The organism is Aquirufa sp. A-Brett2-15D (assembly GCF_054558735.1).
Genome location: NZ_JBSKFT010000002.1, coordinates 56,879 through 114,549, shown reverse-complemented (window position 1 = coordinate 114,549; position 57,671 = coordinate 56,879). Strand labels below are relative to the sequence as shown.

Below are 57,671 nucleotides of genomic sequence, written 5' to 3'. Positions count from 1 at the left end.
CTGTTTGATTAGCTAAGATAGATTGTAAGGTATATGAGTTACCTGATAACTTGTAACGATCTTGAACTACCGCTAAACCACCTAATAAACGTGCAGATGGAGTTAACAAGTTAATGTATTGATCCTGTGTGGTAGGGATACGGAAACCTGTTTGTAGGGAAGCACGGAAGTTCGATGTTCCTTGAGTTAACACCCCAGAAATACGTGGGCTAAATTGTCCTTCAAAGTTCTCATTCTTATCATAACGAACTGATCCTGTTATCTTCAAGTGATCTGCAAATAACTTCTTAGAAGCTTGTGCATATCCACCATATTCGTTAATCGAAAATTCTTTACCATCATCCGTTAATGCGAATAATGAACCTTCAGAGTTTAACGCATATTGACGGTAGTTTGCACCTACGATTAATTCAATTTTGTTGTTTAACTTCTCTGACAAGTTATACATACCCTCTAAGTGATAAAGAGCCGACTTGTCTGTAAACTTAGCTCCTGCAGGTAAAGCCTTACCCTTAATTGCTTCTAGAGCTGCTTTAAATCCAGCTGATCCAGGTACTAAACGACCTACATCAGATGCAGCACGTGCTGCTCCATGGTAAGTAGGGAAGGCTGCTTGTGTACTACCAATAGCTAAGCCTACAGCTGATGCTGGCGCTACACCTTGTAAAAGGTTCGTTTGTAATACTGTTCCAAAGTTAGTCAATGCCAAACCTGCGAAAGTAGAGAAGTACTGAGGGTACCAAGCTGTCGATGGCTTAGCTGCCTCATTTACTAATTGCCCTAAAGTTCCTGTTGCATACGCATCACCTGAATTTTCTTGAGTTGTATAGGCACGAACGAAGAAGTTAGATCCTTTTAATTCTGCTTTGTATTGTCCCATAGAGAAATTCTTGATCGAGTAACGATCAGCACCTGTATACATCGTTGTACCTTGACCATAAGACCCTTGCAAGATCAACTCGACATTATCATTAAAACGATAGTGTAAGGCTGCATTGAATTTGATGTTACGGTTGTTGTAAGAGGCTAAATCACGCTCCGCATATCCTTCACGAGAGATGTTCACGTTAGGAACAATGTAACCTAAGATAGCTGATGGAGTTAACAAGCCACCAGTAGCAGCTGAAATTTGATTAATACCTGCTGTCAATGGATTCGTAGGAACCCCTAATAAAGGCCTTAAAGAGGCCAACATGTTCACGTTCGTCTCATCACCAAAAACACTAATACCATTATAAGCTAAGTTTGTTCCACGAGAACCTGGCCCTAAAACAGTTCCATTCAATAATGATTGATCACGTGTATCAGTTGATTGCCAGTCCTCAGCCGTTAATTGGTTGAAGTTAACTTTGAAAGCGACTTTATTATTAAATGCTTTCGCAAAACGAATTGAGATATCACCATAAGGAGTCATCGCCTCGGTAGGATTTCTTTCATACTTTGCATCACGATTACTTGCATACATGGCTCCCGTTTTCACTTGAGCTGATAAACCTTGGTATAAGAAAGGTGATTTCGAATCCATTAAGATGATACCGTTCATCGCGTTAGGGCCATATAATGCCGATGCCGCTCCTGGCAATAAATCAACTGATTGTAAATCCAATTCAGAAATACCTACGATATTACCTACAGAGAAGTTCAAACCTGGCGCTTGGTTATCCATACCGTCGATTAATTGAACCACACGTACGTTACCGTTGCTATTAAATCCACGCATACCGATAGACGAGAATGACACGGATTGAGAACTTACCTCAACTCCTTTAATGTTACGTAGAGCATCATAGAAAGACGCAGCCGGTGTTTCACGAATCGCACGAATATCCATACGCTCTACTGAAACAGGGGATTGCATCACACTTTCTTCTACACGAGAGGCAGAAACTACTACATCTTGTGCTAAAGTTGCTTGCTCTTTTAAAGCAACCTGAAAATCTGTTTTGTTTCCTTTTACTGCAATTTCTTGACGCTCATAACCCACCATCGATACGACGATAGTTAAAGCACCTGCTTTGTTTGTTGATAAGGAGAAATTTCCTTTTGTATCTGAAATAGTTCCAGTTACCGATCCCTTTACACCGATACTAACACCGATTAACGGCTCTTTAGAATCTGCATCCGTTACTCTTCCGCCTATTTTAGTCTGAGCGAAGGCCGAAGCACTTAAGAACAGAATAAGCGCAAGGCTAGGTAAAATCTGTTGTACAATTTTTTTCATGATGGGTGTTTTTTAATGACACATTTTGTTTTGAGTACTCTAATTAAAACAAAAATAAAGAAGATTTTACTTTCTATCACTATTAGCTTATCAAAAAATTGCTAATTTTTCAGAAAATAATTTTATCAAGGTTGACCGATCAATCAATAAATTTTAAAAAGGGGGATTAAACTAGTAGCTTTGTATATAAATTCAATTCATGAGATCACTCGTATTTGTATCCCTATTATTCTTAAGCGCATGCTCTGGTAATCAGAAGTTTCATGTTTTGAATACCCGATGGAAGGAGGCTCCTCAGCCCATAGAAATGGATTACGCTAACCCAGCCGCATGGTCCGCATTACCTACTACGGAAGATGCCGCAGATCTTGTTCCACTTAAGTCTACGTTAAAAGATGGACAAGCGGGTGCAAAAGCGGACGTTTTCTTTATACATCCTACTATTTTTACGTATAAACCGGAGAACGAATATATATGGAATGCCTCTATGACAGATGCAGCCTTAAATACCCTAGTAGATAGCTCTACAATTTTAAATCAAGCCACAGCTTTTAATGCGGCAGGTCGAATTTATGCTCCGCGCTACCGCCAAGCTCATTACCATGCCTTCGTCACGGAGTTTAAAGAGGACAAAGCAGCGGCATTAGACCTAGCCTATTACGATGTAAAAAGAGCATTTGAGTTTTATCTTGCCAAAGAAAATAAAGGAAGACCCATTATTATTGCCAGTCATAGTCAAGGAACAGTGCACGCAACGAGACTTTTAAAAGAATATTTTGACGGGAAAGAGTTAGGCAAGCAACTGGTGGCAGCTTATATCATCGGTATTGCAACGCCTAAGAACACATTTACAAACATTCCGGTTTGCTCATCCGCAAATCAGACGGGTTGCTTTGTTGCTTATACGACATTTTTACAAGGTTATTTACCACCTTGGCATCCAGGGACGGTGACAGAATTAGCATCGGTGAATCCATTGACCTGGTCAACAGAAGAAAATTTTGCCTCTAAAGCACAAAACATAGGTGGAGTATCCTATGGATTTAAGTATGTAAAAGAATTTGCAGATGCTGAAAATCACCTAGGTATTTTGTGGACAAATGTACCCTATGTACCCGGTCGCAGTTTTGTCAAATTAAAAAATTGGCATAAGGCCGATATTAATTTATATTACCAAAACATTAGAGAAAACGCTGTTTTACGTGTAAATACGTTCCTTAGCAAAAAATAATACTATGCCAAATTGCCTTGTCATTATGGCGGGAGGAATCGGAACACGGTTTTGGCCCATCTCCAGAAGTACGTATCCCAAACAATTTCATGACGTTTTAGGCGTAGGAAAAACGATGTTGCAACAAACAGCAGAACGTTTCGAGGGAATTGTGGCGAAAGAAAACATCTATGTAGTGACCAGCGAGGAATTCGCCGGAATCGTTCAAGAACAACTGCCCTATTTAAGCCCTGATCAAATACTCAAAGAGCCCCAACGTAAAAATACGGCTCCTTGCATCGCTTACGCAGCTTATAAAATCAGCAAAAAACACCCAAAAGCTAAACTAATCGTAGCTCCGGCAGATCATGTGATTTTAAAAGAAGAGGCATTTAAAGCCCGCATAAGCGAAGCCATAGAAACCGCTAAAAACGAACCCGTATTAGTCACTTTAGGAATTGTGCCTACTCGTCCTGACACAGGCTACGGGTATATTCAATTTCAAGAATCGACCGAAACGGCTAAAAGAGTTAAAACATTTACGGAGAAACCTAATTTAGAATTAGCTGAGGCATTTATTGAAAGTGGGGATTATGTTTGGAACGCCGGAATTTTCGTTTTTGCAATACCCACCTTTAAGCACGAATTGACGAAACACCTGTCTCGCTTAGCGGAACAATTTGAAGAAGGACGTGCATTTTATTATACAGAAGAGGAACCTGAATTTATTCGTAAAGTGTATGCCGTGTGCAAAAGTATCTCGATGGATAATGGAGTAATGGAAAAAGCGCGCGAGGTGAAGGTGATTTTGGCAGATATCGGCTGGTCGGATTTAGGCACTTGGAAATCCTTGCATGAAATAAATGAGAAGGACGGTAATCAGAATGCAGTGGATGCGAATGTCATGCTATATGAAACCGCTGATTGCATCATTAAAGCACCTAAAGATAAATTAGTCGTGATTCATGGTTTATCGAATTACATCGTGGCTGAACACGGGAATGTATTAATGATTTGTCCCAAAGACCAAGAACAGCAAGTGAAACAATTCGTCGAAGATGCGACAAAATTAGACCCGAATTTTAGCTAAGATTCAATCTCTTGAATTAAGGTATTGAAATCATGGATCAGTTGAATTCTGGGTGGAAGTGGTTCTGGTGCATTCAAAACGCTATAGCCGGTTAACAAGATTTTAGCCTTCGGCAAAAAACGATCTAACTTTTTGACATAAGTATTCAAGTCAGACAAGGCGGGTTCCGTCGAAAAAACGCTGAACACATAATCCGGCTGGTGTATTTCATAGGCCAAGCACAATTCTTCAAAAGGCAACGATTGACCCAAATAAACAGCAGAATGATTTCTCGCTCTGATTAAATAACTCGCAAACAGCAATCCGATTTCATGCAACTCCCCTTCTGGAAGATAAAGCAAAAACTTTTTCGCGTTCGGCTTCGATTTTGCCATTTGTGAATCGATGGCAGCGATGATTTTTTGACGAATCAAATGCGTGATAAAGTGCTCCTGAGCAGGTCCCACAGAACCTGAAAGCCACAAGGAGCCCAAGCGAGTTAAAAAAGGATAAATCACCTTCAGCATGTAATTCTCAAAACCGTAGGCCTCCGTGATTAACTTCGTCAATTCCTGAAAACGCGACTCATCCAAATCCATCATGGCGACGGTTAAAGCTTGTACGTGATCCGGATAATCAAAATCGCTACCAGAAAGTTGTAAAATCTTTTCCAGAACTTCGGAGTCAGTCAATTCCGCAATTTTGGAAATTTTAATCCCCCCCTTATTTTGGAGTGTAGTAATATTTAAAATACGCTTTAGGTCGTTATCAGAATAGGTACGAATTCCCGTCTCCGTGCGCACAGGATGAAGCAAATGATATCGTTGCTCCCATATACGAATTGTATGGGCCTTAATACCACTGAAATTCTCTAAATCCTTGATCGAGTACACGTTCATTTTCATAGTAACATCATTAACATCGTAGTTTTAAAAAATGTTTAAAAATTAAACTGAAGGAGTAGCCAATGTCCTAAGAAAAACAAGAATTGTAGTGCTGCGATTAATCTAAAAAGACTCGATTTAGAGGGGAATGGGGTATTTTGATAGGCCAAATGAAACAAAAATGACGCTATCCACCAAGCCACAAAATTTTGGGTAGGGACCTGAACCCCAGCCCAAGTCCAAAAATCAAAATGAACCGCTACTGGTTCAATCAAGAAATCCAAAGCCGTCATCAATCCAGCCCCAATCGCTGCTTTGCTTATTTTCCCTGCAATATTCCATTCTTCCACTAGGGCATTCGTGGCCAGCAAAAGTACTAACCAATTCAAGCCAATCGTAATAGGCACTTTAAGTAGCTGAAATCCTAAGGTTTTTCCGTAAGTGTAAACGCCAAAAATCTGACCCGTTCTTACTCCTTGCACTTCTAAAAACCACGCCGCCACGGCTATCATCCCTAAAAAGATATAGGCTTGCAACGAAGGTTTGGGGAAATAAACCACGCAGATAAAGGCCGTAAACCAAAGTGTTAAGGGCACCAACGAGGTAAAAAACGCCGCAGTTGCAGGCAAATGCATCCCGATTAAGCCGGCAGCATATAAGACAATCAAAAATCGTTTAAGAAATACAGGGTTCATACGATTGTTTTCTAAACAAATGTAAAGAAAATTAACAAAAAATGCCCCAGTATTTCTACTGAGGCATTTTGGGCGGATGATGGGATTCGAACCCACTACCCCTGGTACCACAAACCAGTGCTCTAACCGAGTGAGCTACAACCGCCATTTGGGACTGCAAAAATACGCAAAGCTTCCAATATTGCAAAAGAAAGCCGAAAAAAACGGGAGAATTTTCATCCTCCCGTCCTAATCAATTATTTCTGAGCTGCTTGGTAACGCGCTTCCGCCTTATTCCAATCAATCACACTCCAGAATGCGTCAATGTAATCAGGACGCTTGTTTTGGAATTTCAAGTAGTATGCGTGCTCCCAAACGTCTAATCCGATCACAGGGAAGCCTTTCACATCCGCTACATCCATTAAAGGATTGTCTTGGTTAGGTGTGCTAGATACCGCTACTGAACCGTCTTTCTGCGCTACTAACCACGCCCAGCCTGAACCGAAACGAGTTAAACCCGCTTTCTTAAACTCTTCTTTGAAGGCATCAAAAGAACCGAATTTAGCCTCAATCGCTTTTGCTAACGTTCCTACTGGAGCACCTCCACCATTTGGTGATAAGATGTTCCAAAATAAATCGTGGTTAAAATGTCCACCACCGTTGTTACGAACTGCCGGTGATAATTTTGAGATGGAAGTGAATAAATCCTCTAAAGATTTTCCTTCCAATTCCGTTCCAGCTACCGCTGCGTTCAAATTCGTCACATACGCATTGTGGTGACGGTCATGGTGAATTTCCATGGTTAATGCATCAAAATGCGGCTCTAGCGCATTGTTTGCATAAGGTAATGGGGCTAATGTGAATGACATAATATATAATTTAAATAGTGAATTGAATGGTAAATGGTGAATGGTAAATGGTAAATGTTTTTGGCTTTTCATTCACCATTTACCATTTTTTTATTATCGTCGCATCGAAAAGAACTCCTTTAGTAGTTGTTCGGATTCGTTTGCTAATACCCCGCTAACAATTTCTGTTTTCGGGTGTAGAATTCCTGTTCCTAATTTTTCAAAACCGCGTTTCTCTTCCGAAGCGCCATAGACTAATCGTCCTAATTGTGACCAATAAATTGCTCCTGCACACATGAGGCAAGGCTCTAAAGTCACATAGAGCGTGCAATCTTTTAAATATTTAGCTCCGATGGTTTGAGCGGCAGACGTGATCGCAATCATTTCTGCATGTGCTGTTACATCAGTCAAAATCTCGGTTTGATTATAGGCCTTTGCCACAATCTTTCCTTGACAAACGACTACTGCTCCTACTGGAATTTCGTCCTCTTCTAAAGCTCGTGCCGCTTGTCTGAGCGCAAGGCTCATATAATATTCATCCTCGTTTGGAATCATATATCTGCTAATTTCGTCACACGATTTCGTAAATAAAAATCCAATAATACTATCGCTGACATCGCCTCCACGATAGGAACCGCACGCGGCACCACACAAGGATCGTGGCGACCCTTGCCGGAAACAACAATTTTTTCGCCTGATTCGTTCAAACTAGCTTGATCTTGCATAATCGTAGCTACGGGTTTGAATCCGACGCGGAAATAAATGGGTTCTCCATTAGATATACCGCCTTGAATTCCGCCTGAATGATTCGTCAAAGTACTAACCTTGCCAGCCTCATCTTTAACAATAATATCGTTGTGTTGAGAACCCCTTAATTCAACTCCGTCAAAACCAGAGCCATACTCAAAGCCCTTCACGGCGTTGATGCTCAACATCGCTTTGCCTAATTCGGCATGTAATTTATCGAAAACAGGTTCGCCTAAACCGATCGGACATCCCGTGATATAGGCAGAAACTACACCGCCTACTGAGTCCCCTTGTTTGCGAATTTCATCGATATAGGTGAACATTTCCTCCGCTAATTTTGCGTCTGGGCAACGTACCGCATTGGTTTCCGCTACAGCTAAATCCAATTGCTCCACGGGTGTTGTTAATTTCAAGGATCCTACTTGAGAAACATAAGCGGTAATTTTTACGCCTAGTTGCTGTAATACTAATTTGGCCAAAGCTCCAGCAGCCACTCGCGCTACCGTTTCTCTCGCTGAACTACGTCCGCCTCCTCGGTAATCGCGGAGCCCGTATTTTTCCTGGTAAGTATAATCTGCATGAGAAGGACGGAATTGATCCGAAATATGCGAATAGTCCTTCGAGCGTTGGTCTCCATTCCAAACTAACATCGCAATCGGTGTTCCCGTGGTTTTTCCTTCAAAAACACCCGAAACCACTTCCACTGAATCTGCTTCCTTGCGTTGCGTCGTAATGCGTGATTGACCCGGCTTGCGGCGATCTAATTCCGACTGAATAAAATCCATATCGAAATTTACCCCAGCAGGACAGCCCGTCACCACGACACCCACAGCAGCGCCATGCGACTCACCAAACGTGCTAATTTGAAATATTTTACCGTATATACTCCCCATAATATTATTTTTTTGCCCTCGTCATTAAAAAGACAAGCCAGACTAAAATCAACCCTAACAGAACATTCAAAATCAATCTCCAATCCTTCCAACTGAAGGACTCCATTTTATCAGAAAGAAGTTTTTCTACTCCCCGATACAACAGCATCGTCTCTGATTGCGTGTTGAGTAAACGATCAGATGGCTGACCACTAACCACTAAATTTGCCTCCGAACGCAAGGTGTCGTAGGTGGCTGTTCGCGTATTAAAGAAAATCCAATTAAAATAGGATTTCAATGCAAATTTACCCGGTTGAGATGGAATAATTAGTATTTTCTCTGTTTTATTCCCTAACATTTTATCACCATAAGGATAAACGGAGCTTTGAGTCCCTAAAGGAAGAAAGTTGAGGAAGTAATCCGACTCAATCAATTTCGAATCCCACAGAATACTATTCCCATCTCCCACAACACTGGAGACATATAAAACGGAATCCCCAGTTTGAACCTGATTTTTAGACAAGGATTCTTCTAAATGGAAATCCCCTACCGGAACTTTACCTTTCAAAGGATGATTAGGCAATTCCTGAGGGCTAATAACAAGGGGTTTTGAGCTAAAAACGACCTTTTCTGCAATCTTCAATAAACTTAAATTCAATGCAGGAATGACAATCTTTTTCGCATCCAAGGCAAAAAAAGTGGATTGAAAAAAGCGGTACTCCGTATATTTTTTATTCTTATAAACGACCTTAGACACTTTCACTTCTTGTAAACCAAAGCTCTCCTCCCAACAATTTTTGGGTCTCATTTTCTGAATCAAGGCTGGAATCTGTAAATCATTTCTATTGAAACTATAGCGAGTTACATTATCGTCTGGAATAAATAAGGAAAATTTCAAAGTAAATCCTTGACCCACAAAAGGCTGGAATTGCGTGGAGGTGACGGCAAGGAAAACCGAATTTTGGCCCTTAAAAAGATCCTCAATTTGCGCCTTATTTTCTTCCACTACCTCCTCCTTTTGTTCCGATGGACTTACTTGCAAAGCGAATCCTTCCATTTTCAAGGATTGCTGATTAACAATAACCTCTGCAGGAGGAATCAACAAAGTTCCGGGCATGGGAGCCTGGTAGTATTGAGAATAAGTAAAGGAATAAACCGGCTCTCCATTTTGAATGTCAGTAGCTTTAGACCTCGATACACCTAACTTTCTGAGACCGGGTAATTCTGGAAATTTATAGTTCGGGGTTTCGACACTCGCATTTGCGGATTTGATCACAAATGACAAAGAAAAATTAGTATCCTGCGTTAATACTTTCTCCCCCGTGAGCAAAGTTGCCTGAGCCTTTAGCTCATTTGCAGCAAGAGAAAACAATAAAAAGAAGAAGAAAATCCGTCTCATTCCCGCAATTTAAGAAATCCTGCAGTCTTTGACCTCATAATCAGAAAATTCGCAAACGAAAAGATATGCCCAAGGCAAAATAACGTTCTTCGGGACGCGTAAAACTTTGGCCAGCTGACACATCTAATTTAACATCATCATTCAGATAATAGGCAAAGCCCGCATCGTAGGAATGATCTGCAAATTCCGAAGCGGGAAATCGCCCAAAAACTTCCACATACGCATACCCCTTTTTACCAATCAGCATATTAGGAGCCACGCGATAAATACCCTCAAAAGAGCCATTCGAATGGAATTCAGTTCCTACATTATAGCCTATCCCGAAACGGTCACTTAGATCATTTTGCATCAAAAACACTATATCGCCTATCGAATGGCCCCTCAAATTTTTCTCTGAAAAATCACGGTTTTGGTGGTCCCAATTATAGTGAACGATGACGGATGTCCGGGGTTTCAAGCCAGAAGGCTCGATTAAGGCCCATTTAAATCCTACTGCCTCGGTTTGAAAACGAACTTCCTTTCCAGGCTCTTGAGCTAAAACAGAAACATAGCGCAATTCAAAGCGTTTACTTAGCCCATATTTTACTAAAGAGGTGGGAAATAAGTTTTCAGATGTAGCCCGATTAAATCCTAATTCAGATTGGATATACCCTTTTTTAACAATAAATGGGCACTCCGTCTGATCAGGACGATCGGTTTCTATCCGACCTTCACTCTGAGCAAAGGCGAATATAGGAAACAATAAAAAGATAGTTAGGCGCACAAACATGTGCGAAGATAGTTATTTTTAGTCTAGTCTAAAAATTTATTTAGAAGAGCCTATTAACGTAAATCCAAGTGCCCCATAAAATTCAGCAAAATAGATCGCCTGCTCTGCGTGATCGACTGAACGTCCCGTCGTATGAATATCGATTAATTTCGTTGCCCCCGTTTTGACAGTGGTTTCGAAAAACAACAATTTAGAGAGTTGGAATTTTAATCCTGTCTTCAAGGAAGCTCCTCCGCCAGCGAGGTTCCAAAAATTGTTTTGGCCTACACCGAACACATGTACATCCGAACGCGGAACCAAAGCACCTATGCCTACGCCTTGCATCCAATCGATGGCAAATCGACCTTTCGGACTTTGGAATAGCGAATTATAATGTTCTAGCTCAATAGAGGCATAATTATAGCCATCCGTATGTTCTAAGTGAACAAATTTAACGGGATCTAACACTAATGGCGATTGATTAAATGTACCTATGTAGGCCGGATCTACTGCGATCGAGGGAGAAGATGACTGAGCATTGATGAAGCCGTTCACTTTTACTGTTTGGCCATCTGTCACCACATATTTCATGTGATCCCATCCAATACTAATGGATAAATTATCTTTTATAAAGTAACCTGCATGGAAATTAAACTGAGGAATCGACAATAAACCTGGATCAACGTAGGTTTTAAACTCACTAAAAGGAGTGGGTGCATCTAAAGCCTGTGCATTTAATAAGGTAAAATCATACCCCGGCCCTACAAAACGAATGTCTGAATTTGCATAAGTCGACCGATTATAGCCCCAGGTAATATAATAAGAGCCTTTTTTATTCGTTTTTTGGGAAAAGGACGAAAGGCAAATTAAATTCAATAGGACTAAAAATAGGATTTTTTTCATTAAGTGAATTTAAAATTCAAGCTGCAAAGTTGAGCATTTTTTCCTTGTTTTAAATACCAAAAACTTGATTTTCATCAGAAAATCCGTCAACGATAACTATAATTCATTCATATTGCCGTAAATTGCAACCCGAATTCATTACCATCATCTTATGAAAAAACCGTCTGCGAAATTTGAATACAAAACCTTCTCGTTAGGAGAACAGCTAACGGAGGAGCAGAAAGAATACTTCAAGAAGTATGGCGTAATTCATTTTAAAAAATTCATTGATCCTAAATCGGCAGAGCTTTTCATTTCGGAATTAGCGAAAATTGAGAAGACGTGGTTAGAAGAAGGTATCGAAAAAGTCAAAGGCACTCCGCTTAAGTTTGGTAGGGATCACGAAGGAAATCCGATGATTCAGCGCATGTGTTTTACGAATCAATATAGCCCAGTTTTAGCCGAATTATTAAAAGATCCTCGCCTACAATTGATGATTGAATTATTAGGACCTTACGAAGGCCGAATCAGCGAGGACGAAAAAGATGGCCTCGTTTTCAATCATTACATTAACGAGCCTAATTCGAAGTTTAGCCAAATGGGCTGGCATACAGATAGTCCCCGTGATTTATTCTTAGGTCAAAAGATTCTTCCTATGTTAAACGTTGGTATTCACTTAGATAATTGCCCTTCGTCGAATGGTGGTCTTCGGGTATTACCTGGAACGCATACACAAGGGGTATTGAAATTATTATTTGGTAAAAAGCAATTCATCGATCACAAACCAGATGCACGCGAGGCGGCATTTGAGATAGAGCGCGGAGATTTAACCATTCACGATGGCCGCTTATGGCATCGAGTGGAGGTTTCGCCAAATGTAGGAGAGAAATCACGTCGTCGAGTAATGTATATTCCCATCATTACTGGGAAGTATAAACCAAAGAACGACGATAGTAAAACACCTTTCTACCACCGATTTACGAAAGTGGTAACAAAATAAAAAAAGCGACTCTTTAAAGGGTCGCTTTTTTTATGATTTGGACTCTAAATACGATTGCAAAATGATCGTAGCGGATACCCGATCGACCGTTCCTTTTTCTCTGCGATCTTTCTTCGACATCCCTCCCGCAATCATCGCCTGCATAGCGAGCTTAGAGGTGAATCGTTCGTCGTGTTCTTCTAAAGGAATTAAGGGGAATTTCTTCCGAAAACTTTTTATAAAGATGCGAACACCTGCCGTAGAATCCGTATCGGTATTGTCCAAATTCTTAGGCATTCCGATAACGACTTGGTCTACGGTTTCTTTCGCAAAATAAGTCTGCAAAAAGACCAATAAAGTATGCGTAGGGACAGTATCTAGGCCATTCGCAATGATTTGCAAGGGATCCGTCACCGCAATACCCGTTCGCTTTAATCCGAAATCAATGGCTAATATTCTGCCCATCTTAGGATTTTAAATATCCTTTATCGCGCAAAATCTTATCTAATAATTTCCTGTCATTATCATTATTAAAAACGCTGAATGGCAAGTGCAAGAATTGGAATTTACCCATTTCAAGGACATACGCATTTTTGTCTTTATACGCCCCTAAAATCATATCCCATTTGATCATGCCGCCTTCCTTATCAGAAAGTTTCATGAAGATTTGACGACTGTCGATTTCGTAGCGGTACTTATCAAAAAGTTGTTTGTATTGCGCTAATTGCGTGATTCCTGTAAATTGAATTAACCAGAAAAGGATATAAGCAATCACCGCAACGGCGATGAAAATATAGATCCAGTAGTTCTTATAAGTCCCTGTTAAATTTAAAGCTACATTTCCTAAAATGAGTGCCAAAGGAATGAAGGCAAATTTCCATTGGTTCGAGAAAAGTTGACGCATGCACAAACCCACAAACTTATTTTTTTCTAAAGCGAATTTCTTCGTTTTGATAGCTAAGGGATTAGAAGGTGCTTGCATTTGGCGCTGTTGAGCACCGTACATTTTAGACATAATTGAATGATTTTAAACGCTATTTAAGGCATAAAGGTACGAAAATTGGATAATTTTGGTAATTTTAAATCACACAATTTATATTAATGCATTTGCTATGTCTGCCAAACAAGTCCTTGACGGTCCTGCCCTCCTCCAAAAAATTCGACGAATTGCCTTTCAAATCTATGAGAATAACTTCGAAGAGTCCGAAATTGTTATTGCAGGAATCGTAGGTGAAGGTTTTGCTTTCGCTGAAATGCTGTGTGATGAAATTAAAGCCATCTCTAAAATCAAGGCTATTCCAGTCAAGATTGATTTAAATAAGGAGCAACCTTACGAACGTCCTGTGAAATTTGAGGGAGGAACGGATGCCTTAGAAAATAAGGTCATCATCGTGGTGGACGATGTATTGAATACCGGTCGTACTTTCTCTTATAGTTTAGCCCCTTTCTTAAGTATGCACGTGAAACGCATACAGGTGGCAGTGATTGTGGATCGAAATTACAAAAGATTCCCTATTTCGGCGGATTATAAAGGTTATGAACTTTCCACTACGCTCTCAGAGCATGTGCAAGTAATCTTAAGCGATCCAGCAAAAAGAGGGGTGTATTTAGCTTAATTTTTTTTGCCAAATCTCCCAAGCCTTATCGGCCTGGCCATGCAACATCTCTAGTCCGGAATAAATCCCGCCCACTTTATTTTCGAGCCCTGTGCTTAAAAAAGCTGTCTCCAAAGGATTGTAGACGATATCGTATAAATAATGTTGCTTATTCAGTAATTCGTAGGGGATGGGCGGTTTGTCATCTACTTTGGGAAACATCCCTAAAGGAGTTGTGTTCACGATTAAACCGATTTCTTCCATTAAATCAGGAAGCTCTTCATAGCTCACTGTTTCTTCCGAGGCTTGACGCGATACTTTGATGACTTCAAAGCCTAAGTCTTGCAAAGCCACAATAATCGCTTTTGCAGCGCCTCCCTGACCTAAAACACAGGCCTTTAAGGATTCAAAATTTTTGAATTTGTCCCAAAACTCCACCGTCGTCCTAAATCCCCAATAATCCGTATTATAACCTCTGGTATAGCCGTCTTCTGCAATTTTGATGGTATTCACGGCACCTATTTGGGCTGCTGCGAGATCGATTTCATCTAACAAGGGCATAACTGCCTGTTTGTAGGGAATCGTGACATTCAATCCGCGTAAATTCGGATTAGCTGCGATAATACCCTTGAATTCTTCGATGGTAGGAATGGGGAATTGTTCGTAGGCATGTGTCTGCGATAGCCCTAAATTTCCGAATTTCTCCGTAAAATATTTCTTGGAAAAAGAATGGCCTAAAGGAAAACCGATTAATCCATACAGATGCGTAATGGCCATCTTATTTACGTTTAGAAATCAAGCCCCAAACAATGGGTAATACAGATACGCCCACTATTCCGAGGACTACTTTTTCAAAGTTCGCTTTCACAAATTCATTATCCCCTAAAAAATAACCCGCCGTAGAAATACTGCTCACCCAAAGTGTCGCCCCTAAAAATCCATACAGCAAATACACCGGATAAGACATGCGTCCAGCTCCTGCCACGAATGGGGCTACCGTACGTACGATGGGAATGAAGCGAGCTAGAATGACTGTTTTGGGGCCATATTTAGCATAAAATGCTTCTGTCTCTTCAATGTGAGCGCGCTTTAAGAACAATACTTTTTCACGTTCACGAATGATTCCACTGAAGTATTTACCGATAAAATAGTTTACCTGATCGCCTAATAAGGCAGCTCCTATTAATAAAGGAATCACCGTTCCTAAGGATAATTCACCACTAGCCGCAGCTAATAATCCGACGGAAAATAGCAGCGAATCCCCTGGCAAAAAAGGCATCACCACAAGTCCTGTTTCCACAAAAACAATTAAAAACAAGAGACCGTAAGTCAGTGCGCCATGCGCGGCAATAAATTCCGACAAAAAGGTCAATGGATCTTTTAAAAGATCTAATAAGAGCTGCAGCATTCGATATTATTTCGTTAAGAAGTGGTCAAAGGTATCGCCACGCAATCCTAAACGAATCGTTTCTAATGAAATTACCTCATTAGGAGCTATATTTCCCATATTTACGTTCGCTCCCACCAGCTTCACAAACCAAACTTGCTGTGATTTTTGCGGCGCTTCCCAGATGATTTTTTCTTCCGGAATCTCCGTTAAAATTTCTTCCACTAATCCTTGGCGAACTTCTCCAGATGAACGGAAAAGGCCTACATTCCCTCCCTCACGTGCCTCTCCGATTACTTTCCAAGCACCCGCCTCTAATTCCATGCGCATCAATTTGATCCATTTATAAGGAGGAATGATTTTCGCTTCATCTTTAGACCCTACTTCAGAAAGAACGGTCACCTGAGTCGCTAAGGTGCGAATTAATTCACATTTAATATCGGATTCCATTTCAATGGACCCGTCAGAAACCTCTGCATATTCCATGCCATACTCGTCTAAAACACGGCGGTAATCATCCAGTTGACCACGGATATAAAACGCTTCGAAAAGAGTCCCTCCAAAATATACCGGTATTCCGGCTGACTTATATAGTGCTAATTTTTCTTTCAAATTAGGTGTCACGTACGAAGTCGCCCAACCTAATTTAACAATATCCGTATGCGCTGCACTCGTCTCTAAAAAATCTTCGACTTGACGCAGGCTCAGTCCTTTGTCCATGACCATGGTTAAACCTTTTTCACGTGGTTTAGTTATACGTTCAGGAATTTGATCTAGGTGATAATTCATATAGCTTATTAATGGATTGATATGGTTTTATGGCAAATGTCCACAAAAATAAGCATTCCATTTGATTGCAACAAGCCTGATTAACCTAGAATCGTTCGTATATTTGTTTCACCAAAGCTTCAAAATCATGAAAAAAGGACTTTTCTCCTTCATTACGCTACTATTAATTTCCCTTTCTAGCCTCGCAAATACAGGTGCTGATGTCATCCTAGGAGAATGGTTATCTCAAGAAAAGGATGGAAAAATTGTAATTTTCAAACAAGGAGACCAGTACTTTGGTAAAATATCTTGGGGTAAAACGCCAGGAAGAAAAGATGGGAAAAATCCAGACGAAAAATTACGTACTCGAGAACTTTTAGGCGCTGTCATTTTGAAAAATTTCAAATTCACCGGGTCTGCTTGGGAAAACGGAACTATTTACGACCCTAATTCTGGAAAGACATACGATTGCATTCTTAAAGTCAAAGACGGGAACAAAACATTAGATATCCGCGGTTTTGTAGGAGTTGCCATGTTTGGTAGAACATCTACCTGGACTCGCTCTTAATTACTATATAACACCCAAATGGAAGCCAACGAACAAGTATTAGCTTATCTTAATCAAAATCTAAACAAAAAAATTGCAGACGGAAATCCAGCTCCAATTGGAATATGGTTAGATGGAACTTTAGTGAAAGCAGAAGCCGGAAAATTAACTGCGGAGTTCGTTGTGCGTCCTGATTTCCTAAACCATGCGGGTGTCATTCATGGAGGTGTCATTTCTGCTATGCTAGACGAGATGATGGGTATGACACTCATTACCGCTAAAATTGATCACTTATATGTAACGATCAATTTGTACATCGACTTTCTGTATGGTGCGAAGGCAAATGAAAAAATTACGGTAACTACAGAGATTCAACGTGTCGGGAAAAAAATTGCGAACATTGAGGCTAAATTGCACAATGCAGACGGCAAATTGCTAGCAAAAGGGGTAAGTAACCTAGCGGCAACTTCGATTCCTTTTTCTCTTTAAGATAGCCATTGGTAGACGGCGAAAGCTGATAAGTAGGCCAAAGCTGTCATGTAAGTAAACTGAATCAAGGGATATTTCCATGACTTCGTCTCACGGTAGGTCGTAGCTAAGGTACTCATGCACTGCATCGCAAAAGCATAGAAGATTAACAAGGAGAATCCTAAAGCCGCATCATACATCGGCTTTCCAGTTGCTGGATTAATCTCAGCCCGCATGCGATTTTTAATTGTTGCATTCTCATCATCCACTTCGCCACCCATACTATAAATGGTGGACATGGTCCCCACGAAAACTTCGCGGGCCGCGAAAGAGGTAATCAAGGCAATTCCAATTTTCCAGTCATAGCCTAATGGACGAATCGCAGGTTCTACAAAATGACCAAAATGCCCTGCATAGGAATGTTCTAATTTATCTGCCGAGATCTTATTTTGTAATTCAACCCCTCGTAATGTCGGATTCGCTAAGCGAATCTTAGCTTCAGACTGTGCTATTTCATCCCCCGGACCATAACTAGCCAACACCCATAAAACGATGGAAATCGCTACAATAATTTTACCTGCTTCAAAAACAAAAGCATTTACCGAATTAAAAATCGTTATCGCGACATGTTTAAATCGAGGCGCCTTGAAGGTGGGTAACTCCATGATGAAATAACTCTTTTCTTTGGCCTGTAAAATAACTTTCATAACCCACGCAGAAACCAATGCCATAAAGAACCCTAATAGATAGAGGCCAAAAAGCGCAACACCCTGCAGGTTAAATAGGCCAAACAAAGTATTCTTTTCCGGCACCACTAAGGCGATTAAGACCGTGTAAATAGGCAAACGAGCAGAACATGACATCAAAGGCGTCACTAAAATCGTGATCAAACGATCCTTCCAAGATCCGATCGAGCGCGTACTCATAATCGCTGGAACGGCACAGGCCACTCCTGATATCAAAGGCACGACTGACTTGCCATTCAGCCCAAACCGACGCATCAATTTATCCATAATAAACATCACGCGCGACATATAACCCGTCTCTTCTAATAGGGAGATAAATAAAAATAAGAAGGCGATCTGGGGGATAAAAATCAATACGCCTCCGATTCCGGCAATCAATCCATCCGTTAATAAGGCGGTCAAAGCCGAAGCTGGCAACACGCCTTTCAGCCAGTCATTTAAAGCGGCTACGCCCCCATCAATTAAATCCATGGGATAGGTCGCCCAGGTGAATACGGCCTGAAACATCACAAAAAGGATGGCTAAAAAGAACACATATCCTCCTACCGGATGTAAAAAGAATTTGTCCAGACGGTCGGTCCAGGTTCTCACCGGCACCGCATCCCATTGGCGATTCAAATTAATCACGCAGCGATCCACCACTTCGGTTATCTGTTCGTAGCGTTTGACGGTTTCTTCGGATTGGTATTTTTTGGAAGAAAAATGATGTTTGTTTTGAATGGCGTCTAACGTCTCGCGTTGCTTTGCATCGAACATTTTCATGCGATCATGCTCCATGAGCCAAAGTAACGAGCGGTACATTTCCGCCTCCCCAAAATTCGCTTGCACCTCTTGAATAATCTCGTCCGAAACGGGTAAGGGTAGCGCATCATTAGAGGCAAAACGATTCTGGAGCGTTTTTACAACAGATAATTTAAGTCCATTTAAGCCGATGCCTTTTTTAGCATTTACCTCGGCTACTTCCACATTTAATTCGCGGGCCAGTTTGATCGAATTAATAACATAACCTTCACTTTCGGCTATATCGATCATATTTAAGGCCAAAACGGTGGGGATACCCAAATCACGGACCTGTGAAAACAGCAATAAATTACGTTTTAAATTCGACGCATCCGCCACCACTATGGCCATATCCGGAAAATCTGGATGCTTCGGATCGCCTAAAATATTAATGACTAATTCCTCGTCGATTGACTTGGGATAAATACTGTATATTCCTGGCAAATCTAAAATCTCCACCGGATTTTTAGGCTCTAATTCCCAAATTCCCGTCAACTTCTCCATCGTCACGCCTGGAAAATTACCCGTCTTCTGATTTAATCCCGTTAAGGAATTAAAAAGAGAGGATTTTCCTGCATTGGGATTACCAATCAGCGCTATTTTAGGAGTTTTTACCAAAATTTATGTTCGTTTAATTAGCATTGTTTCTGCTTCCTCCCGCCGCATTGACAGGGTATATGAACCAGAAACTCGAATTGCGATAGGGTCGCCGAAAGGAGCCAAATGAGTCAAAACCACCTCAGTTCCCGGCAAACATCCCATTTCTAATAGTTTTAAGGAAAGCAACTCGTCCGTGAAGCCCACTATCTCACCCTTTTCACCTATCTTCAATTCGGCCAAATTTGCCATGCTCACTATTTAGAATAATTCAAAATTAGACACAAATGTACTAAGTATTTCTGAGCTAAAAAATGATACAAATAGTTTTTTCTGTCGTAAATTGCAGGTTCATGGAATTAACAGAAATTTTTGTCTTGATTCGTAAAGAAATGCAATTAGAGTGGCGCAATAAATATGCGATCCACGGGCTAGTGCTTTATTTAGCGGCGACTATTTTCATCTGTTATCTGTCCTTTAAAGCGAAGCAGCAGTCCATCCACCCGATTATGTGGAATACCTTGTTTTGGATTATCTTATTATTCTCCGCCGTCAATGCGGTAGGTAAAAGTTTTACCCAAGAATCGGCGAACCGAAACATCTTCTATTACACATTCGCGAAGCCTGAATCAGTCATATTTAGCAAAATCATTTACAATACTTTAGTGATGCTTGGCGTGTCATTGATCGGCATTTTCTTTTATTCTTGGGTGATGGGAAATCCGGTAGGTAATATGTCGCTATATGTAGTTTCCCTAGTTTTAGGGGCGATAGGCTTTGCCTCTACGCTATCCTTAGTGGCAGGGATTGCTGCTCAGGGGGAGAATTCAGCCACATTGATGGCCGTTATGAGTTTTCCGCTAATCATTCCGTTGCTTTTATTATTATTAAAATTGTCTAAAAGTGCTTTAGACGGAATTTCGCTCTCAGAAAACTGGGATGAGATCGCCATTTTAGGTGCGCTTGATATCATCGTTATTGTATTTTCTGGGATACTTTTCCCGTATATATGGAAACATTAAAACGCCAGTATTGGAAGATTTTATCGATCATTTTATTGATCTACACCGTCTATGCCGGATTTAACGGAGAGGTTCCACGTCAACCTATTTTGAATGAGACGATTCGTAACCTCTATTTTCACGTGACGATGTGGTTTACGATGATTTTCCTTTTAGGCACCTCGGTATACCATTCGATTCAATATTTGCGCAAATCAGACCTGAAATCAGACCTTATTTCGAGCACCTATGTGGAGGTCGGCATGGTATTTGCCATTTTAGGTTTGATTACCGGAAGTGTTTGGGCGAAATTTACCTGGGGCGATTGGTGGACAAATGACCCGAAACTAAATTCAGTCGCCATTGGTTTATTAATCTATCTAGCTTATTCGCTGGTGAGATCATCCATGCCAGATGAAATGCAGAAAGCACGTATTTCGTCCGTTTATAACATTTTTGCCTTCGTCATCTTTATGATCTTGATTTGGATCTTGCCACGAATGACGGATTCATTACATCCAGGAAACGGAGGAAACCCCGCTTTCTCGAAGATGGACTTAGATAATCGGATGAGACTGGTCTTTTATCCTGCGGTTATTGGATGGACTTTACTAGGTTATTGGATTGCACAAATCCGCATTCGAATTAAGAATTTAGAACAACAAAACGAGTTATAATGAAAGCATTCCTTTTACTCTTATTAAGTTTTGCTGCCAGCGCACAAGCTAGCGATATAGAAATGGCAGATCAGTTCCGAGCTGATGGAAAAATCTATGTGGTGATTGCCGTTGTTAGCGTCGTCTTGATCGGGCTATTTGCCTACTTATTTCGTTTAGAGAGAAAGCTGGCTGATTTAGAAAAACGTAACAAATGAAAAAGACACACATCATTGGTTTGATTTTAATTGCCGTTGCCATTGGAATCATTATGATTACGACGGGGGACGCGAGTACTTATGTTGGTTTTGACGAGGCGGAAAGCATTTCGCAGCAGGATCCGAATCAAAAAGTACACGTAGTGGGAACTTTGAAAAAAGATGCTTCAGGCCAAATCATGGGTTTGAATTATAATCCTGCCTTAGATGCGAATCACCTGGAATTTTTAGTTCAAGATAGCCTTGGCCGTGAAAACCAGGTCGTATATGCCGCACCTAAACCTCAGGATTTTGAGAAGTCTGAGAAGATTGTTCTTGTGGGTAGCATGCATTCCGACAAGGTATTCTATTGCGATAAAATTCTTTTAAAGTGCCCTTCGAAGTACCAAGAAGGTAAAATTTCAGTAGACTCTAGTGCCTCAGTAGCGGTAAAAAATTAATTATGATACACGAAACCATCGGTTCGGTTGGGCATTTATTTGTCATCATTTCTTTCGTAACGGCGCTTCTGGCGACCTTTGCTTATTTCAAATCTACTCAGTCAACAAATGAATTAGAGAACGATTGGAAAATAACGGCGCGAATTTTATTCGGTCTGCATTTCATCGCGGTGATCGTGGTGGCAGCTAGCCTCTTTGTAATCATTTATAACCATTATTTCGAATACCATTACGCCTTCACGCACTCCTCGTTGCAATTGCCTACGATGTTTATGATCTCCTGTTATTGGGAGGGGCAAGAAGGTTCGTTTTTGCTTTGGATCTTTTGGCAGGCGATTTTAGGCCTATTGTTAATGATCAAAAATCCGAAGTGGGAATCCCCTGTGATGACCGTTTTCGCCTTAGTGCAGACTTTTTTGACCTCGATGATTTTGGGTATTATTATCCCTTGGATCGACTTGAAAATAGGCTCGTCTCCCTTTTTATTGTTGCGCGAGGCACAGCCGGATCTTCCGGTTTGGAGTATGCAACCGAACTTTATTCCTAAGGATGGCCGAGGCTTAAATCCCTTATTACAGAATTATTGGATGGTAATCCACCCACCCACCTTATTTTTAGGCTTCGCTTTAACACTAGTTCCTTTTGCCTATTTGATTGCGGGATTGTGGAAAAAGAAATTAACCGAATGGGTGCTACCTGCTTTACCTTGGGCTTTGTTTGGGGCTGGAGTATTAGGTATTGGTATTATGATGGGAGCCTATTGGGCTTATGAAACATTGAACTTTGGGGGGTATTGGAACTGGGATCCGGTAGAAAATGCCTCTTTTGTGCCTTGGTTAGTCTTATTAGGTGCTATTCATACGATGATTGCCCACAAGACTTCGAGTTCGGCCTTAAAGACATCCATCATCTTAGTGATTGCGGCCTTTATTTTAGTCTTGTATTCGACCTTCTTGAACCGCTCTGGAATTTTGGGAAATGCCTCGGTGCACTCCTTTACCGATTTAGGACTTTCTGGCCAGCTGCTTTTGTATATGGGAACTTTCCTTTTAGGGGCTATCGTATTGTCTGTTTACCGTTGGAAGGATTTGCCTAAGGATACTAAAGAACTAGGGACTTATAACCGCGAGTTTTGGGTTTTCGTGGGGGCGGCAGTCTTAGGTTTATCTGCTTTCCAATTAACATTTACTACTTCGATCCCGGTGTATAATAAGATTGCGGAGGCATTTGGAATTCTTTCTAACATCGCCTTACCCGCAGATCAAGCAGAACATTATAGCAAAATTCAAATCTGGATATTCCTGGCCGTGGCTATTTTAAGTGCGATTGGCCAATATGTTTGGTGGGGTAAAATTAAAAAAAGCACCAGCTTTAAACCACTCCTAAGTCCTGCACTAGTTGCTACCTTATTGAGTGTGGTGTTTATTAACATTGGAAAAATTTACACCTTGCCTTATATTGCTTTGTTGTGGAGTAGTTTATTCGCGGTTTTGGCGAATTTCAAAATCATGTGGTTCCTCATTCGTGAACGTTTCTCCCTAGCGGGTGGCGCGATGGCTCACGTAGGACTAGCGATTATGCTGATCGGAATATTATTCTCCGCAGGTTATTCGAAGGTAGTTTCGCTAAACCGTTCAGGCTTCGCGATTAGCACAAAAGTGGAGGACTTTACGAAAAATGATAATAAGGAGAACAAGGAAAACTTACCGCTTTGGTTAGGTCAAGGAGCCCAAATGCAAGACTATTTAGTGACCTATAAAGGGCGCCGAATCGAAGTTCGTGGACAAAAAGGATTTTTCAATAAGAATGATTTTGAGATTATTGAAGGCGATTTTCATGCTGTGGCTTTGAAAAACATCGAGCGTGACGGCGTAAAAATCGCCACCAAAGGAGACACCGTGACGGTCGAACCGGAGAACACGTATTACGAATTAGAATTCAAAAATGAGGACGGAAAAGCCGTTTCACTTTTTCCTAGATGGCAAGTAAATCCGAAAATGGGAACGGCCATTTCACCTGATGTGAAGCACGCCTGGAACCAGGATATTTATACTTACGTTTCCCTAGATCCGCGTTTAGCAGCAGAGGCGGGCTCAGAAAAACAATGGTCCCAAACCGAAAACCAAACAGTGACAACAGGCGATACGCTTTTCATTAATGACTTCGTCGCTATTCTAAAGGATGTGGCTCGAGTTACTACAGTGGATGGGGTAGAATTAGGGGCTAACGATGCGGCAGTTCAAGCGAATTTTCAAGTATTAGGCAAAAATTCTCAGCAATTCACCTTGAGTCCTATCTTTATCATCAAAGGGGGAATGGTAGCCATGCCAGCCTTCGAAAGTGAAGAGACCGGAATTAAGATTAAATTTACGGGCATTAACCCGCAATCCCAGGAGTTTGGGTTCGCTTGGAACACCACACAACAGGAGTTAATCGTCGTAAAAGCGCTAGAGAAACCCTATATCAATTTAGTATGGATTGGATCCATCTTGATATTTATCGGCTTGTTTATCGCCTCTTATCGTCGAATGAAGCCCGCTATTGCGGATTAATATGGGAAAGAAAGAGATTTTAAGTTTAGCCGCGGCCATTGGATTCATCCTGATTTGGATTATCGACTTGAATAGTCCCACTCCGGCGGAGATAAAGGGGCAGTTTTGGGCTGAAATATTTTATCACTATGGCTGGCTAATGTATGGCGTAGGCTGTTTATTCTATTACCAATTCGCTAAAAACGAACGCATCAAGAAAGAGAAAGACTCAGATGGAAACCACTAATATTAGTTTGGATAATACCCAAATCATCGGCATTATCGCTTCCATGGTTTTCTCCGCCTTCTTTTCAGGTGTGGAGATGGCCTTCGTATCCTCGAACAAACTTTACTTCGAATTAAAGGCAAAACAGGATATTTTAAGTGCGAAAATCATTGCAAATTTTAATCAGCATCCGTCACGTTTCATCGGAACGATGCTCATCGGAAATACCCTTTCCCTGGTAGCCTACGGTATTTTTATGGAGGAATTTTTGCACCATGTAGTCCTGCATTTTTTGTCCATCAATGAAATTATAGCGCGTTTAATTGCCACCATCGTGGCGACTGTACTCATTTTGATGACCTCGGAATTCACCCCTAAAAGTGTGTTCTTGATTAATCCTGATGCTATTTTAGAGTTTTTGGCGATCCCGATTTGGGTGATTTACACCTTGATGTTCCCCTTGGTTTGGGTGACGGTAGGTCTGTCGAAATGGTTTATCACGAAAGTCTTGCGTTTGAATTATTCAGAGGAAAAACCGGCTTTCGGATTAACGGATTTGAATCATTACCTCCAAAATCTGAACCGTAAAGTATCTACCGAACAAGAAGCCGAAGTGGATCACAAGATTTTCCACAATGCGCTTGAATTCAAGCAGGTAAAAGTGCGAGATTGCATGATTCCTCGAACTGAAATCACCGCGATTGACATCGAAGATGGGATGGAGAAATTGAAAGAAGTTTTCCTGGAAAGTGGTCACTCGAAGGTATTGGTTTATAAAGAGACGCTGGAGGAAGTGGTGGGATATTGCCATTCTTTGGCCCTATTCAAAAAACCCAAAGACCTGCAATCTATCCTAACCAGCATTCCGATTGTTCCAGAAGCAATGGCGGCAAATGATTTATTGATCAAATTCTCAAAAGAGCGCAAATCACTGGCCCTAGTGGTGGATGAATTCGGTTCAACGAGCGGCCTGGTGAGTATGGAGGATGTGGTGGAACAGATTTTTGGAGAGATTCAAGACGAATACGATGACTCAGAAGATTGGATTGAAAAGCAAATCGACGAGACGACGTTTGTTCTTTCTGGCCGCCATGAAATCGACTATTTGAACGAAAAATACGAATGGAACTTACCAGAAGGCGATTATGAAACTTTAGGAGGAATGTTGATTAGCCTTTATGAGGATATTCCACAAGAAAATGAGTTGATTACCTTAGCGCCGTTCCAATTCCAAATTCTTACCACGACTGACGCTAAAATTGATACCGTAAAGGTGATGATTACCGGAAAAATTACGCCTGCTCCATCCGGGGACCTATTGCATTAATACGCGTTGCAAGGTTTGGCATTTCATCTGCGTTTCTAACCATTCTTTTTCAGGATCGGAATCTTCCGTAATACCACAGCCCGCATAAAAAACGGCCTTCGTCCCATATATTTCTACCGTGCGCAAGTTCACAAACAAATGCGTGGCATATTCCATATTCACCGGCCCTAAATAGCCGGAATACATGGAACGTTCATGCTGTTCGGTGGCTATAATAAAATCAATAGCGTCCTGCTTCGGCGTGCCACAAACGGCCGAGGTCGGATGTAAAAGCCCTAACATCAAACCAGGTAATTGAGGGAAATCCAACGTTTTTGTATCAACGATATATTCCGTTTTTAAATGCAATAAATTCCCCGTGGAAATAGTTTTAGGCCCTATCTCCGTATATTCTCGAAGACGAATTTTCTTAAAACATTCGATAATGTATCGGCTCACAAAGGCCTGCTCCTCAATCTCCTTTTGCGACCAACGTGCCTGAGCTGTTGATAGGATATTTCCTTGTTCATCCACCCCAGATTGAGTTCCCGCTAAGGATATCGTCCGAAAAATGCCATCCGAATTTTGTTCTACTAAAATCTCCGGTGTGGCACACATCCAAACCCCACCTAAGGCAGGAATGGAGAGTGCACAAACAAAGGCATTTGGATAAGCGGCTGCTAATTCTTCGAGGGCTGATATCACCCTAAAACCAGCCGGCAATTCTTTTTCATCCGTTCTAGAAAGAACTACTTTTTGCAATGGTCCCTGCTTAATGGCGGAAACCGCCTTCGAAACCCAGCCCATAAACTCTTGTTTTTTTGCAGAGTTCTCCTGCGCTGAAATAGATGAAACCGCATTAGCGGAACTACGAATAGAGAAGGAATGCAATGAATCAGCCTGTAAAAAATAAGGTAACCCGATAAAGGGTGCCGCTAAGAAGCCTGTCGATAATTCTGACAAATTCCAGCCTTCATTCAGCTGTGAGCCCCCTTGAAAATCTTGCAAAAGAAAAGCCTCCGAAGCATGTGGCAAACGCCAAGCAACTTGTGCTGCTCCCTTCGAAATCCCGTCCTCCCACTTTTTTTCTTCGATCATCTCACTGGTATAATCGCTACCGTTAACCGGCTAGCGCAAATCAAATTTTCATCTTCGTCATGAATTTTTATCTCATATACATGGATCGTACGACCGATGCGCAGTGGAACGCAAGTTCCTATCACAAATCCGCTGCGAGCAGACTTTAAATGATTCGCATTAATCTCAACCCCTACTCCTGTTTCTTTTAAAGGATCTTTTACGGCTAATACGACCGCCGTACTTCCTAAAGTCTCGGCTAATACCACCGAGGCTCCTCCATGTAACAATCCCATGGGCTGAATTGTTCGGTGATCTACCGGCATTTTGGCCTTTATAAAACCTGCCTGAATTTCGGTAAATTTAATGTCCAGATGCTCGATCATGGTTCCCTTTGACATCGAATTCAATGTCTCAACTGAGATAGAAGTATTAAACATATATTTCGTAATTTTGGCTAAAATTCGGAATAAAATACCATTAATATGCAAGCTACACCTGATTTAGTGAAAGATATTTACCTGATTCGCCACGGTGAGACGGAATACAATCGCAAAAGGGTCGTGCAAGGAAGTGGGATTGATGCGGATTTAAATGATTTAGGCCAAAAACAAGCTGCCGCCTTCTTCGCTCACTACCAAGATCTTCCGATCGATAAAATTTATACCTCCGTTTTACGAAGAACGCATCAATCCGTAAAGGGCTTTATCGAGAAAGGCTTGCCTTGGGAGCAATACGAAGGCCTAAATGAAATTTCCTGGGGGAATAAAGAAGGGAAATCGCCTAATACAGAAGACGATCTTTACTATAAAAATCTGACGAAAACCTGGCGCGAAGGCCATGTCCACGTGCAATCAGAGGAGGGCGAAAGTCCAGTAGAAGTGTTAGAACGTCAAAAACCAGTCATTGACTTGATTCTTTCTCGACCAGAGGAGAATACCATTTTAGTGGCCATGCATGGGCGTGCCATGCGGGTTTTACTCACCCATTTATTTAACGCACCGCTCCACCATATGGATCATTATGCACACCAAAATCTGTGCCTATACCACATACAATACGATTATACGGCTCAAGAGTTTCGCCTAGTAAAAGGCAATTGTGTGATTCACCTAGACGACTTACCCGAGTCTATGTAATATGTCTCAAAATCGCATGTATTGGATTTTTCAATCCGGCGGATGGTTCGCATGGGCGCTTAATGAGGCTGTTTTGTACACTAATCAGTATGGCTGGCACTGGGCCTGGTTATATGTATCCGTAGCAAATATCATGTTAGCTATTTTTTTAACCCACCAATATAAGCTCATTACGAAACAATATACCTGGCAGGACTTACCTCGTTTTGCGATGCTACGCAACCATTTTATAGCGCTAATCAGTATGGCCGCGTGTCTAGTTGCACTCAATCTACCGCTCGACCAATACCTGCTGGGGGATAATTTCGAGGTGCAAATCAGCCCATTTATCATCACCCAGTATCTCTTTAATTTCATGAAGCCGCTGGCGATGTGGATGCTGATCTATTTCTTCTTCCAATATTCGAAGAAACAGGTGGCCATGGAACGCGAAAAAAATCAGTTAGAGCGCGCAATTCAGGAGACGGAGGGAAAAGTTTTACGGGCTCAGATGAATCCTCATTTTGTCTTTAATGCCCTAAATAGCATCCGCGCTTTAATCACAGAAGATCCGAATAAGGCCAAAAAAGGAATCAACCAACTCTCCAAGCTGCTCCGCAGTTCCTTATTAACGGAACGCAAGAAAACGATTTCCATCGCTGAAGAGCTAGAGACCATTCTTGACTATTTACATCTCGAAAAGATTCGCTATGAAGAACGACTAGTTTGGAAAGTGGACGTTTCGAAAGAAATACTTCCAGCACAAATTCCTCCCATGTTATTACAAACACTGGTAGAAAATGCCATTAAGCACGGAATTGCACACTCGGCGAAAGAAGGTTTGATTCAGATTAAAGGAAAAAGAGATCAAACGCAGATTCAATTGCAAGTAATCAACCCGGGTAATTTAAAAACGCTGGGCGAAAGTACCGGAATCGGTTTAGTTAATTCCCAAAATCGTTTAAACCTATTGTTCGGAGAGACCGCTCATATTGACATAAAACCTTTGGACAAAAATCACGTCCTCTCTTCCGTTAGCATTCCGTATATTACTGAAACAATAGCCTAAATCCCATGAGAGCCATCATCGTAGACGACGAACGTCTTGCCAGAAATGAACTGAAGCGTTTATTAGAAAATTTCCCTTCCATCGAAGTGATCGGCGAGGCTTCGAATACGGACGAGGCGAGTCAGCTAATCGAAGAATTACAGCCCGATGTGGCCTTTTTAGATATTCAAATGCCGGGTAAAACCGGATTTGAATGGCTGGAAGAATGGGATGGTTTTCTGCCTGAAATTATATTCACCACGGCTTTTGACGAATATGCGCTAAAGGCTTTCGAAGTAAATGCATTGGATTATGTATTAAAACCTGTCGAATTAACGCGTTTAAGTGAAAGTATCCAAAAATTAGAATCGCGTTTTCAGCGTCCTACTGCTAATGAAAAATCGGTATCGGCGAGTCACATTTTAGGAGGCAATGATCAGATCTTTGTGAAAGACGGCGAAAAATGTTGGTTTGTGCGCTTAGATCGCGTGCGATTATGCGAATCGATGGGCAATTATGTGCGTTTGTTTTTTGATGATCAAAAACCGCTAGTGCTTAAATCTCTCAATTCTTTAGAGGAGCGATTAGACCCCAAATTATTCTTCCGTTGCAACCGAAAACATATCGTCAATCTAAACTTTATTGAGAAGATCGAACCTTGGTTTTCTGGTGGTTTACAGGTGACATTAAAGGGAGAAAAAGCAGGGAAAATTGAGATTTCTCGCCGTCAATCCATTCGATTTAAGGAGCTTTTGTCGCTTTAGTTCTCTCTGGAGCTTCCCCTAATAAGAATCCGTAGGGTTCAAGACTCGGGATAGAATCGAAAATCACTTTCATTACCGCAGTTAAAGGAAGAGCTAATATCAATCCCGGAATTCCCCAAAGTAATTCCCCACAAAGTAACGCGAGCATAGCCACCATCGGATTCATACTCACTTTAGATCCCACCACTAAGGGGGTAATGAAATTAGCTTCTATAAATTGTGCAGCTGCTACCCAAGCCACCACCGCTAACGCATGAGACGGACTCAAAGTCACTAGACTTAATAAAATAGGTAATAGCGCTCCTATCCAAATACCTATGTAAGGAATCAATAATAAGATACCGGTCAAAAACCCGAAAAATACTGGATACTCCACTCCAATCCACCAGAATCCAAGCGAATTCACTACTCCCACAATTAACATAACTACAATTAAACCTACTAAATACCCTTGCACCACAGAACCCGTTTTCTCCATCACATTCGTTAAAACTTGTCCCTCCGTTTTAGGGAAAACTTTTTGCAAAAAACGCTCAAAGAAATCCCGGTAGAACAAAAAGAAAAACGTAAATACAGGTACAAGAATCATAGCCGTAATGGCATGAATCGCCGTTGAAAAAGTCGTACTAATAATTACCCCTGAATTCTTCAAAAGAGCCATCAGCTCATTACTTAATTCTAACATCTGCTTCCTACGTGAGATATTAAAATTCGCAGAAATAAAGGATTGAAGGCTGGATACCCATTTTTCAGTTTTTTTAGCAAAGAGCGGAAATTCAGAAGAGAACTCCATAATTTGAATGCCGGCGATGAAAAGCAAGGACGAAATCAAGGTAAATGTGAGCAGAATGGCGATGAAGATGGCGAGGGCGCGCGGAAAACCTTTGGCCTCCATAAATTTACTTGCAGGTAAAAGTAGTAAGGCTAATACTAAAGCAAAAGAAAGCAAAATCAACAGATCCTGTAATAAATAGGCCGCAGCTATAATTAAGGCTATCGATAATAATGTGCCTGATAGTCGGGCAGAATAAGCGGTGTTGTTTGGCATATTAATAAATTAACAATTACATAACATACATATTTCTATATTTGTGGGGTAATCCGTTCAAAACCTATGGCACAAACCTCTAAAGCATTTAAAATTCTACTAGTAGATGATGATGCAGACATTTTGGAGTTATTGGAATACAATTTACTAAAAGAAAACTTCCTTTTAGCAAAAGCGACGAACGGAAAAGAGGCCATCGCTGTAGCGAAGACTTTCCAACCTCATTTAATCATCATGGATGTGATGATGCCAGAAATGGATGGAATCGAAGCTGCCCGTCAAATCAAATCAAATCCTGAATTCAAAAATACACTCATCCTGTTCCTAACGGCACGTGGAGAAGAGTATACAGAGATTGCCGCTTTTGAGAGTGGTGCGACGGATTATGTGGTTAAACCCATCAAATTACGTGCGCTTATCAGCCGTATCAATGCCTTATTAACACGCGAACCTGCGGTACCAGAATCGAAAAATGACCGTATCTCCATCGGGGATTTAGTCATTGACAGAGTTCAATATGCCGCTACATTCCAAGGTCGTGCGCTAATTTTGCCTAAAAAAGAATTTGAATTACTTTCTTTCTTAGCGAAAAACCCGAACAAGGTTTTCAATCGTGATGAATTATTGGAGAAGGTTTGGGGAGCGGATGTATTTGTGGTGGAACGCACCGTGGATGTACATATCCGTAAATTGCGCGAGAAAATTCCTGAATATTATATCAAGACTTTGAAGGGTGTAGGCTATTTATTTTCAATCGAGAAGGCCTAATTGCCCATTTTTAGGTAAATTGCATCCTACATGATGCGCCTAATTTCCACCTGTATTTTTTGCCTTTTATCTATCTGTCTTTTAGCAGATGGTCCTAAACGGGAGTTAAGAGGAGTTTGGGTGGCTACCGTTCAAAACATCGACTGGCCTAGTCCGCGCAATTACGACGGGACAAAACAAAAAACCGAATTTATTGATCTATTGAATTCCCATCAAAAAACAGGAATAAACGCGCTGTTTGTCCAAATCAGAACCGCATCAGATGCCCTCTATGCTAAGAGCGCGGAACCTTGGACCACTTATCTTTCTGGGAAGCAAGGACAGGCGCCTAGCCCCTATTATGATCCGTTGGAATTCATGATCGATCAAACTCATGCCAGAGGGATGGAATTTCACGCCTGGTTAAATTTGAATCGGGCGACGATGTCGTCTCATTCTCTTTTGAGTTCGGAACATGTGGCTAGAAAACATCCTGAATGGCTTTTGTCCTATAATGGTCAGTTACTTTTTGATTTTGGAATTCCGGCCGTGCGGCATTATATCGCAGGATTAGTGCGGAATATTATTCAAAACTACGATGTGGATGGCATTCATTTCGACGACTATTTTTATCCCTATCCAGATCCTAAATCAAAAATGCAGGATAAGGATACCTACGAAAAATACCGTCTTCCAGGCGAGACAATCGACGACTGGAGGCGACGAAATACGAGTGCCTTAATTCAAGAGATTTCAGAGACAATCCGAAAGACGAATCCAAAAATCAAGTTTGGAATTAGTCCTTTCGGGATTTGGCGACATAAGAAAAATGATCCAGTGAACGGTTCCCCTACTTCGCGGGGCTTGCAGTCTTATGATGATTTATACGCTGATACGGACCATTGGTTAAAACAAGGTTGGTTAGATTACATTGCTCCACAACTTTATTGGGATACCTCCCACCGAGTTGCGCCATTTAAACCTTTAGCGGAATGGTGGAACGAGCACTCGTATGGAAAGCCGGTTTATTTCGGAATGGCGTCGTATCATTTAGGCGATGTTTGGACGAATAAAGAGATGAAAAAGCAGGTGGAGATTAGCCGAAGTATGCCCAATGGACAAGGATTAGTCTTTTATAGTTCGACATCCTTGACTAAAAATACGAAGGCTTTTAGGGATACTTTGCGCGCTAATTATTTCGCTACGCCTGCGCTAATTCCTACTAGTCCGTGGTTAGATAGCATAGCCCCGCATGCGCCCACGCAAGTATTTTTAGCCAATAAAAAACTAAAATGGGATGCAGGAGAAGAATCAGATGACGGCGACCCTGTTGCTTATTATGTGGTTTATCGCATTCCTAAGCAGGACAAAAAATACCTAGATGATCCTAAAAACATCATTTTCAAAGGAAAGGCAAATGAAGTAACTTTGAAACAAGATGACCTCCTACCGGGTTATGGATTTACCGTGACGGCCTTTGATCGACTACACAATGAAAGTCGACCGAGTGCCGTTCAGTGGATAAAACAGGCGATTAACGATTAAATGACGCATTATGCATTTAAAAATTAAAGAGATTACAGACGAGACGATCGATACGAAGACGATCCATTTTTGGCAACCGATTCATGATGCTTTGCATTATCTCTCGGGTCAATTCTTAACCGTTATTCCGGAAATCGAGGGTAAAAAAGTGCGTAGAAGTTATAGCTTATCATCCTCGTCTAAAACGGATATGTCGCCAGCTATCACGGTAAAACGCATCGAAGGAGGATTGGTGTCTAACTTTCTATGCGATACGTTAAAAGAAGGCGATAGCCTTGAGGTATTGGAACCGATGGGGAATTTTTCCGTGGAACCAAATCCCTCTGATTCTAAAAGCTACGTGTTCGTAGGTGCTGGATCAGGTATTACACCCCTGCTTTCGATGATTAAAACCATCCTTCATGGGGAGCCTTTGTCGAAGGTTCATCTGATTTATGGTTCGCGCCACGAGGATCAAATCATCTTTAAAAAAGTACTGGATTCGCTGGAAGTATTGCAGGCGAATCGCCTAAAAGTCTTGCACGTCATTTCTCAGCCAGCGGCAAATTGGCCAGGCTTGAAAGGACGCATTAATCAAGCCTCCATCGTCTATTATTTAAAGCAAGAATTAGGTTTAGATATTGCAGCGGCTCATTATTATTTGTGCGGACCACAAGGCATGATGACAGAAGTGCAATCGTCACTAACCATGTTTGATGTGCCTGGGGGACAAATTCACCAAGAATCATTCGGGGTTGTGGCAAGTGAAGAGATGGAGCAAGCGGAAGAGGATGGTTCCTTACAAACACAAGAAGTCACCTTGATTTACGAAGGGAAAGAACATAAAATAACGGTTCAGCCCAGCGAAACCATCTTAGAGGCGGCATTAGAAGCTGATATTGATATCCCCTATTCCTGCCAAGCGGGCATGTGTACAGCTTGCATGGGTCTTTGCAAAAGTGGAAAAGTGGGCATGGATGAGGAAGACGGTTTAACACCTGGCGAAATCGACAAGGGCTATATTTTAACCTGCGTGGCGCATCCATTGAGTGCAGGCGTAGTGATTGACTTAGATTAATATGAAAAATAGAACATTTTTGCCGACGAATTTTCAATTAAGTACCTGGGAATCCGTATTACCTTATTTCGAGCAATTAAGCGCGACGCAGATTTCAAACATTGCTGATTTGCGTTTATTTTGCCAAAACCGCTCTGAATTAGAATCCTACCTATCGGAAAATTTCGCGTGGCGCTACATTAAGATGTCATGCGATAACCAAAACGAGACCTTACAAACTAGCTACGCGCAGTTTGTGAATGAAATTATGCCCAATGCCTCTGTTTTTGACGATGCCTGGAATAAGAAAGTCATTGAAAGTCCCTTCGTAAGCGAACTGACTGAAACCGGTTTCCCCGTGATGTTACGCGGCATGAAAAAGGCCATTGAGATCTTCCGCGAGGAAAATATTCCTTTGTTCACCGAATTGCAGAATTTAGAAACGAATTATGGAGCCTTAACCGGCGCTTTAATGGTAACGATTAATGGCGAAGAAAAAACGTTGCAACAAGCCGGCGCACTTTTAGAGTCTACGGATCGTGCAGAGCGTGAGTCTGTTTACCGCACCATGGTGGAGAAACGTTTGACCATTAAAAATGAGTTAAACGATTTATATACGTCCTTAATTGAAAAGCGCCATCAGGTGGCTTTAAATTCCGGATTCGAAAATTACCGTGATTACGCTTTCGCTAGTTTAGGTCGTTTTGATTACGGTCCGGCGGAGTGTTTTGAATTCCATGAAGCGGTAGCAGAGACGGTTGTTCCCTTATTGAATGAGGCGGCTGCGAAGCGAAAAGCGGAAATGGGACTAAAGGCGTTGAAACCCTTTGATAAATCAGTGGATCCTTTAGGTCGTGGCCCTTTGAAACCTTTCGAGACTGGTGAGGAATTGCTAGAGAAAACCATCGGTGTTTTTGATGAAATGGATCCTTTCTTGGGCAATTGCTTGAAAGAAATGGTTACCCTAGATCGCTTCGATTTGGATTCACGAAAAGGAAAGAACCCGGGTGGCTATAATTATCCTTTGGAAGAAACGGGCTACCCCTTCATATTTATGAATGCCGCGGGAACGGTGCGCGATGTGGTGACCTTATTACATGAAGGAGGACATGCGGTGCACAGTATTTTGACCAAAGACTTAGCGTTAAATTCCTTCCGTAATTTTCCGTCCGAAGTAGCAGAATTGGCGTCCATGAGTATGGAATTGATGACGATGGACCTTTGGGATAAGTACTTTACCAACCCTGAAGAGGCGAAACGTGCGAAAATTAAACACCTAGAAGATATTTTAGAGACCTTACCTTGGGTGGCAACCATCGATGCATTTCAGCATTGGGTATATGAAAATCCGAGCCATTCCGTCGCACAACGGGAGGAAAAATGGAATGAAATTGTTTCCCGTTTCTCCGATTCGGTCACGGATTGGACTGGTTTAGCGGAGGTGAAATCGAATATTTGGCAGAAGCAATTGCACCTATTCGAAGTGCCGTTCTACTATATTGAATATGCGATTGCACAATTGGGTGCATTGGCGGTTTGGCGTAATTATTGCCAAAATCCGAAAAAAGCACTCGAGCAATATACGGCTGCACTTTCCTTAGGCTATACGCAGCCGATGAAAACAATTTATGCTGCAGCCGGCATCGAATTCAATTTTAGCAAGCCGTATATTCAAGAATTAATGAACTTTTTAGCGGAACAAATTAAAAAAATTGAGGAAAATTAGGGGAACGAAGTCCTATTCCTTATTTTTGCACAGAATTATTACACAGCCATATGAAATTATCAAATTTACTTTCTTTAGTAGCGGTTTTAGCGGTAGCGACGTCATGTGATTACCAAAAAAATAATACCATCAAACAAAAAGACCTACACAAAGGCGATGAGTATGTGTATGGCGTTCACCCGGACAGCGCAGCAGTTCAATCAAAATTGACTTATGATGCAAAGCCTGAATTAGAATTGAAAGCAAATGCGATTCGCGAGAAATTATTCAAAGGAAAAGAGATTAATAAAGGGAACTAATTCCTGAACACATAGATTTTAAGAAGCCGGTTTATCCGGCTTTTTTTATGTCCTTATTCCGCGGGCTAATGCACGAGCATATCTCGCAAGAAAGTCAATTGATAGATTCCCGCCACATAAATCAAAGACCAAATCAGAGAGGAAATTCCCATCAAGAATAGAATTCGAGGGATAGGTACTCTAAACGATAAGGACATTAAGCTCCCGCCGATAGGGGTGAAAATCAAAGGGGTCAACGCGGCAATTCCTTTCATTCCAAAGCGCTGCCAAATGTCAACGGCATAGCGAATGCGTTTAGAGAATAATTTGGGTTTTTTTGTTTGGTATTTTGACACTAAGCCTAAGATCACTTTACCTAAGGTTACAATAATCGTAACGGTTAACATAGCCCCTAACCACGTAAATAGCACGGTTTCATACCAAGTTAAACCTAAACTAAAACCCGTAATAGGTCCAGCAATAAACTTTAGCCCCGTGGCTACCATGACTCCAGAATAAGCTGCCCAAGACATTATTTCGCAGATTGATAGATGGCCTTTCCTTGATCTAAGAAAGTAACGAAGTGATCCACATTCGCATCAAATGCGACTGGTTGCACCATAGGTTTAGCATCCTTATTCGAATCATTGCGTGGATCGAGTAATACATAATGCGGTTGGGCGTTCGAATTGAAGCGGGAGATTTGGAAGTCGAGGTTTTGGTCCCCTAACGTCTTCTTCTCCTGTCCATCTACTTTCGAAGTATACCAAGTAGATGCAGGTAATTCTGTCTTATCATCGCAATACAGAGCCACCACCACATAATCATTTTTTAAACGTTGTAATACCGCCGGATCAGACCAAACATATTCCTCCATCTTCCGGCAATTCACACATCCGTGTCCGGTAAAGTCGATAAACAAGGGCTTATTGGCTTTCAAGGCTGCGGCTTTAGCCTGCTCAAAATCAAAATAGCCATCAAGACCTAAAGGCAATTCTAAGAAATCCCCATACAAGACGTCATTTTTTTGCGCGGAAGGTTCAGTCGCTTGTGACCCCTTAAAATCCTGGGAATTCATCGGTGGCAACCAGCCTGAAAGACCTTTCAATGGCGCCCCAAACATCCCCGGCACTAAATACACCACAAAGGCTAAAACCGCCGTTGCGAACAAGGTGCGCGGAACCGACAGATTCTTCGAAGGCCCATCATGCGGTAAGGAAATCTTGCCGAATAAATACAAGGTCAAAGCCGTAAAGATCGCAATCCAAATCGCTAAGAAAATCTCGCGATCCAAAATATGCCAATGATAAACCTGATCCGCCACACTCAAGAATTTGAAGGCTAAAGCAATCTCCAAGAAACCAAGCACCACTTTCACCTCGTTCATCCAATTACCCGATTTGGGTAATTTCTGCATGAATCCAGGGAAAATCGCAAACAAAGTAAACGGAATCGCAAAGGCTAATGAGAATCCGAGCATCCCAATAATCGGCTTCAAGAAAGCTCCCTGGGAGGCGGCTATTAGAATGGACCCTGCCAGTGGACCTGTACAAGAGAAAGAAACCAGCACTAAAGTGAAGGCCATAAAGAAGACGCCGATGAATCCGCCTTTGTCTGATTTCGCATCGACTGTATTCACTAAGTTCGAAGGTAACACGATTTCAAATGCGCCTAAAAACGATATTCCGAAAAGAATAAAAATCGTAAAGAATAGCATATTCGGGATCCAGTGGGTACTCAAGAAATTTGCAAAACTGGCCCCAGCGAAAAAAGCTAACAGCGTTCCAAAAAACACATAAATCAATACGATAAAGCCGCCATATAAAAAGGCAAGACCTTTACCGCCTTTTTGTTTCGTAAAGAAACTAACGGTCATCGGAATCAAAGGATAAACGCATGGAGTTAATAAAGCTAGAAAACCTGCACCTAAGGCGATCCAGAAGAACATAAATAAAGACTCCTCTTGGGGAATTTCAGCGACTGGGGCAGGAGTAACCTGCGCTGGCTTCGCGACCTCGGTAGCCACTGGCTTTTCAGCTTTGGCTGTATCTTTCACCACAGACGCAACTGCCTTCCCAGCTAAACTAAATACGCCCCTTATCGGAACACAAAGTCCGGAAACGTTCGAGCAAGACTGAGAATCATAAGCCCCTTCTATTTTGTAATCCTCCGCCGTGATTTTAATTTTTTGTCGAAATTCTGCTTGACCCGTAAAATAAGTATAGGTGCCATTCCAAATCTCCGTATCTATTTTCGAGTGGGGATTGATGGCTTTTAATCCTCCGATGGTTTGAAAACCGGCGCCAGATTTAAACGTAACAGTAGTTACGGTGGGACCTAAGTCTTTGTCAAAATCCGACGAATACAAATACCAATCTTTTTCGATAGCTACCTTAAAAACGACGTCGGCCTGTTCCCCTACTTTAGGATTAGCTGGCTTGATAGACCAAGACCATTTAGCGGGGGTAATCTTTTGGGCGAGGGCCGGAATGGCCATAAAAGCGAACAAAAGAAAGGCGATATATTTTAATTTCATGTTTCTATCCAAATGCAAAATCAAAATTAAGAAAAAACAGGAGAAACATACGTGATATTTGTCTTATTATACCGCTTTTTCATTTTTCAATTCGGAGAAAAAAACGTATTTTTGACCTTTCAAATTGTAATCCCGAACCCATTCTATTTTTATGGCATCTACTTTCCCTACACAACGAGATAAAGAGATTTTTGACCTGATTAACCAGGAGGCTCATCGCCAAGAATTTGGCATTGAATTAATCGCCTCGGAAAACTTCACATCCCCTCAGGTGATGGAAGCGCAGGGAAGTGTTTTAACCAATAAATATGCGGAAGGTCTTCCAGGAAAACGTTATTATGGTGGTTGTGAGGTAGTGGATGTGGTGGAAACCTTAGCCATTGAACGTGCGAAGCAACTATTCGGTGCGGTATGGGCAAACGTTCAACCACACTCTGGAGCGCAAGCGAATGCAGCTGTTTTCTTATCATTCTTAAATCCAGGTGATAAAATCTTAGGTTTTGACTTATCCCATGGTGGTCACTTGTCACACGGTTCACCTGTGAATTTTTCAGGTAAATATTTCCAAGCTTTCTTCTACGGCGTAGAAAAAGAGACGGGATTAATCGATTGGGATAAAGTAGAAGCAACAGCGCTTAAAGAAAAACCAAGATTACTTATTTGCGGCGCGTCCGCTTATTCTCGTGATTGGGATTACGCGCGTCTTCGCTCGATCGCAGACAAAATAGGAGCGATCTTATTAGCTGATATTTCTCACCCATCTGCATTAATCGCGAAGGGTTTATTGAATAACCCGGTACAACATTGCCACATCATCACGACGACGACGCACAAAACGCTTCGTGGGCCTCGAGGTGGTTTGATTTTGATGGGGAATGATTTTGAGAATCCATTTGGCTTTAAAACATTAAAAGGGGAGTTGAAAATGATGTCTGCTTGTTTAGATGCTGCCGTATTCCCAGGAACGCAAGGTGGTCCATTAGAGCACGTGATTGCGGCAAAAGCGATTGCGTTTGCAGAGGCTTTGACGCCTACATTTGCAGCCTATGCGAAACAAGTACAGTCGAATGCGCAAGCCATGTCGAAAGCCTTTTTATCTAAAGGTTATGATATCATCTCTGGAGGAACAGATAATCACTTAATGTTAATTGACTTACGTCCGAAAGGCTTAAGCGGTAAATTAGCGGAGAATACGTTAATTCAGGCAGATATTACGATCAATAAAAATATGGTTCCATTCGACGATAAGTCCCCATTCGTTACCTCCGGTATGCGTGTGGGAACAGCGGCGATGACGACACGAGGATTGAAAGAAGGTGATATGACCCAAATCGTGGATATGGTCGACAAGGCCCTAATGAACCACGATAACGAGGCGGTATTGAAATCTATCAAAGGAGAAGTGAATGAGTGGGTGAAGCAATTCCCTTTGTATTTATAAAATAGCATAATGGCAACTGATCAAGATTTTGACGATTTCGACGATGATGACGCATCGGATGGAACAGAAATGTCCTTCCTAGGTCATCTAGAAGAATTAAGATGGCATATTCTGCGATCGGTTGCGTCCTTTTTTATCTTTGCGATAGCGGCTTGGTTCTTCCGTGAATTCATCTTTAGCTCGATCATTTTAGGGCCGACGAAGACGGATTTTTATACGAATCAAATCCTATGTCAAGCAGCTGAGCTCTTCAATATGCCGAGTTTGTGCATGCAAAGAGCCGATTTTATTCTTCAAAGTAGAGAGGTATCAGGCCAATTTATGATGGCGCTCACGCAGTCCATCATCGTAGGTCTTTTATTTGCCTTCCCTTATATGTTCCACGAATTGTGGCGCTTCATTAAACCTGGCTTAAAGAGCAAGGAATTGCAGGCGGCTAGAGGTGCTGTTTTCTGGGTTTCGCTTTTGTTCTTTAGCGGAGTGGCTTTTGGTTATTACGTGGTATCTCCCATGGCCATTAACTTTTTAGCGAACTTTAAATTAGATCCGACCATACAAAACCAGTTTGACATCAACGATTACATTTCATTGTTAGCGATGTTAACCCTGGCTTGTGGAATTACCTTCCAATTACCGATGATTGCCTTTGTGCTATCTCAAGTAGGCATTTTAACCCCGTCTTTTATGCGGGAATATCGCAGACATGCCCTTATTGTCATTTTTATCGTGGCGGCGATCATCACCCCTTCTCCGGATGTGATTTCACAACTCTTAGTGGCGTTCCCACTTTTAGGTTTGTATGAAGTCAGCATCGGCGTTTCAGGCCGCGTCTTGAAGCGTAAGATGAAACAAGAAGAGATGGAATCGAATTCTTAATCGAATTCTCAACAACAAACGAATGAATTATTTATCGGCGGAGAATATATCGCGCAACCTAGGTGAAAGATGGTTGTTTAAAAATCTATTTTTTGGCCTCCAAAAGGGCGAAAAAGTGGCCCTCATCGGAAAAAATGGGACGGGTAAAACCACCTTGATGGAATCCCTGATGGGGATGCAAACGCCAGATGAAGGTAAAATATCGATCAGAAAAGGAATTCGTGTAGGTTACCTTCCTCAGAATCCCATTTTCGCCGAAAACGAAGAAGTCTTAAATTACCTTTTCTCAGACGATTTACCGAGTGCCGTAGCCATCAAATCCTACGAAAAAGCGATGCTTTCGGGCGATTCAAAAGAACTCGAAGATGCCTTTGCGTTAATGGAAACGCATAATGCCTGGGATTACGAGGCACGTGCGAAACAGATTATTAGCCGTTTAGGTATTCCAGATGGTGACCAAAAAGTCTCTACCTTATCTGGTGGTCAAAAGAAACGTCTCTCGCTCGCTAAACTTTTAATCGAAAGTCCAGACATCATGATTCTGGATGAGCCTACTAACCATTTGGACATCGAAACCATCGAATGGCTAGAAGGAATCATGTCCGGGCCTAATGTCACGGTTTTAGTCGTATCGCACGATCGCTATTTCTTAGACAAGGTCTGCACTAAAATGATGGAATTAACCGAAGGCTCCATCTTTACTTATGAGGGAAATTACGGCTACTTCTTAGAGAAAAAAGCAGAACGCGAGGCCTCTGATGCCAGTAGTGTTTCGAAGGCAAAGAACCTGTACCGCAAGGAATTAGAGTGGATGCGCAAGCAACCGAAAGCGCGTGGAACAAAATCTCAATCCCGTATCGACGCCTTCTACGAAACGGAAGAAAAAGCGAACAAGAAACTAGACGACAGCAAACTGGAATTAAACATCCAAATGTCCCGTCTTGGCAATAAGATCATCGAAATCAACCACCTGAAAAAGGCCTGGGGAGACAAAAAGATCATCAATGACTTTACCTATACTTTCAAGAAGAAAGACCGCATCGGTATCGTAGGTAAGAACGGCGCCGGAAAAACGACTTTCTTGCAGTTATTAACAGGTCTAGAACAACCAGACTCCGGAACCATCGATCCTGGCGAAACCTTAGTGGTGGGTTATTATACCCAAATTCCCTTCGATTTCCGCCCAGAACAACGCGTTATCGACACGATCACCGAAATCGCCGAAGTTATCCCTTATGGAAAGAACGAATCATTAAGCCCGAGTCAGTTTTTGAGCAAATTCCTCTTCCCTACCGCGCAGCAATACACTCCGGTAGAAAAGCTTTCAGGTGGTGAAAAGAAACGCCTTCAATTAATGCGCGTGCTTGTGAAGAATCCCAATTTCTTGATTCTTGATGAGCCCACGAATGATTTGGATTTAGATACTTTACAGCTTTTGGAAGATTTCTTAAGTGAGTTCCAAGGCTGTCTTTTACTGGTTTCCCATGATCGTTATTTCATGGATAATCTAGTAGATCAATTGATCCTAGTCGAAGGGGATGGCGAGGTCAACTTCTTTAATGGTAACTATACCGATTACCGAATCGCTTTAGAAAACAAGGAGGACGAGCCAGCTTCTAAGCAAAGCCCGGTAAAAGCTCCTACGACATCCGCTCCTATAGCACCCAAAGGCCCGAAACTTAGCTTTAAAGAGCTGAAGGAGTTCGAGGAACTAGAGAAAGAGATGGCTGCCTTAGAAATCGAGAAAGAGACCTTAGTTGAAAAACTCAATCAAGGCTCGGACGACTTTCAAATATTGACTGATTGGGCCAAGGCCATCGAGGATATCAAGAATAAGCTGGAAGAGAAAGAGCTGAGATGGCTTGAGTTATCCGAGAGAGCATAAAAAAAGCCCCGATCGCTCGGGGCTTTTTTCGTATACAACCTTCTGTGATTAATTCTGGAAGTTCAAGTTCATCAACGCATACAGCGCTCCTTCTTTCACCTTGTCATTCACGAATACTAAATAGACATCATGAACGCCGGCCGTGTTAATAGGGAAGGAATATGCTTTCGTTGCATCCACTTCTACAGAGCCTAGTAATGGACCTGTTACGCTGCCCGTTCTAAGTTCAAGCATACCGCCTACGGTTTGGCCTTTCATATAGGTAGCCATAACTGATAGATTCTTGATTCCTGTTAAATCGATTGCATCGTAACGCGCATAACCACCTGTTCCGGTGGAGACTAATATTTCGCCGATTCCATCTACTTTAAACTTCATTGTTTTAGCTGTTGCATCTGCAGCCACTGCAGGAATCTTCGCATCGCGTAATGTTACGACCTTAGAACCAGTTACTGGAGCAATTTTACCTGCACCTTTGTCTGTGTACATCGCACGGAAGATATAAGTACCTGGCTTGCCTTTGTCCTGTGGAACATATTCCCCAGCCACTGGCTTAGATGCTTTCTTCTTATCGGATAAACCTAAAATGTATTTCACCATTTCGCGAGCATCGGCTACGGAAACTTGTGGGTGAGCCGCCATCGCATTCTCTCCCCAAACACCACCACCACCATTAATGATCTTCTTCGACAATTCATCGATATTTTGTGAGCTAGCGCGGTATTTCTTACTTACATCTGTATAAGAAGGTCCTACCGACTTCTTCTCTATCGCGTGACACGTTTTGCAATCAGATAAATCGATCAAGCGCTTACCCGTAGAGAACGAAGTGTTAGCTTGGTGACCTTGTGCAATCAACGTCTTGTCAAATCCTTCTAAATAATCGATCTGCATGATGACATCGTCTTCAGCAATCTTCTTATTGGCTAAGCTACCATCTTCTTTATCCTGAACCGACACTTTATAGGTTACTGGCTTATCATTCCAATAAAATGACTTATTACCTTGAATGGTAACGTCTACAGCTGGCACTTCATTACCTGCCGTGATTTTGATCATTTCCGTATTCGAATTTCCAGCTGCATCTTTCACCGTTAATTTAACGTTATAGATCCCTGCTTTCGTAAATACGTGTGCTGGATTAGCTGCCGTACTTGTAGAGCCATCTCCAAAATTCCACGCATATTTAATCGCATCGCCATCATAATCAAGGGTTCCCCCTGAAGAGAATTTCGTTTTTAAAGGCAAAGCACCCACTGCTTTGTCTACCGCTACTTTCACCTTAGGAGTTCTGTTTCCTGCATTGTATTCAATTTTATAAAGCGCAGCTTCCTCACTGGCCGCAAACCAGTTCGGTCCATATTCTAAGCCGTACATCGTTCCCTTATTGTCAAACTCTAAATCCATTGGATGAGAGAAAGTTGTATTAGGTAAGAAACGCTCCATTTGTACGAAGTCTCCTTTGGCATTCATCGAAACCGTATAAATCATGTCGCGAGACCAATCATACGCAAAGAATTTGCCATCATAATAAGCCGGGAATTTCGATTTAGATGTTGCTGGAAAATCGTCTCTATAATAGATCGGACCTGCCATCGCGTTACGAGAACCTTTTGAGATAACTGCACCAAATTCTGGAGAATCTACATAAGGATAGTAGATGAAAGCCTTTTGAGGTGTAGGTAAATGGGCAAATCCCGTATTGTGTGGAGACAAATTAAGAGGTGCTTTCACATCAAATTTAGCCCATGTGCTATCTTTTACAAAATCACGTTGGTTATAAGGACGGTTGTCCGCCACAAACAAAGGCCAGCCAAAATATCCAGCCTCACGCGCTTGATTCACCTCATCATGTCCACGAGAACCATATTTCTTAGAATCTTCTCCCGCATCTGGCCCTACTTCACCCCAATACAAGAAACCCGTACGCTTATCCACTGAAATACGGTACGGATTACGGTTACCCATGACATAGATCTCGGGTTTTGCATGGTAGATACCTGCCGGGTATAAATTTCCTTCAGGAATGGTATATCCGCCTTCTGGCGTAGGTTTGATACGTAAAATCTTACCTCTTAAATCATTCGTATTAGATGAGGTAGCGCGTGCATCCCAGCCAGAACGACCCGGACGATTATCTATCGGTCCATAGCCATTCGAGTCGAAAGGATTCGTATCATCACCTGTCGATAAGAATAAATTACCTGATTTATCCCAAGCAATCGATCCACCGGTGTGGCAACATCCGTCACGCTTTACAGGAACTCGTAAAAGTACTTTCTCTGAACTCATGATCAAGGTGTCATTCACATCATCATACGTAAAGCGAGATAAGTGTTGAGCAGTATCTTTTTTTCCTGTTTGAGGAGAATAGAATAGGTACATCCAGTGATTCTTATTGTAATCAGGATCGATATTTACCCCCATTAAACCGTATTCGAATTTAGAGAATACGTCCAAATCAGCTACGACTTTCGTCTTGCCTTTCTTCGGGTCATACATCTTTAATTTTCCCTTACGTTCTCCAAAAAAGATTTTTCCTCCATCCGTCACCGCTAATTCTGTCGGCTCATCTAAATTGCGATCAAGGATCGTTTTAGTAAAACGATTCTCCTCAGGAGGCAATTCAGAACGTAATTTCTTGCTATAATCTTGTGGACGACCAGAAGCTAACCATTGCAAAGCACCCCATAGGTGTTGTACCACAATCGGCTCTTCAAATGATTCGTGTGTATGTCCCCAGTTAGTATAGAAGGCCCGGCCACCATCGTATTCGTGGTACCAAGCCATCGGGTGGAAATCACCCATTTTACCATCTGTATAGGATTTCTCGTCTAAGGTAATTAAGACGTGAACGTCTTTATTAAAGTTTTTCGTATCATAAAATTCATCCGTACGATCAAATGTCTCCGGCATGTGCGCCGTCGAAATGTGGCTGCGATCTACGGCAGTGAATTTTCCTTTTTGGACGTTCGGACGGCCCGGGTGGGACGCGAATTGACCACCGGCTAATTTTGTATACCAAGCCCAATCGTATTCTGTATCTGTTGCTGCGTGAATACCGAAATAGGCTCCACCAGCTTGAATGTAACGCTCAAAAGCGATTTGTTGCGCGTCATTCAATACATTAGATGTTGTGTTCAAAAACACAACAATGCGGTATTGTTTTAAATTTTTCTCTGTGAAATTGGCAGCATTCTCTGTCGTGTCGACAGAAAAGCCTTTTTCTTTGGCCATTTTAAATAAGGCAACTTGACCTGGTTTAATGGACGAATGGCGGAAGCCTTTGGTCAAAGAAAAAACTAAAATTTTCTTGCCGGCTAAAGGATTTGCTGTCTGCGCAAATGCAGCAAACGTGGAAACCAATAAGGCAAAAATGAGAGTGATTCGGAGGATTCCGAACGAGGAATTTTTCATGTTAAAAATAAATAGGTTTGGGACAAAGTTAGGGCAAATCAGAAATTTTCGGCTACTTTTAAGAAAAAAATTATCAACGTTAGCTATGAAAAAATATATCCTCGCCTTATCACTCCTTATAAGTTCTTTTTTTGCCTATTCTCAGGCTTCTTGCTGTTTTGCCAAGAAAGACGGAATGCAGCTTTTGGCCTCTAATAAAACCTTTATAAAATCACACGCACTTCCGAAACCTTATCACCATATTAGTAAAGCGGGTGGGGTGATGGTCGAATTCAAAACGCCGGATGATCAGATGGCCAAAGGATTTTATATTCCAGCTGACAAACCATCCGACATAACTTTATTCGTTTTTCAAGAGTGGTGGGGCTTAAATGACCATATCAAAAGGGAGGCAGAACATTTCTACAGTACCTTAGGGAATGTGAACGTGTTAGCCATCGATATGTACGATGGAAAAGTAGCCACTACGCGTGAAGATGCAGCAAAATATATGGGCGGCGCGAATCCGGCTCGTTTAGAAGCCATCATTAAAGGGGCGATTGCTTATGCAGGACCTAAAGCGAAGATTGCGACGGTGGGCTGGTGCTTTGGCGGAGCATTATCCTTAAAAGCATCCATTTTAGCCGGAAAGCAAGCAGCTGCTTGCGTGATGTATTATGGCATGCCGGTGAAAGACGTAGAACAATTAAAATTGTTAAAAACAGATGTTTTAGGCCTTTTTGCAGGTAAAGAGCAATTTATCAGCCCGACAGTTGTGAAGGAATTTGAGTCGAATATGAAAACGGCAGGTAAGGGTATCCAAACGAAAATCTTCGATGCGCAACATGCTTTTGCCAATCCATCGAATCCCGCATACGACAAAGCCGCCACCGAAGAGGCTTGGGGTTTAGCTATCAATTACTTTAAAGCTCGTTTAAAATAATGCGAACCATTCTACTTCTTATCTGTGTGCTGTTTTTAGCTGGGTCCTGCGCGAGCAATCGAAATCAGCCTAAACTCTACAAGAAAAAGTGGAGTCTATTCAAGAAAAATGACTGCGACTGTCCTAATCTCCGATAAGGGGATTTAGGGCAGATGCGGCTGGAGAACCTGGGGCTAAACCTTGTAGCCAACGCTTACGATCTGCCTCTTGATTAGGATTTAGTGGATCGGTAACTCGGGCCTCCGCATCCATATAGATAATCGTCATTACTTCCCTCATTTTATCAGATTCATTCCCCGGCGCATTGTGCAATGTCCATCCTAAATGAAAGGTGGCATCTCCGGCTTTCATCGATTTTTGAGCGACGATCTCGAAGCCTTGATTTTGGACATATTGTCCTATAATGGCTTCTGATTCGTCGGAAATTTCCAATTTAGGCAAATCTGCTCCGGATGATTTAGAGGCAAAAGTCAGCATCCCCATCCCTTCTGCAATGTCCACGAGCGGCATCCACATCGTCACTGTTTTCAACGTATCCAAAGGCCAGTAATATTGATCCTGATGCCAAGGCGTAGGGCCGCCACCTGGCTCTTTAAATAAGGCTTGATCATGGTATAAACGAACATTTTTGACTCCTAGTAATTGCGCCGCGACAGAGGCAAATCGATTAGCTAGGGTAAATTCTTTCACTGTTTCTGAGCTTTCCCATAAATTCATCATCTGCAAAAAGGCCTTTCCATAGGTGTCGCGCTCTGCCATCGGTTTTTGCTGTGCTCGAAAGTCATCTGCCCAGTCTAGAATGGCTTGACGATAAGGTTGTAATTCTTGCGCAGAGATTAGCCCAGGAATGTATGCATGACCATTTTCTGAGAAATAGGCTATATCGGCTGGTGAAACGGAGAAATTCGGTGAAAGCATCTTTTTTTCTTGCAAAGGTTTCTAAAATTATTTCGTCAGTCTACCTTTATTTTGGCCAAAAAAGATGCAATTTTACCCCTTATAGGATTCTTTTTCTTTAAAGTGCTAATATAAATGAAAGCTCAGCGCGAACACCTTCATTCCGGATTTCAAATCAAGCATGTGAAACAGGCGCGTTTTGACGCCCCTTATCATTTTCATCCAGAGCTTGAGTTGACCTTAATTATCGCCGGAGAGGGGAAGCGGTTTATAGGCAATCAAATTAGTGATTTCAGACCTGGGGATCTCGTGTTATTGGGCGAAAACTTACCTCATTGTTGGCAAAATCACCGCAAAGACTGGCTAGCGGAAGACGCAGATTCAGCAGGTGCTCAGGCTTTAGTCATTCATTTTAGACGCGATTTTCTGGGAGAAGATTTTCTTTCGAACGAGGCTTGTGCTGGATTGCAAAGCCTTTTCGAAAAAGCTAAAACAGGATTTTCCATCGTGGGTCCTACCCAAGACAAAATTGCGCGCGATATGTTAGCGCTAAGTGAGATGGCGCCGTTTCCGCGCTTGCTTGCCTTCTTGCAGATTCTACATACCATCGGTATTTCTACGGCAGATGTTCAAGCAATCGACACGACAGAAGGAAATTATGCGATTGCCGAAGGGGATTTAGAACGCATTAATCGCGTCTATGCCTATGTCATAGCGAATTATACACAAGAGGTTCATTTAGATGAGGTCGCTCACTTAGCGAATATGACCGAGACGGCTTTCTGCCGCTATTTCAAGAAGGTGACGAATAAAACATTTGTGGAATTAGTAACCGAATTTCGAGTGAAGCACGCCTGTACCCTATTGCGGACGACGAATAAACCGATGATTGAGGTGTGTTTTGAGAGCGGTTTTGGCAATATATCCCACTTTAATAAGCAGTTCAAAGCCTGGATGAAAACTCCTCCTTTACAATACCGCAAGATGGTTATGGAATGGCATTAAGCTTTTTTCTTCTCCGGAAACAAGACACTCAAAAGAATGCTAATTACTAAGATTCCAATGATCACGCCTAACGAAGAAAGCGTCCCAAATCCCCATTCCTCCAGCTTCGAATGTGCTAACATCTTACCTCCCACAAAGCTCAATAACACGCCCAAGCCCATAGGCAAGAAACGGAATAAGCCCATCAAACTAGACAGGAAGAAGAATAGCGAACGAAGTCCCATGACGGCAAAAACGTTCGAGAAGAAGACAATATAAGGGTCTTTCGAGATAGAGAATATGGCCGGAATCGAATCCACTGCGAATAGAATATCGGTAAAGGCGATCACCACCACCACCACAAAAATGGGTGTAATGAAGATCTTTTTCGTATTCTTCATTCGAACGAAAAAATGACTAATCACATTCCGCTTGTACACATTAAAATACTTCGAAAGTAACTTCACAATCGGATGATCGGCGGAATTAATTTCCTCTTCTTCGTGCTTCGAAAACAAAATCTTTAGCCCTGTATATACTAAGAATGCCCCAAAAACATAGATAATCCAATCGAATTTCTGCAATAAGGCTGCCCCTACGAAGATGAAAATCAAGCGTAAAATGATTGCCCCCAAGATACCCCAAACGAGAATTTTCTTGTAGTACCGCTTTTGGACCCCAAAAGAATTAAAGATCAATATAAACACAAAGACATTATCAGCCGATAGAGAATATTCCACTAAATAGCCGGTGATAAATTCTAATGAAAGATTATTCTGGAAAATAGCTAAGGCCTCTTGGTAGGATCCGGAACCTAAATCAATGTGCGATGCATACGCTTGTTGCACCGCCTTCAGACTTGCCATATCCGAAATCCCGTGGACCATAGCCCCATTATAGCCTAAGAAAATATAAAACGCAATCGCTAAAAGCACCCACATCCCCGTCCAAAAACCTGCTTCCTTAAACGTCACTTCTGCCGCTGTATCCTTCTTAAACACGCCTAGGTCAATCAACATGACTGCCATCACACCCACTGAAAAAAGAATAAAAAATAGCGTTTCGCTCATAAATATTTAATTTTACACTTTGGTGGCACAAAGGTCGCAAAAATAGCTCAGAAAATATATGTACGAAGGTAAAAAGGTCATCGTCGTTATGCCCGCTTATAAGGCAGCGCTAACCCTAGAAAAAACATACCACGAAATCCCACACGATTGGGTGGACGAGGTGATTTTAGTGGATGACCACAGCCCAGACAATACAGTAGAAGTGGCTAGACAAGTGGGGATCAAACACGTGATTCGCCACGATAAAAACCTAGGTTATGGGGGAAATCAGAAGACCTGTTATACGAAGGCTTTGGAGCTAGGTGGAGATATCGTCATCATGTTGCACCCAGATTATCAATACACGCCCATGTTATTAAAAGCGATGATTTCCATCATCGGGAATGGTTTGTATCCGGTGGTTTTTGCTTCTCGCATTTTGGGTAAAGGTGCTTTAAAGGGCGGCATGCCTATCTACAAATACATCGCGAATCGCTTGCTAACTTTGTTTCAGAATATTTTAATTGACCAAAAACTCTCCGAATACCACACCGGTTACCGGGCATTCTCTCGCGAAGCCTTAGAAGCGGTAAATTTCACGAAATGCGACGATGATTTCATCTTCGATAACCAAATGGTCCTACAGCTGTTCTGGAAAGGGTTCGAAGTGGGCGAGGTAACTTGCCCGACGAAGTATTTTGACGAGGCCTCTTCGATCAATTTCACCCGCAGTTCCATCTACGGATTAGGCGTTCTTTGGTATTCGGTCCGTTACCGCCTCGCGAAATGGGGATGGAAATGGGATTTAATGAATTAAGAAAAAAGCCTCAGATTTTACGGTCTGAGGCTTTTTTATTTAGAAGCGAATGCTCGCCCCCAGCAAGAAATTAAATCCGGCTTGCGGATAATAGAAATTCTCGGTGGTCGTCGCACCCGCATACCGATACGAATAGGTATAGCCATTCGAGGAATACATTTCATTTAATACGTTATTCAATAATAGAGTAAAGGCTGGACCTTTCTTCATCGTATACTTCAAACGAATATCTTGGGTCGTGTATGCCTTGATTGAACGCGCCTCATTAGCGGTATTATCTAAGAATTGTTTCCCTACATATTTACTTAATAAGCTTGCTTCAAAAGCCCCTACTGTATATGTCAAATTGTTTCCAGCGATGACAGCTGGAGAATAGGCAATATCTGTGTTTTCGTGATGAATGATGGCCTGATCATACGTATCATAATCAATAATTTCCTCCTTGAAATGCTGGATTCGGTTTTGGCTTAGCGTTACATTTCCATTCCAAAGCAGGCGCTTCGAAATCTGGTAATTTAAGGATACCTCTACACCTAATCGATAACTCGCATCCACATTCTTTCGAATCGCATCGCCCGTCGAATTAACGGCGCCGGTTAAGACTAGCTGGTCCTGGTAATTCATGAAATACCCATTTAACTGCAATCCATAGCGACTGCCAGATTGCTCATAACCTAGTTCATAGTCTTGTAAATACTCCGGACGAGGAGCGGCTCCCGGGTTGTCCACAAAATCTTGGCGACTAGGTTCTTTGCTCCCTGCGGAAACAGATCCATACACTTTTGATTTTTCTGAAATTTGATGAGTTAGACCAAATTTGGGGTTGAAAAAAGAATACGTATTGTCTGAATCCAAAGGCAAAAACTTATCCGCAGTTCCTAACATGCGGTAGCCTACCGTACGGAATTGTACATCCACATACGCATTCCAAGCTGCAGATAAATGAATATTTCCCTTCGCATACAAGTTTAAATCGGTTTTTTGAGATCGGCTCCGGTACCACTCTCTCCCTGGGAATGGATCCTGCAATACCCCAAAATGGCGACCAACGTATCGATTCCAAGCACCGCCGAAAGTGAACTTGAATATCTGAGAACCTACATAATTCAAGGCAAAAGTCGACCCATAAAAATCATTATCTAACCATTTTCTGCGAATGACATCTACACTTCTTAGCGAATTAGCGATGCCATAAGTATTCAGGTCAGCTGAAGGTTTAAACTCCTCAAAATACCCGCGACCATAGGTATAATGTGCATTTAGATCCAGGTTCCAAGCCTCGGAAAGACGGTGATTCGTAATTAATTGAAAGTGATCCTGCGCGTAATTATCCGTCTGATTATCATAGGTATAATAATTATAGGTACGACCACTTTTTAACAAATTGTCTGCCTCGGAAGCCGTTAAATAGTTCCGATCGATGTAATCTTGCATACCTGAAACTGAACCATTGATGCGACTTTCTGGTGTTCCATACCAGGATTGGTAGGTCTTTTCATTGCCGGTAAAATAGTTAAATCGAGCGAAGCTTTTGGCACCAAAATACCCTGCAGAAAAATACGCAGATACTAAATTAGACGAGGCACGATCAATAAAACCATCCGATACAATGCGCGAGAGTCGACCATCGACGGTAAATTTTCCGCCCAATAAACCTGATCCTGCCTTGACAGTTGTTTTCAGGGTTCCAAAAGATCCGCCAGACGCATGTACTTCGCCATAGGCCTTCGGCTCATAGCTGTTTGTTTGCATATTCACAGACCCACCAAAAGCCCCTGCCCCATTCGTCGATGTTCCTACCCCCCGCTGAATTTGAACGGAGTTAACCGACGAAGCAAAGTCTGGCATATTCACCCAGAAAGTACCCTGAGATTCAGAATCATTTATGGGAATGCCGTTAACGGTCACATTTACACGCGTCGCATCTGAACCTCTAATTCGGATTCCGGTATAGCCCACTCCTGCTCCCGCATCTGACGTAGTCACGATAGATGGAGTGAAATTAAGTAACTGAGGCATGTCAAGCCCCAAATTACTTTTCCCTAGTTCCGCTGCCGACACGTTCGAATACGCCATGGCCGAATTTTCATCCGCACGCGTAGCCCGAACGACGACTTCGTCTTGTAAAAAATTGGATTTTTTTAGCGGGATTTGAGATGCCTGAGTCGCGGCTATTTCCACTGGCTCGTAACCCACGAAACTAACTAAAAGAACCACGGAAGTAGAAGCGGAAATTCTAAATTGCCCTTTCGCATCGGTCACATTCCCTTTCGGACTTCCCTTAATGGAAACGGACGCTCCCCATAAAGGTGCTTTGGTTTCCTGGTCAAAGACAGTTCCTTGAACTTTTTGCGCAAATAGACTTTGCACGCATAAAATAAGCGTAATAATAAGCGTTGTTGCCTTTTTCATTTTTTGAATTTTAGCAACAGGTAAAGGAGCCAAATCCTGTTATGATTTAACTTTTAACCCTTACATTGATGATTTTTTCTGAGTTTTCAGTGTTAAAAACTCGACAAAATCCCTTCGACGGCACTACCCGCATCAGGTTCAATGGGTATAATCTCAGCCTTTTTTACGGGCACCCCTTTTTGTAGATGCACAAAGATACAAAATTTCCTACCTTTGCAAGCCCTACGTAAATTTTGTGGGGAATTTTTGTACGTATGATCGTCAAAGAATTTATAAGTATTTACCAAAGCGACGGAATTGTCCAAAGCATTTCTGACAAAATAACTACGTCCAAACCGGGCGAATCCCTCCACCTAAAAGGCCTTTGCGGCTCCCTCGACACCGTTTTAATGTCCGCTCTTTTGAAAGAGCGAGAACCGTTTTTGATCATTTGTGAAGAAAAAGAGGAGGCACAGTACATCTACAACGATCTGCAGGCCTTGGTGGGGGACACCTCTGTCATCTTATTCCCGATGTCACACAAGAAACCCTATGAATGGGAAGAGGTGGACAATGCGAATGTGTTGCTACGTGCGGAAGTGCTCAATATGCTAAGTAATTATTCGGGCCAAAGTCTCGCCATCGTCAGCTATCCCGCCGCGATGACCGAGAAAGTGATTAACCGAAAGTCATTAATCAAAAACACCCTATCCATCCGTGTAGGAGATAAAATCGACCGCAATTTCGTTGCAGAAACCCTAAACGAATACGATTTTGAACGGACTGATTTCGTGTACGAAGCAGGTCAATACTCCGTTCGCGGTGGAATCTTAGATGTGTTTTCCTATGCGGCGGAATACCCCTACCGCCTCGACTTCTTCGGCGACGAAGTCGAAAGCATTCGAACTTTCCACCCCGAAACCCAGCTTTCCATTCAATCCGTTTCTGCGATGCACCTCATCCCTGATGTGCAAACTAAACTGATACAAGAAAGTCGGGAATCCTTTTTCACCTTCTTACCTGAAAATACGAAGATCTGGATCAAAGATCTGAACATCTTAAGCGATGTTTTGACGGAGAATTTCGAAAAGGGCACGATGGTGTATCAGGTGAATTCCACCTCCGATATTAACTTATTAAATAAACCCGAAGAGCGCTGGGAAACGGCGAAAACGATAAAAAAATCATTACAGGGATTTGTTTGTGTGGAGTTTGGCAAACGGTCACATCTGAAAAATTCGGAGACCATCGTATTTCCATCGAAGAATCCTGGTGCTTTTCAAAAGGACTTCGAACGATTAGCCACGACTTTACTCGACAACCAAACCCACGGTTTTCACAATATCATCAGTTCAGAATCCCCGCGGCAATTAGAGCGCCTCGAGGTGATTTTCAACGAAATCAATACGAGTATTCAGTTCAAACCTTTGCAGATTTCACTCCGCGAAGGTTTTGTGGATGAACAAACGAAGGTGGCTTTTTATCCTGATCACCAGTTGTTTGAGCGCTACCACCGCTACAGGGAAAAGAATAAATTCTCGAAGAACAAGGCGCTGACATTGAAAGAATTGCGTTCGCTTCAAGTGGGCGATTTTGTGACTCACATCGATTATGGAATAGGTCGTTTTGCTGGATTAAATCTAGTCGAAACGGCTAAAGGAGAGCAGGAAGTGATACGATTGATCTACCGCGACGACGATGTCTTGTCGGTTTCGATCCATTCCTTGCATAAAATTTCGAAATATTCTGGAAAAGAAGGTACGCCTCCGACTATGTCGAAACTGGGCTCGCCGGATTGGGATAATAAGAAATCGCGGGTGAAGAAACAGGTGAAGGATATTGCCAAAGAGCTCATCTCCCTCTACGCCAAACGCAAAAATGCCCCTGGCTTCGCCTTCTCTCCTGACACCTACCTTCAAGCCGAACTGGAATCGTCGTTCCTCTATGAAGACACGCCAGATCAAGCAAAAGCAACAATGGATGTGAAAGCAGACATGGAAAAACCACATCCGATGGATCGATTGGTCTGCGGGGATGTGGGTTTTGGGAAGACTGAAATCGCGATACGCGCTGCCTTTAAGGCTGTCGCAGATTCGAAACAAGTAGCCGTTCTGGTTCCCACGACGGTGTTAGCGATGCAACATTTTCGAACATTTCATGATCGTTTAGCCGCATTCCCTTGCAAGGTCGAATACATTAATCGCTTTAAATCGACCAAACAAATCAACGAAACCCTAGCCCGCGTCGCTAGTGGACAAACCGATATTTTAATAGGTACGCACCGTTTAGTGAACAAGGACGTGCATTTTAAGAGTTTGGGACTGATGATTATCGATGAAGAACAGAAGTTCGGCGTTAAGGTAAAGGATCGCCTTAAAGAGATGCGTGTGGATGTGGACGTCTTAACACTTACGGCAACTCCCATACCGCGAACACTTCATTTCTCTCTAATGGGGGCTCGAGATTTAAGTATTATTGCGACCGCTCCGCCTAATCGCCAGCCGGTGGACACGAAATTGATTGTCTTAACGGATGAAGTTTTGCGCGATGGCGTTCGAGAAGAAATAAGTCGCGGTGGACAAGTTTTTGTAGTGTATAACCGAATTGGAGAACTAGAAGGTATTGCGAATCGCATTTTGCGCCTCGTTCCGGATGCTAAGATTGCCGTCGCCCACGGTCAAATGGACGGCGACCAGCTCGAAAAAATTATGATGGGCTTCATCGAAGGTCATTATGATGTGCTGGTGGCAACGAATATTATCGAATCAGGACTCGATATTCCGAATGCAAATACCATTTTCATTCTGAACGCTAATAATTTTGGGCTTTCAGATCTGCACCAGATGCGCGGTCGCGTAGGCCGGTCAAACAAGAAAGCTTATTGCTTCTTAGCGACTCCTTCGCTGGCGAATTTAACAAGTGATGCGCGGAAGCGTTTGAGTGCTTTAGAGGAATTCTACGATTTAGGGGATGGAATTAAAGTAGCGATGCGCGACTTGGATATTCGAGGTGCCGGAAACCTATTAGGAGCGGAGCAGAGTGGCTTTATCAATGATTTGGGCTATGATATGTACCATAAAATTTTAGATGAAGCGGTTCAGGAATTAAAGGAAAATGAGTTCAGGAAACTTTTCGAAGTCGATTTAGAGCAGGTAGCAGAAAGCTTGAAAGTGGACTGCACGATCGAGACCGATCTTCGCGTCTTAATTCCAGAAGAATATGTCCAAAGTATCTCTGAACGTCTCGCCCTCTACACGCGTCTTGACGAAATTGAGGACGAAGAAACCTTAGCTATATTTATTAAGGAGATCAAAGACCGTTTTGGGGATATGCCAAATGAGGTCCACGATATGATCGAATTAATGAAGTGTCGCTGGAAGGCACAGCTTTTGGGAATCGAAAAAATCCAGTTGAAAAACAATAATTTAAAGTTCTATTTCGTTTCATCGGAGTCTGCTCGGCCACTCGACCAAAGCCTCGTCGTGAAGGTAATTTCCTTCGTGAACACTAAAAAGGGATTGTGCCAGTTGAGAGAAAAAGCAGGAAAAATGATCTTACAAATCGATAAGGTGAGTAGTATTAAAGAATTAAATACTATTTTAGTGGATATTTTAGGGTAATTAATACCTTTGCTACTTGATTCTGTTTTATAAAAGAATTATTAAAGGAAAATAAATGAGTACGAAATTAAGATTGATCCTCGGTTTACTTAGTTGTGTGTTTTTACTCACATCCTGCCCTAGCGGACTAAAAAATGGCAATCCGAATAGCCTAAAAGTGGGAAAAAAATCCACCGTTACCGGCTTAGCTTATAATAACAAAAAAGGCGGATTCCAAGTCAACAAATCCTACAAAGGTCCTATCATAGGGCCTAATTTGGTCTTTATTGAAGGAGGACGCGTCACCTTAGGTGGTGGTGAAGAAGATGTGATGAAGCGCAATGACAACCGTCAGCGCACGGTGACTATTCAATCCTTTTACATGGATGAAACAGAGATCTCTAACTTACATTATTTAGAATATTTAGATGCCATCAAGCGTGATTCTACGCTGAATGCTTACACGGCAGCCTTACCTGATACAACGGTTTGGTTAGACGAATTAGCTTTTAATGATCCTTATGTAAGCCATTATTTCCGTCATCCCGGTTTCCGCATGTACCCAGTGGTAGGTGTGACTTGGAAACAGGCAAATGATTATTCGGCTTGGAGAACAGCGGTGGTGAATAAAAATGTGGCCTTCCCTAAAGGGAAACCAAGAAACCGCAAGA

The 57,671-nt window shown here is 42.0% G+C and carries 54 protein-coding genes, 1 tRNA gene and 1 riboswitch (2 of these 56 running past the window's edge); of the genes, 29 read left to right on the top strand and 26 right to left on the bottom strand.

Going from position 1 to position 57,671, the window contains the following annotated elements; all coding sequences use genetic code 11:
- Positions 1-2,221: the 5' portion of a TonB-dependent receptor gene (locus ACST14_RS05705; protein WP_459461487.1), read on the bottom strand. The gene continues 686 nt to the left of window position 1, outside the view; only the first 2,221 of its 2,907 coding nucleotides appear in the window; its start codon is at positions 2,219-2,221; its stop codon lies off the left edge, out of view.
- Between the two features lie 199 nt (positions 2,222-2,420).
- On the opposite strand from ACST14_RS05705, the gene ACST14_RS05700 reads away from it, so the two are divergent.
- On the top strand, positions 2,421-3,452 hold the full coding sequence (locus tag ACST14_RS05700) for a DUF3089 domain-containing protein (protein WP_459461485.1): 1,032 nt from the start codon (positions 2,421-2,423) through the stop codon (positions 3,450-3,452).
- Positions 3,453-3,456: 4 nt separating this feature from the next.
- Positions 3,457-4,521, top strand: a complete 1,065-nt coding sequence (locus ACST14_RS05695; RefSeq protein ID WP_459461483.1) for a mannose-1-phosphate guanylyltransferase — start codon at positions 3,457-3,459, stop codon at positions 4,519-4,521.
- Here the strand turns inward: ACST14_RS05695 and ACST14_RS05690 are convergent.
- The 9 genes from ACST14_RS05690 to ACST14_RS05650 form a co-directional block, all read right to left on the bottom strand.
- A complete protein-coding gene (locus ACST14_RS05690) occupies positions 4,518-5,405 on the bottom strand; it encodes a MerR family transcriptional regulator (RefSeq protein WP_459461481.1) in 888 nt (295 codons plus the stop codon). The two genes, ACST14_RS05695 and ACST14_RS05690, sit on opposite strands and share 4 nt — an antisense overlap.
- A gap of 35 nt (positions 5,406-5,440) precedes the next feature.
- Positions 5,441-6,079, bottom strand: a complete 639-nt coding sequence (locus ACST14_RS05685; RefSeq protein ID WP_459461479.1) for a carotenoid biosynthesis protein — start codon at positions 6,077-6,079, stop codon at positions 5,441-5,443.
- Between the two features lie 71 nt (positions 6,080-6,150).
- Positions 6,151-6,224 (bottom strand) — tRNA-His (locus tag ACST14_RS05680).
- 91 nt (positions 6,225-6,315) lie between these two features.
- Complete coding sequence (locus tag ACST14_RS05675; protein ID WP_459461477.1) at positions 6,316-6,927, bottom strand: superoxide dismutase; 612 nt, start codon at positions 6,925-6,927, stop codon at positions 6,316-6,318.
- A 93-nt stretch (positions 6,928-7,020) separates the two neighbouring features.
- Positions 7,021-7,461: a nucleoside deaminase gene (locus ACST14_RS05670; RefSeq protein ID WP_459461475.1), complete on the bottom strand. Its 441-nt coding sequence runs from the start codon at positions 7,459-7,461 to the stop codon at positions 7,021-7,023.
- The gene (gene aroC / locus ACST14_RS05665) at positions 7,458-8,546 is read right to left on the bottom strand and encodes a chorismate synthase (RefSeq protein ID WP_459461473.1); all 1,089 of its coding nucleotides are present in this window, start codon (positions 8,544-8,546) and stop codon (positions 7,458-7,460) included. Before aroC ends, ACST14_RS05670 begins: the two co-directional genes overlap by 4 nt.
- Positions 8,547-8,550: 4 nt before the next feature.
- Positions 8,551-9,924 carry a BatD family protein gene (locus tag ACST14_RS05660; RefSeq protein ID WP_459461471.1) on the bottom strand — a complete coding sequence of 458 codons (1,374 nt, stop codon included), beginning with the start codon at positions 9,922-9,924 and terminating at the stop codon, positions 8,551-8,553.
- 40 nt (positions 9,925-9,964) lie between these two features.
- On the bottom strand, positions 9,965-10,693 hold the full coding sequence (locus ACST14_RS05655; protein WP_459461469.1) for a transporter: 729 nt from the start codon (positions 10,691-10,693) through the stop codon (positions 9,965-9,967).
- 36 nt (positions 10,694-10,729) lie between these two features.
- Positions 10,730-11,575, bottom strand: coding sequence for a hypothetical protein (locus tag ACST14_RS05650; RefSeq protein ID WP_459461467.1), 846 nt, complete (start codon positions 11,573-11,575; stop codon positions 10,730-10,732).
- Between the two features lie 151 nt (positions 11,576-11,726).
- Here ACST14_RS05650 and ACST14_RS05645 point away from each other — a divergent pair, with 151 nt between their 5' ends.
- Positions 11,727-12,554, top strand: a complete 828-nt coding sequence (locus ACST14_RS05645; RefSeq protein WP_459461465.1) for a phytanoyl-CoA dioxygenase family protein — start codon at positions 11,727-11,729, stop codon at positions 12,552-12,554.
- 30 nt (positions 12,555-12,584) lie between these two features.
- Here the strand turns inward: ACST14_RS05645 and ruvX are convergent, their stop codons facing one another.
- Positions 12,585-12,998: a Holliday junction resolvase RuvX gene (gene ruvX / locus ACST14_RS05640; RefSeq protein ID WP_130894843.1), complete on the bottom strand. Its 414-nt coding sequence runs from the start codon at positions 12,996-12,998 to the stop codon at positions 12,585-12,587.
- 1 nt (position 12,999) lies between these two features.
- Positions 13,000-13,548 (bottom strand): YcxB family protein, encoded by a 549-nt coding sequence (locus tag ACST14_RS05635; RefSeq protein WP_459461462.1) that lies wholly within the window; start codon positions 13,546-13,548, stop codon positions 13,000-13,002.
- Between the two features lie 97 nt (positions 13,549-13,645).
- Between ACST14_RS05635 and ACST14_RS05630 the strand changes: the two genes are divergently transcribed.
- Positions 13,646-14,149, top strand: coding sequence for a phosphoribosyltransferase family protein (locus tag ACST14_RS05630; protein ID WP_459461460.1), 504 nt, complete (start codon positions 13,646-13,648; stop codon positions 14,147-14,149).
- Here the strand turns inward: ACST14_RS05630 and ACST14_RS05625 are convergent.
- Genes ACST14_RS05625 through ACST14_RS05615 form a run of 3 tightly spaced genes read right to left on the bottom strand, consistent with a single transcriptional unit; the run spans position 14,141 to position 16,304 of the window.
- Complete coding sequence (locus ACST14_RS05625) at positions 14,141-14,905, bottom strand: shikimate dehydrogenase family protein (RefSeq protein WP_459461458.1); 765 nt, start codon at positions 14,903-14,905, stop codon at positions 14,141-14,143. The genes ACST14_RS05630 and ACST14_RS05625 overlap by 9 nt on opposite strands.
- 1 nt (position 14,906) lies before the next feature.
- On the bottom strand, positions 14,907-15,536 hold the full coding sequence (locus tag ACST14_RS05620) for a VTT domain-containing protein (protein WP_459461456.1): 630 nt from the start codon (positions 15,534-15,536) through the stop codon (positions 14,907-14,909).
- A 6-nt stretch (positions 15,537-15,542) separates the two neighbouring features.
- Positions 15,543-16,304 carry a phosphosulfolactate synthase gene (locus ACST14_RS05615; protein WP_459461454.1) on the bottom strand — a complete coding sequence of 254 codons (762 nt, stop codon included), beginning with the start codon at positions 16,302-16,304 and terminating at the stop codon, positions 15,543-15,545.
- A gap of 127 nt (positions 16,305-16,431) precedes the next feature.
- Here ACST14_RS05615 and ACST14_RS05610 point away from each other — a divergent pair, with 127 nt between their 5' ends.
- Together ACST14_RS05610 and ACST14_RS05605 are read left to right on the top strand one after the other, a co-directional pair.
- A complete protein-coding gene (locus ACST14_RS05610; RefSeq protein WP_459461452.1) occupies positions 16,432-16,851 on the top strand; it encodes a DUF2147 domain-containing protein in 420 nt (139 codons plus the stop codon).
- Between the two features lie 18 nt (positions 16,852-16,869).
- Entirely contained in the window at positions 16,870-17,319 is a 450-nt protein-coding gene (locus ACST14_RS05605; RefSeq protein WP_459461450.1) for a PaaI family thioesterase, read from the top strand.
- Here ACST14_RS05605 and feoB read toward each other — a convergent pair.
- Both feoB and ACST14_RS05595 read right to left on the bottom strand, forming a co-directional pair.
- Positions 17,316-19,442: a ferrous iron transport protein B gene (gene feoB, locus ACST14_RS05600; RefSeq protein WP_459461448.1), complete on the bottom strand. Its 2,127-nt coding sequence runs from the start codon at positions 19,440-19,442 to the stop codon at positions 17,316-17,318. The genes ACST14_RS05605 and feoB overlap by 4 nt on opposite strands.
- 3 nt (positions 19,443-19,445) lie before the next feature.
- Positions 19,446-19,673 (bottom strand): FeoA family protein, encoded by a 228-nt coding sequence (locus tag ACST14_RS05595; protein ID WP_459461446.1) that lies wholly within the window; start codon positions 19,671-19,673, stop codon positions 19,446-19,448.
- Positions 19,674-19,774: 101 nt separating this feature from the next.
- Between ACST14_RS05595 and ACST14_RS05590 the strand changes: the two genes are divergently transcribed.
- Genes ACST14_RS05590 through ACST14_RS05560 form a run of 7 tightly spaced genes read left to right on the top strand, consistent with a single transcriptional unit; the run spans position 19,775 to position 25,820 of the window.
- Complete coding sequence (locus tag ACST14_RS05590) at positions 19,775-20,443, top strand: heme exporter protein CcmB (RefSeq protein ID WP_459461444.1); 669 nt, start codon at positions 19,775-19,777, stop codon at positions 20,441-20,443.
- Positions 20,431-21,099 (top strand): cytochrome c biogenesis protein CcsA, encoded by a 669-nt coding sequence (gene ccsA, locus ACST14_RS05585; RefSeq protein ID WP_459461442.1) that lies wholly within the window; start codon positions 20,431-20,433, stop codon positions 21,097-21,099. The genes ACST14_RS05590 and ccsA (ACST14_RS05585) overlap by 13 nt, the downstream gene beginning before the upstream one ends.
- Complete coding sequence (locus tag ACST14_RS05580; protein WP_459461440.1) at positions 21,099-21,296, top strand: CcmD family protein; 198 nt, start codon at positions 21,099-21,101, stop codon at positions 21,294-21,296. Before ccsA (ACST14_RS05585) ends, ACST14_RS05580 begins: the two co-directional genes overlap by 1 nt.
- Positions 21,293-21,736: a cytochrome c maturation protein CcmE domain-containing protein gene (locus tag ACST14_RS05575; protein ID WP_459461438.1), complete on the top strand. Its 444-nt coding sequence runs from the start codon at positions 21,293-21,295 to the stop codon at positions 21,734-21,736. The genes ACST14_RS05580 and ACST14_RS05575 overlap by 4 nt, the downstream gene beginning before the upstream one ends.
- Positions 21,737-21,738: 2 nt before the next feature.
- Positions 21,739-24,288, top strand: coding sequence for a cytochrome c biogenesis protein CcsA (gene ccsA / locus ACST14_RS05570; protein ID WP_459461436.1), 2,550 nt, complete (start codon positions 21,739-21,741; stop codon positions 24,286-24,288).
- Between the two features lies 1 nt (position 24,289).
- Positions 24,290-24,514: a hypothetical protein gene (locus ACST14_RS05565; protein ID WP_459461434.1), complete on the top strand. Its 225-nt coding sequence runs from the start codon at positions 24,290-24,292 to the stop codon at positions 24,512-24,514.
- The gene (locus ACST14_RS05560; RefSeq protein WP_459461432.1) at positions 24,501-25,820 is read left to right on the top strand and encodes a hemolysin family protein; all 1,320 of its coding nucleotides are present in this window, start codon (positions 24,501-24,503) and stop codon (positions 25,818-25,820) included. The genes ACST14_RS05565 and ACST14_RS05560 overlap by 14 nt, the downstream gene beginning before the upstream one ends.
- On the opposite strand, the gene ACST14_RS05555 is transcribed toward ACST14_RS05560, so the two are convergent.
- A complete protein-coding gene (locus ACST14_RS05555) occupies positions 25,809-26,897 on the bottom strand; it encodes a chorismate-binding protein (RefSeq protein ID WP_459461430.1) in 1,089 nt (362 codons plus the stop codon). The two genes, ACST14_RS05560 and ACST14_RS05555, sit on opposite strands and share 12 nt — an antisense overlap.
- Positions 26,894-27,316 (bottom strand): hotdog fold thioesterase, encoded by a 423-nt coding sequence (locus ACST14_RS05550; RefSeq protein WP_459461428.1) that lies wholly within the window; start codon positions 27,314-27,316, stop codon positions 26,894-26,896. Before ACST14_RS05550 ends, ACST14_RS05555 begins: the two co-directional genes overlap by 4 nt.
- Positions 27,317-27,361: 45 nt before the next feature.
- Here ACST14_RS05550 and ACST14_RS05545 point away from each other — a divergent pair, with 45 nt between their 5' ends.
- From ACST14_RS05545 to ACST14_RS05535, 3 genes are read left to right on the top strand one after another with little or no spacing between them, the layout of a single operon-like run.
- Entirely contained in the window at positions 27,362-28,015 is a 654-nt protein-coding gene (locus tag ACST14_RS05545; protein WP_459461426.1) for a histidine phosphatase family protein, read from the top strand.
- Position 28,016: 1 nt separating this feature from the next.
- Positions 28,017-29,063, top strand: coding sequence for a sensor histidine kinase (locus ACST14_RS05540; protein WP_459461424.1), 1,047 nt, complete (start codon positions 28,017-28,019; stop codon positions 29,061-29,063).
- Positions 29,064-29,068: 5 nt separating this feature from the next.
- Complete coding sequence (locus ACST14_RS05535; RefSeq protein ID WP_459461422.1) at positions 29,069-29,806, top strand: LytR/AlgR family response regulator transcription factor; 738 nt, start codon at positions 29,069-29,071, stop codon at positions 29,804-29,806.
- Here the strand turns inward: ACST14_RS05535 and ACST14_RS05530 are convergent.
- The gene (locus ACST14_RS05530) at positions 29,784-30,854 is read right to left on the bottom strand and encodes an AI-2E family transporter (protein ID WP_459461420.1); all 1,071 of its coding nucleotides are present in this window, start codon (positions 30,852-30,854) and stop codon (positions 29,784-29,786) included. The genes ACST14_RS05535 and ACST14_RS05530 overlap by 23 nt on opposite strands.
- 66 nt (positions 30,855-30,920) lie before the next feature.
- Here ACST14_RS05530 and ACST14_RS05525 point away from each other — a divergent pair, with 66 nt between their 5' ends.
- Genes ACST14_RS05525 through ACST14_RS05505 form a run of 5 tightly spaced genes read left to right on the top strand, consistent with a single transcriptional unit; the run spans position 30,921 to position 36,207 of the window.
- Positions 30,921-31,622 carry a response regulator transcription factor gene (locus ACST14_RS05525; protein WP_459461418.1) on the top strand — a complete coding sequence of 234 codons (702 nt, stop codon included), beginning with the start codon at positions 30,921-30,923 and terminating at the stop codon, positions 31,620-31,622.
- A 30-nt stretch (positions 31,623-31,652) separates the two neighbouring features.
- Positions 31,653-33,146: a glycoside hydrolase family 10 protein gene (locus tag ACST14_RS05520; RefSeq protein WP_459461416.1), complete on the top strand. Its 1,494-nt coding sequence runs from the start codon at positions 31,653-31,655 to the stop codon at positions 33,144-33,146.
- A 10-nt stretch (positions 33,147-33,156) separates the two neighbouring features.
- Complete coding sequence (locus ACST14_RS05515; RefSeq protein ID WP_459461414.1) at positions 33,157-34,203, top strand: 2Fe-2S iron-sulfur cluster-binding protein; 1,047 nt, start codon at positions 33,157-33,159, stop codon at positions 34,201-34,203.
- 1 nt (position 34,204) lies between these two features.
- Positions 34,205-35,908, top strand: coding sequence for a M3 family oligoendopeptidase (locus ACST14_RS05510; RefSeq protein WP_459461412.1), 1,704 nt, complete (start codon positions 34,205-34,207; stop codon positions 35,906-35,908).
- A gap of 50 nt (positions 35,909-35,958) precedes the next feature.
- Positions 35,959-36,207 (top strand): hypothetical protein, encoded by a 249-nt coding sequence (locus tag ACST14_RS05505; protein WP_459461410.1) that lies wholly within the window; start codon positions 35,959-35,961, stop codon positions 36,205-36,207.
- 65 nt (positions 36,208-36,272) lie between these two features.
- Here the strand turns inward: ACST14_RS05505 and ACST14_RS05500 are convergent, their stop codons facing one another.
- Positions 36,273-36,719, bottom strand: a complete 447-nt coding sequence (locus ACST14_RS05500) for a hypothetical protein (protein ID WP_459461408.1) — start codon at positions 36,717-36,719, stop codon at positions 36,273-36,275.
- Positions 36,719-38,722 carry a protein-disulfide reductase DsbD family protein gene (locus ACST14_RS05495; protein WP_459461406.1) on the bottom strand — a complete coding sequence of 668 codons (2,004 nt, stop codon included), beginning with the start codon at positions 38,720-38,722 and terminating at the stop codon, positions 36,719-36,721. Before ACST14_RS05495 ends, ACST14_RS05500 begins: the two co-directional genes overlap by 1 nt.
- A 151-nt stretch (positions 38,723-38,873) precedes the next feature.
- Between ACST14_RS05495 and glyA the strand changes: the two genes are divergently transcribed.
- The 3 genes from glyA to ACST14_RS05480 are packed head-to-tail and all read left to right on the top strand — an operon-like array spanning position 38,874 to position 42,924.
- Positions 38,874-40,163, top strand: a complete 1,290-nt coding sequence (gene glyA / locus ACST14_RS05490; RefSeq protein ID WP_459461404.1) for a serine hydroxymethyltransferase — start codon at positions 38,874-38,876, stop codon at positions 40,161-40,163.
- A gap of 9 nt (positions 40,164-40,172) precedes the next feature.
- A complete protein-coding gene (gene tatC, locus ACST14_RS05485) occupies positions 40,173-41,039 on the top strand; it encodes a twin-arginine translocase subunit TatC (RefSeq protein ID WP_459461402.1) in 867 nt (288 codons plus the stop codon).
- A gap of 22 nt (positions 41,040-41,061) precedes the next feature.
- Positions 41,062-42,924, top strand: a complete 1,863-nt coding sequence (locus ACST14_RS05480; protein WP_459461400.1) for an ABC-F family ATP-binding cassette domain-containing protein — start codon at positions 41,062-41,064, stop codon at positions 42,922-42,924.
- A 48-nt stretch (positions 42,925-42,972) separates the two neighbouring features.
- Here the strand turns inward: ACST14_RS05480 and ACST14_RS05475 are convergent, their stop codons facing one another.
- Positions 42,973-46,341 (bottom strand): ThuA domain-containing protein, encoded by a 3,369-nt coding sequence (locus ACST14_RS05475; protein WP_459461398.1) that lies wholly within the window; start codon positions 46,339-46,341, stop codon positions 42,973-42,975.
- A gap of 85 nt (positions 46,342-46,426) precedes the next feature.
- On the opposite strand from ACST14_RS05475, the gene ACST14_RS05470 reads away from it, so the two are divergent.
- Positions 46,427-47,263 carry a dienelactone hydrolase family protein gene (locus tag ACST14_RS05470; protein WP_459461396.1) on the top strand — a complete coding sequence of 279 codons (837 nt, stop codon included), beginning with the start codon at positions 46,427-46,429 and terminating at the stop codon, positions 47,261-47,263.
- A 123-nt stretch (positions 47,264-47,386) separates the two neighbouring features.
- Here the strand turns inward: ACST14_RS05470 and ACST14_RS05465 are convergent, their stop codons facing one another.
- Complete coding sequence (locus ACST14_RS05465; protein ID WP_459461394.1) at positions 47,387-48,181, bottom strand: phytanoyl-CoA dioxygenase family protein; 795 nt, start codon at positions 48,179-48,181, stop codon at positions 47,387-47,389.
- Between the two features lie 114 nt (positions 48,182-48,295).
- On the opposite strand from ACST14_RS05465, the gene ACST14_RS05460 reads away from it, so the two are divergent.
- A complete protein-coding gene (locus ACST14_RS05460) occupies positions 48,296-49,165 on the top strand; it encodes an AraC family transcriptional regulator (RefSeq protein WP_459461392.1) in 870 nt (289 codons plus the stop codon).
- On the opposite strand, the gene ACST14_RS05455 is transcribed toward ACST14_RS05460, so the two are convergent.
- On the bottom strand, positions 49,162-50,220 hold the full coding sequence (locus ACST14_RS05455; protein ID WP_459462409.1) for a TerC/Alx family metal homeostasis membrane protein: 1,059 nt from the start codon (positions 50,218-50,220) through the stop codon (positions 49,162-49,164). The genes ACST14_RS05460 and ACST14_RS05455 overlap by 4 nt on opposite strands.
- Before the next feature lie 52 nt (positions 50,221-50,272).
- Between ACST14_RS05455 and ACST14_RS05450 the strand changes: the two genes are divergently transcribed.
- Positions 50,273-51,010, top strand: coding sequence for a glycosyltransferase family 2 protein (locus ACST14_RS05450; protein WP_459461390.1), 738 nt, complete (start codon positions 50,273-50,275; stop codon positions 51,008-51,010).
- Positions 51,011-51,049: 39 nt separating this feature from the next.
- Here the strand turns inward: ACST14_RS05450 and ACST14_RS05445 are convergent, their stop codons facing one another.
- Positions 51,050-53,422: a TonB-dependent receptor gene (locus ACST14_RS05445; protein WP_459461388.1), complete on the bottom strand. Its 2,373-nt coding sequence runs from the start codon at positions 53,420-53,422 to the stop codon at positions 51,050-51,052.
- A 92-nt stretch (positions 53,423-53,514) separates the two neighbouring features.
- Positions 53,515-53,609, bottom strand: a riboswitch (TPP riboswitch).
- 67 nt (positions 53,610-53,676) lie between these two features.
- On the opposite strand from ACST14_RS05445, the gene mfd reads away from it, so the two are divergent.
- On the top strand, positions 53,677-57,021 hold the full coding sequence (gene mfd, locus ACST14_RS05440) for a transcription-repair coupling factor (RefSeq protein WP_459461386.1): 3,345 nt from the start codon (positions 53,677-53,679) through the stop codon (positions 57,019-57,021).
- Between the two features lie 55 nt (positions 57,022-57,076).
- Positions 57,077-57,671: the beginning of a gliding motility lipoprotein GldJ gene (gldJ, locus tag ACST14_RS05435; RefSeq protein ID WP_459461384.1), read on the top strand. The gene runs 605 nt beyond the window's last position; 595 of the gene's 1,200 nt are visible here — the first part of the coding sequence; its start codon is at positions 57,077-57,079; the stop codon falls past the right edge of the window.

What these genes read in the sequence shown, in the direction of transcription:
- ACST14_RS05700 (WP_459461485.1), top strand. Translation starts at nt 2,421, where the DNA reads ATGAGATCACTCGTATTTGTATCCCTATTATTCTTAAGCGCATGCTCT.
- ACST14_RS05695 (WP_459461483.1), top strand. Translation starts at nt 3,457, where the DNA reads ATGCCAAATTGCCTTGTCATTATGGCGGGAGGAATCGGAACACGGTTT.
- ACST14_RS05690 (WP_459461481.1), bottom strand. Translation starts at nt 5,405, where the DNA reads ATGAAAATGAACGTGTACTCGATCAAGGATTTAGAGAATTTCAGTGGT.
- ACST14_RS05685 (WP_459461479.1), bottom strand. Translation starts at nt 6,079, where the DNA reads ATGAACCCTGTATTTCTTAAACGATTTTTGATTGTCTTATATGCTGCC.
- ACST14_RS05675 (WP_459461477.1), bottom strand. Translation starts at nt 6,927, where the DNA reads ATGTCATTCACATTAGCCCCATTACCTTATGCAAACAATGCGCTAGAG.
- ACST14_RS05670 (WP_459461475.1), bottom strand. Translation starts at nt 7,461, where the DNA reads ATGATTCCAAACGAGGATGAATATTATATGAGCCTTGCGCTCAGACAA.
- aroC (WP_459461473.1), bottom strand. Translation starts at nt 8,546, where the DNA reads ATGGGGAGTATATACGGTAAAATATTTCAAATTAGCACGTTTGGTGAG.
- ACST14_RS05660 (WP_459461471.1), bottom strand. Translation starts at nt 9,924, where the DNA reads ATGAGACGGATTTTCTTCTTCTTTTTATTGTTTTCTCTTGCTGCAAAT.
- ACST14_RS05655 (WP_459461469.1), bottom strand. Translation starts at nt 10,693, where the DNA reads ATGTTTGTGCGCCTAACTATCTTTTTATTGTTTCCTATATTCGCCTTT.
- ACST14_RS05650 (WP_459461467.1), bottom strand. Translation starts at nt 11,575, where the DNA reads ATGAAAAAAATCCTATTTTTAGTCCTATTGAATTTAATTTGCCTTTCG.
- ACST14_RS05645 (WP_459461465.1), top strand. Translation starts at nt 11,727, where the DNA reads ATGAAAAAACCGTCTGCGAAATTTGAATACAAAACCTTCTCGTTAGGA.
- ruvX (WP_130894843.1), bottom strand. Translation starts at nt 12,998, where the DNA reads ATGGGCAGAATATTAGCCATTGATTTCGGATTAAAGCGAACGGGTATT.
- ACST14_RS05635 (WP_459461462.1), bottom strand. Translation starts at nt 13,548, where the DNA reads ATGTCTAAAATGTACGGTGCTCAACAGCGCCAAATGCAAGCACCTTCT.
- ACST14_RS05630 (WP_459461460.1), top strand. Translation starts at nt 13,646, where the DNA reads ATGTCTGCCAAACAAGTCCTTGACGGTCCTGCCCTCCTCCAAAAAATT.
- ACST14_RS05625 (WP_459461458.1), bottom strand. Translation starts at nt 14,905, where the DNA reads ATGGCCATTACGCATCTGTATGGATTAATCGGTTTTCCTTTAGGCCAT.
- ACST14_RS05620 (WP_459461456.1), bottom strand. Translation starts at nt 15,536, where the DNA reads ATGCTGCAGCTCTTATTAGATCTTTTAAAAGATCCATTGACCTTTTTG.
- ACST14_RS05615 (WP_459461454.1), bottom strand. Translation starts at nt 16,304, where the DNA reads ATGAATTATCACCTAGATCAAATTCCTGAACGTATAACTAAACCACGT.
- ACST14_RS05610 (WP_459461452.1), top strand. Translation starts at nt 16,432, where the DNA reads ATGAAAAAAGGACTTTTCTCCTTCATTACGCTACTATTAATTTCCCTT.
- ACST14_RS05605 (WP_459461450.1), top strand. Translation starts at nt 16,870, where the DNA reads ATGGAAGCCAACGAACAAGTATTAGCTTATCTTAATCAAAATCTAAAC.
- ACST14_RS05595 (WP_459461446.1), bottom strand. Translation starts at nt 19,673, where the DNA reads ATGGCAAATTTGGCCGAATTGAAGATAGGTGAAAAGGGTGAGATAGTG.
- ACST14_RS05590 (WP_459461444.1), top strand. Translation starts at nt 19,775, where the DNA reads ATGGAATTAACAGAAATTTTTGTCTTGATTCGTAAAGAAATGCAATTA.
- ccsA (WP_459461442.1), top strand. Translation starts at nt 20,431, where the DNA reads ATGGAAACATTAAAACGCCAGTATTGGAAGATTTTATCGATCATTTTA.
- ACST14_RS05580 (WP_459461440.1), top strand. Translation starts at nt 21,099, where the DNA reads ATGAAAGCATTCCTTTTACTCTTATTAAGTTTTGCTGCCAGCGCACAA.
- ACST14_RS05575 (WP_459461438.1), top strand. Translation starts at nt 21,293, where the DNA reads ATGAAAAAGACACACATCATTGGTTTGATTTTAATTGCCGTTGCCATT.
- ccsA (WP_459461436.1), top strand. Translation starts at nt 21,739, where the DNA reads ATGATACACGAAACCATCGGTTCGGTTGGGCATTTATTTGTCATCATT.
- ACST14_RS05565 (WP_459461434.1), top strand. Translation starts at nt 24,290, where the DNA reads ATGGGAAAGAAAGAGATTTTAAGTTTAGCCGCGGCCATTGGATTCATC.
- ACST14_RS05560 (WP_459461432.1), top strand. Translation starts at nt 24,501, where the DNA reads ATGGAAACCACTAATATTAGTTTGGATAATACCCAAATCATCGGCATT.
- ACST14_RS05555 (WP_459461430.1), bottom strand. Translation starts at nt 26,897, where the DNA reads ATGATCGAAGAAAAAAAGTGGGAGGACGGGATTTCGAAGGGAGCAGCA.
- ACST14_RS05550 (WP_459461428.1), bottom strand. Translation starts at nt 27,316, where the DNA reads ATGTTTAATACTTCTATCTCAGTTGAGACATTGAATTCGATGTCAAAG.
- ACST14_RS05545 (WP_459461426.1), top strand. Translation starts at nt 27,362, where the DNA reads ATGCAAGCTACACCTGATTTAGTGAAAGATATTTACCTGATTCGCCAC.
- ACST14_RS05540 (WP_459461424.1), top strand. Translation starts at nt 28,017, where the DNA reads ATGTCTCAAAATCGCATGTATTGGATTTTTCAATCCGGCGGATGGTTC.
- ACST14_RS05535 (WP_459461422.1), top strand. Translation starts at nt 29,069, where the DNA reads ATGAGAGCCATCATCGTAGACGACGAACGTCTTGCCAGAAATGAACTG.
- ACST14_RS05530 (WP_459461420.1), bottom strand. Translation starts at nt 30,854, where the DNA reads ATGCCAAACAACACCGCTTATTCTGCCCGACTATCAGGCACATTATTA.
- ACST14_RS05525 (WP_459461418.1), top strand. Translation starts at nt 30,921, where the DNA reads ATGGCACAAACCTCTAAAGCATTTAAAATTCTACTAGTAGATGATGAT.
- ACST14_RS05520 (WP_459461416.1), top strand. Translation starts at nt 31,653, where the DNA reads ATGATGCGCCTAATTTCCACCTGTATTTTTTGCCTTTTATCTATCTGT.
- ACST14_RS05515 (WP_459461414.1), top strand. Translation starts at nt 33,157, where the DNA reads ATGCATTTAAAAATTAAAGAGATTACAGACGAGACGATCGATACGAAG.
- ACST14_RS05510 (WP_459461412.1), top strand. Translation starts at nt 34,205, where the DNA reads ATGAAAAATAGAACATTTTTGCCGACGAATTTTCAATTAAGTACCTGG.
- ACST14_RS05505 (WP_459461410.1), top strand. Translation starts at nt 35,959, where the DNA reads ATGAAATTATCAAATTTACTTTCTTTAGTAGCGGTTTTAGCGGTAGCG.
- ACST14_RS05500 (WP_459461408.1), bottom strand. Translation starts at nt 36,719, where the DNA reads ATGTCTTGGGCAGCTTATTCTGGAGTCATGGTAGCCACGGGGCTAAAG.
- ACST14_RS05495 (WP_459461406.1), bottom strand. Translation starts at nt 38,722, where the DNA reads ATGAAATTAAAATATATCGCCTTTCTTTTGTTCGCTTTTATGGCCATT.
- glyA (WP_459461404.1), top strand. Translation starts at nt 38,874, where the DNA reads ATGGCATCTACTTTCCCTACACAACGAGATAAAGAGATTTTTGACCTG.
- tatC (WP_459461402.1), top strand. Translation starts at nt 40,173, where the DNA reads ATGGCAACTGATCAAGATTTTGACGATTTCGACGATGATGACGCATCG.
- ACST14_RS05480 (WP_459461400.1), top strand. Translation starts at nt 41,062, where the DNA reads ATGAATTATTTATCGGCGGAGAATATATCGCGCAACCTAGGTGAAAGA.
- ACST14_RS05475 (WP_459461398.1), bottom strand. Translation starts at nt 46,341, where the DNA reads ATGAAAAATTCCTCGTTCGGAATCCTCCGAATCACTCTCATTTTTGCC.
- ACST14_RS05470 (WP_459461396.1), top strand. Translation starts at nt 46,427, where the DNA reads ATGAAAAAATATATCCTCGCCTTATCACTCCTTATAAGTTCTTTTTTT.
- ACST14_RS05465 (WP_459461394.1), bottom strand. Translation starts at nt 48,181, where the DNA reads ATGCTTTCACCGAATTTCTCCGTTTCACCAGCCGATATAGCCTATTTC.
- ACST14_RS05460 (WP_459461392.1), top strand. Translation starts at nt 48,296, where the DNA reads ATGAAAGCTCAGCGCGAACACCTTCATTCCGGATTTCAAATCAAGCAT.
- ACST14_RS05450 (WP_459461390.1), top strand. Translation starts at nt 50,273, where the DNA reads ATGTACGAAGGTAAAAAGGTCATCGTCGTTATGCCCGCTTATAAGGCA.
- ACST14_RS05445 (WP_459461388.1), bottom strand. Translation starts at nt 53,422, where the DNA reads ATGAAAAAGGCAACAACGCTTATTATTACGCTTATTTTATGCGTGCAA.
- mfd (WP_459461386.1), top strand. Translation starts at nt 53,677, where the DNA reads ATGATCGTCAAAGAATTTATAAGTATTTACCAAAGCGACGGAATTGTC.